Annotated in this window: 31 protein-coding genes and 10 pseudogenes (1 of these 41 running past the window's edge); 28 read left to right on the forward strand and 13 right to left on the reverse strand. The window is 61.5% G+C overall.

Annotated features, from left to right (window positions below; all coding sequences use genetic code 11):
- Positions 1-63 precede the first annotated feature (63 nt).
- Positions 64-821, forward strand: a pseudogene (locus ACV22W_RS28150) (IS5 family transposase).
- A 57-nt stretch (positions 822-878) separates the two neighbouring features.
- Here ACV22W_RS28150 and ACV22W_RS28155 read toward each other — a convergent pair.
- Positions 879-4,178 carry an autotransporter family protein gene (locus tag ACV22W_RS28155; protein WP_448022785.1) on the reverse strand — a complete coding sequence of 1,100 codons (3,300 nt, stop codon included), beginning with the start codon at positions 4,176-4,178 and terminating at the stop codon, positions 879-881.
- Positions 4,179-4,851: 673 nt separating this feature from the next.
- On the opposite strand from ACV22W_RS28155, the gene ACV22W_RS28160 reads away from it, so the two are divergent.
- From ACV22W_RS28160 to ACV22W_RS28180, 5 genes and pseudogenes are all read left to right on the forward strand, one after another.
- Entirely contained in the window at positions 4,852-5,040 is a 189-nt protein-coding gene (locus ACV22W_RS28160) for a group II intron maturase-specific domain-containing protein (RefSeq protein ID WP_448022752.1), read from the forward strand.
- A gap of 238 nt (positions 5,041-5,278) precedes the next feature.
- Positions 5,279-5,728, forward strand: a pseudogene (locus ACV22W_RS28165) (transposase); the annotation flags it as partial.
- A gap of 306 nt (positions 5,729-6,034) precedes the next feature.
- Positions 6,035-6,307: a hypothetical protein gene (locus ACV22W_RS28170; protein WP_448022753.1), complete on the forward strand. Its 273-nt coding sequence runs from the start codon at positions 6,035-6,037 to the stop codon at positions 6,305-6,307.
- 457 nt (positions 6,308-6,764) lie between these two features.
- The gene (locus ACV22W_RS28175; RefSeq protein WP_448022754.1) at positions 6,765-7,268 is read left to right on the forward strand and encodes an NUDIX hydrolase; all 504 of its coding nucleotides are present in this window, start codon (positions 6,765-6,767) and stop codon (positions 7,266-7,268) included.
- A 130-nt stretch (positions 7,269-7,398) separates the two neighbouring features.
- Positions 7,399-7,809 (forward strand): annotated as a pseudogene (locus tag ACV22W_RS28180) (integrase core domain-containing protein); the annotation flags it as partial.
- On the opposite strand, the pseudogene ACV22W_RS28185 reads toward ACV22W_RS28180, so the two are convergent.
- A pseudogene (locus ACV22W_RS28185) lies at positions 7,739-8,140 on the reverse strand (IS110 family transposase); the annotation flags it as partial. The pseudogenes ACV22W_RS28180 and ACV22W_RS28185 sit on opposite strands and share 71 nt — an antisense overlap.
- Before the next feature lie 123 nt (positions 8,141-8,263).
- Here ACV22W_RS28185 and dxs point away from each other — a divergent pair.
- The 7 genes and pseudogenes from dxs to ACV22W_RS28220 all read left to right on the forward strand — a co-directional run bounded on the left by dxs (position 8,264) and on the right by ACV22W_RS28220 (position 15,415).
- Positions 8,264-10,228 (forward strand): 1-deoxy-D-xylulose-5-phosphate synthase, encoded by a 1,965-nt coding sequence (dxs, locus tag ACV22W_RS28190; protein ID WP_448022755.1) that lies wholly within the window; start codon positions 8,264-8,266, stop codon positions 10,226-10,228.
- 96 nt (positions 10,229-10,324) lie between these two features.
- Positions 10,325-10,716, forward strand: a pseudogene (locus ACV22W_RS28195) (transposase); the annotation flags it as partial.
- 220 nt (positions 10,717-10,936) lie between these two features.
- The gene (locus ACV22W_RS28200) at positions 10,937-12,457 is read left to right on the forward strand and encodes a lycopene cyclase family protein (RefSeq protein ID WP_448022756.1); all 1,521 of its coding nucleotides are present in this window, start codon (positions 10,937-10,939) and stop codon (positions 12,455-12,457) included.
- Between the two features lie 386 nt (positions 12,458-12,843).
- Positions 12,844-13,413, forward strand: a pseudogene (locus ACV22W_RS28205) (IS110 family transposase); the annotation flags it as partial.
- A 53-nt stretch (positions 13,414-13,466) separates the two neighbouring features.
- A protein-coding gene (locus ACV22W_RS28210) for an IS3 family transposase (RefSeq protein ID WP_448022757.1) occupies positions 13,467-14,665 on the forward strand; the annotation gives its coding sequence in 2 pieces (ribosomal slippage) (positions 13,467-13,767 and positions 13,767-14,665; 1,200 coding nt in all).
- 29 nt (positions 14,666-14,694) lie between these two features.
- Positions 14,695-15,083, forward strand: a pseudogene (locus ACV22W_RS28215) (IS630 family transposase); the annotation flags it as partial.
- Positions 15,084-15,157: 74 nt separating this feature from the next.
- Complete coding sequence (locus ACV22W_RS28220; RefSeq protein ID WP_448022758.1) at positions 15,158-15,415, forward strand: DUF6429 family protein; 258 nt, start codon at positions 15,158-15,160, stop codon at positions 15,413-15,415.
- A 15-nt stretch (positions 15,416-15,430) separates the two neighbouring features.
- Here ACV22W_RS28220 and ACV22W_RS28225 read toward each other — a convergent pair whose 3' ends face one another.
- Positions 15,431-15,655, reverse strand: a complete 225-nt coding sequence (locus tag ACV22W_RS28225; protein ID WP_448022759.1) for a hypothetical protein — start codon at positions 15,653-15,655, stop codon at positions 15,431-15,433.
- Between the two features lie 549 nt (positions 15,656-16,204).
- Here ACV22W_RS28225 and ACV22W_RS28230 point away from each other — a divergent pair.
- Positions 16,205-20,662, forward strand: coding sequence for a dermonecrotic toxin domain-containing protein (locus ACV22W_RS28230; RefSeq protein ID WP_448022760.1), 4,458 nt, complete (start codon positions 16,205-16,207; stop codon positions 20,660-20,662).
- A gap of 467 nt (positions 20,663-21,129) precedes the next feature.
- Here the strand turns inward: ACV22W_RS28230 and ACV22W_RS28235 are convergent, their stop codons facing one another.
- Positions 21,130-24,171, reverse strand: coding sequence for an ATP-binding protein (locus ACV22W_RS28235; RefSeq protein ID WP_448022761.1), 3,042 nt, complete (start codon positions 24,169-24,171; stop codon positions 21,130-21,132).
- Between the two features lie 404 nt (positions 24,172-24,575).
- Between ACV22W_RS28235 and ACV22W_RS28240 the strand changes: the two genes are divergently transcribed.
- The 5 genes from ACV22W_RS28240 (at position 24,576) to ACV22W_RS28260 (ending at position 32,966) form a co-directional block, all read left to right on the forward strand.
- Positions 24,576-25,886: a M23 family metallopeptidase gene (locus tag ACV22W_RS28240; RefSeq protein ID WP_448022762.1), complete on the forward strand. Its 1,311-nt coding sequence runs from the start codon at positions 24,576-24,578 to the stop codon at positions 25,884-25,886.
- A gap of 577 nt (positions 25,887-26,463) precedes the next feature.
- Positions 26,464-31,131: an Ig-like domain-containing protein gene (locus tag ACV22W_RS28245; RefSeq protein ID WP_448022763.1), complete on the forward strand. Its 4,668-nt coding sequence runs from the start codon at positions 26,464-26,466 to the stop codon at positions 31,129-31,131.
- A gap of 105 nt (positions 31,132-31,236) precedes the next feature.
- Entirely contained in the window at positions 31,237-32,202 is a 966-nt protein-coding gene (locus ACV22W_RS28250) for an OmpA family protein (protein ID WP_448022764.1), read from the forward strand.
- Between the two features lie 92 nt (positions 32,203-32,294).
- Entirely contained in the window at positions 32,295-32,495 is a 201-nt protein-coding gene (locus tag ACV22W_RS28255; RefSeq protein ID WP_448022765.1) for a hypothetical protein, read from the forward strand.
- Positions 32,496-32,636: 141 nt separating this feature from the next.
- Complete coding sequence (locus ACV22W_RS28260; protein ID WP_448022766.1) at positions 32,637-32,966, forward strand: hypothetical protein; 330 nt, start codon at positions 32,637-32,639, stop codon at positions 32,964-32,966.
- A gap of 158 nt (positions 32,967-33,124) precedes the next feature.
- On the opposite strand, the pseudogene ACV22W_RS28265 reads toward ACV22W_RS28260, so the two are convergent.
- Positions 33,125-33,415, reverse strand: a pseudogene (locus ACV22W_RS28265) (transposase); the annotation flags it as partial.
- A 326-nt stretch (positions 33,416-33,741) separates the two neighbouring features.
- A complete protein-coding gene (locus ACV22W_RS28270) occupies positions 33,742-34,863 on the reverse strand; it encodes an IS110 family transposase (RefSeq protein WP_448022767.1) in 1,122 nt (373 codons plus the stop codon).
- A gap of 158 nt (positions 34,864-35,021) precedes the next feature.
- On the opposite strand from ACV22W_RS28270, the pseudogene ACV22W_RS28275 reads away from it, so the two are divergent.
- The 3 genes and pseudogenes from ACV22W_RS28275 to ACV22W_RS28285 all read left to right on the forward strand — a co-directional run.
- Positions 35,022-35,406 (forward strand): annotated as a pseudogene (locus ACV22W_RS28275) (helix-turn-helix domain-containing protein); the annotation flags it as partial.
- A 157-nt stretch (positions 35,407-35,563) separates the two neighbouring features.
- The gene (locus ACV22W_RS28280; RefSeq protein WP_448022768.1) at positions 35,564-38,272 is read left to right on the forward strand and encodes a dermonecrotic toxin domain-containing protein; all 2,709 of its coding nucleotides are present in this window, start codon (positions 35,564-35,566) and stop codon (positions 38,270-38,272) included.
- A gap of 29 nt (positions 38,273-38,301) precedes the next feature.
- The gene (locus tag ACV22W_RS28285) at positions 38,302-40,848 is read left to right on the forward strand and encodes a dermonecrotic toxin domain-containing protein (protein ID WP_448022769.1); all 2,547 of its coding nucleotides are present in this window, start codon (positions 38,302-38,304) and stop codon (positions 40,846-40,848) included.
- Positions 40,849-40,863: 15 nt separating this feature from the next.
- On the opposite strand, the gene ACV22W_RS28290 is transcribed toward ACV22W_RS28285, so the two are convergent.
- The gene (locus ACV22W_RS28290) at positions 40,864-41,136 is read right to left on the reverse strand and encodes a hypothetical protein (protein ID WP_448022770.1); all 273 of its coding nucleotides are present in this window, start codon (positions 41,134-41,136) and stop codon (positions 40,864-40,866) included.
- Positions 41,137-41,173: 37 nt separating this feature from the next.
- Positions 41,174-42,067 (reverse strand): lytic transglycosylase domain-containing protein, encoded by an 894-nt coding sequence (locus ACV22W_RS28295; RefSeq protein WP_448022771.1) that lies wholly within the window; start codon positions 42,065-42,067, stop codon positions 41,174-41,176.
- Positions 42,068-42,347: 280 nt separating this feature from the next.
- Between ACV22W_RS28295 and ACV22W_RS28300 the strand changes: the two are divergent.
- Positions 42,348-42,691, forward strand: a pseudogene (locus tag ACV22W_RS28300) (transposase); the annotation flags it as partial.
- Between the two features lie 123 nt (positions 42,692-42,814).
- Here ACV22W_RS28300 and ACV22W_RS28305 read toward each other — a convergent pair.
- The 5 genes from ACV22W_RS28305 to ACV22W_RS28325 form a co-directional block, all read right to left on the reverse strand.
- Positions 42,815-43,720 carry a glycosyltransferase family 2 protein gene (locus tag ACV22W_RS28305; protein ID WP_448022772.1) on the reverse strand — a complete coding sequence of 302 codons (906 nt, stop codon included), beginning with the start codon at positions 43,718-43,720 and terminating at the stop codon, positions 42,815-42,817.
- A gap of 1,165 nt (positions 43,721-44,885) precedes the next feature.
- On the reverse strand, positions 44,886-46,463 hold the full coding sequence (locus ACV22W_RS28310; protein ID WP_448022773.1) for an AbgT family transporter: 1,578 nt from the start codon (positions 46,461-46,463) through the stop codon (positions 44,886-44,888).
- Positions 46,464-46,477: 14 nt separating this feature from the next.
- Positions 46,478-47,245 (reverse strand): response regulator transcription factor, encoded by a 768-nt coding sequence (locus ACV22W_RS28315; RefSeq protein WP_448022774.1) that lies wholly within the window; start codon positions 47,243-47,245, stop codon positions 46,478-46,480.
- Between the two features lie 401 nt (positions 47,246-47,646).
- Positions 47,647-48,936, reverse strand: a complete 1,290-nt coding sequence (locus ACV22W_RS28320) for a tetratricopeptide repeat protein (RefSeq protein WP_448022775.1) — start codon at positions 48,934-48,936, stop codon at positions 47,647-47,649.
- 138 nt (positions 48,937-49,074) lie between these two features.
- A complete protein-coding gene (locus ACV22W_RS28325; protein ID WP_448022776.1) occupies positions 49,075-49,818 on the reverse strand; it encodes a response regulator in 744 nt (247 codons plus the stop codon).
- Positions 49,819-50,427: 609 nt separating this feature from the next.
- Between ACV22W_RS28325 and ACV22W_RS28330 the strand changes: the two genes are divergently transcribed.
- The 5 genes from ACV22W_RS28330 to ACV22W_RS28350 form a co-directional block, all read left to right on the forward strand.
- Positions 50,428-52,809 carry a type I secretion system permease/ATPase gene (locus ACV22W_RS28330; RefSeq protein WP_448022777.1) on the forward strand — a complete coding sequence of 794 codons (2,382 nt, stop codon included), beginning with the start codon at positions 50,428-50,430 and terminating at the stop codon, positions 52,807-52,809.
- The gene (locus ACV22W_RS28335; RefSeq protein ID WP_448022778.1) at positions 52,806-54,053 is read left to right on the forward strand and encodes an HlyD family type I secretion periplasmic adaptor subunit; all 1,248 of its coding nucleotides are present in this window, start codon (positions 52,806-52,808) and stop codon (positions 54,051-54,053) included. The genes ACV22W_RS28330 and ACV22W_RS28335 overlap by 4 nt, the downstream gene beginning before the upstream one ends.
- Positions 54,054-54,055: 2 nt before the next feature.
- A complete protein-coding gene (locus ACV22W_RS28340) occupies positions 54,056-56,683 on the forward strand; it encodes a TolC family protein (protein ID WP_448022779.1) in 2,628 nt (875 codons plus the stop codon).
- A 381-nt stretch (positions 56,684-57,064) separates the two neighbouring features.
- A complete protein-coding gene (locus tag ACV22W_RS28345; protein WP_448022780.1) occupies positions 57,065-57,289 on the forward strand; it encodes a hypothetical protein in 225 nt (74 codons plus the stop codon).
- A gap of 42 nt (positions 57,290-57,331) precedes the next feature.
- On the forward strand, positions 57,332-57,671 hold the 5' portion of the coding sequence (locus ACV22W_RS28350) for an ATP-binding protein (protein WP_448022781.1). The gene runs 2,702 nt beyond the window's last position; only the first 340 of its 3,042 coding nucleotides appear in the window; the start codon lies at positions 57,332-57,334; its stop codon lies beyond the right edge, outside the window.

Below are 57,671 nucleotides of genomic sequence, written 5' to 3' on the forward strand. Positions count from 1 at the left end.
CTAGGGGCTGTTTACATTCGATGAAATGTGTTTACATCTTGTCTTTTGCGCGAGCAGGTCAAGGTGATTCAAACGTTATTGAGCGACAACGTATGGGCACGAATCGAGTCTGTACTACCGGGCAAGGAAGGCGATCCGGGTCGAACGGCGGCCGACAATCGCTGGTTTGTCGAAGCCGTTCTCTGGATCGGCCGAACGGGCTGCCCGTGGCGCGATTTACCGAACGAATTCGGCCGTTGGCATACGGTGTACATGCGCTTCTCGCGATGGCGTCGCAAAGGTGTGAGGGAACGCGTGGCGTATGCGGTGTCCGACGAGACGGAGATCAAACGCGTGCTGATCGACTCGACCATCGTGCGAGCCCACCAGCATTCGGCCGGTGCTCGAAAAAAAACGGCCCGCAAGCGCTCGGGCGTTCGCACGGTGGACTGACGACCAAGCTGCATCTGGCTGTCGATGAAGCCGGGCGCCCTCTGCGAATGATCGCCACCGAAGGACAGGTTTCAGACATTTCCTGTGCGCACGAATTGGTCGAGCATCTGCGCTTGGGTGCCGTGATTGCCGACAAAGGCTATGACTCGGATGCCTTCGTGAATACCATCCGCGCCGCGCGTGCGAAGGCAGCTATTCCGCCGCGCTCGAATCGAAAGACCAAGCGTCGCTATAGCCTTGTGCTGTATCGAACTCGGAACATCGTCGAACGCTTTTTCAATCGCATCAAACATTTTCGTCGCGTCTCCACTCGTTACGACAAGCTCGCCGGCGACTATCTAGCCTTCGCGGTGCTTGCCTGCGCCTTTGGACCGAAGGTGAGAATGTAAAAGAACCTAACAACTATCAGCTTGTTTGCAACCCTAACAAATCAGGTTCCGCCTGCATCACCACGCCCACCGCACGCCTGCATTCCCGGTAATCGTACGCAGGTGTTCGCCACCGAGATTCGTCAGATAGCTTACCGTCGCGTACACGCTGCCACGCTTCGTCAACTGCGCGACCAGCCCCGCGCCGATCTGCCCGGCCGTCTGTCCGACCTGCGTGCCGATCGTCGTCGAGCCGCCGAACGTCGTCTTGTCGTCCGCGCCGAACGAGCGCAGCACGTTCACGCGCAGATAAGGCGTCCAGTTCATGCCGTTCGCATCGAACGCCCATTGTAGCCGCGCGCCGATCCGGCCGAGGAACGTGTTGCCGTTGTTCCATGAAATGCTCGACACGCCATCGTTGAAACGGTCAAGCGACAGCCATTGCCACACGAGCTGCGCCTGCGGTTCGAGCGTCAATCCGCCGCCGAGCGCGATCGGCAGCCCGGCTTCGACGGAACCCGTGAACGCGTTGCCGTTCGTCGAACCGTTCACGTTGTCGTTCGAATGCGTGCGCACGGTCAGCGCGCTGCCCATCAGCACGGCGTCCGTGTACCAGCCACCCTGGCCGATATGCGTCCAGTAGCCGCCGAGGTCGTACGCATTGACCTGCAGCGAGCCGACGCCCAGGTCCGGCTGCGCGAGCGCGAAGCCGCTCACGTCGCCGACCGCACGCGAGAAGCCGAGGAAGAAGCCGTAGTGATTGCGATGGCCGCTCGCGGTCGTATCGGCGTAAAGGTCCTGCCCGACCTGCATCCCCCACACCGTGCCGTCGAACGACGGCGTCGCATCACCCTTCTGCTTGATGTTGCTGTTGCCGCCCCACACGCGCGCCCACGACGCGGGCATCGGACCGTTCTCGCGCAGCAGCCCCTGTTCACCCTGCCGGTCATGGAACGTATCGATCTGCAGCAACCCGAGCTGGCGCGCGACGGCCGGCGCTTCCGCGTACAACGGCACTTCGGGGCGGTAGATCGGCTCCGGGCTGCCGCCGGGGCCGGCATCGGCGACGGCTTCGACGATCGATTCGGGCGTGCCTGCGGCCGGCGTGACCGTCGTCGCGGGCGGCGGCGTCGGCTGGCCGGGCTGAACAACGGGCGGTTCCGGCTTCGGCGGCACCGTGTTGCGCAGGTACCAGCTGTCGCCGCTGCCGGCCGACGCGCCGCCCTTCGCGAGGAAGTATGAGTACGCACCGGCGCTCACCGTGCCGCCCGACAGCGTGAATGCACCCGCACTCGATGTCGCGCCGTTGTTCGCCTGCACGACCTGGATGCCGTCGCCCGTCGTCTGTGCGCCCGCGCCGCCGACGTTCGTCACCGTCAGCGTGCTTGCGCCGCTCGCCGTGCCGCCGCTGACGACCAGCTTGTCCGATGTCGCGCCGTCGCCGGCGAGCGTCGTGTTCAATGCAATCGTCGCGTTCTGGCCGACGTAGTTGCCCGCGACCGTCAGCGTGTTGCCCACGCCGCTGCCGCCGAGCTGCACGAGCCCCGCGTTGGTCAGCTTGCCGTTGATCCGGAAATTGCCGGTCGCGCCGCTCGCGAGGCTCGCCAGCGCGTTCGCGACCGACAGCGTGCCGTTGTTCGTCACGTTGCCGGTCACGCTGCCATAGCCGCCGAGCGTCGCGCCCGATGCCACGGCCACCGGTCCGCCGCCGCCCAGTGCCGCCGATGCGCTCGTCGCGTCACCGACGATCACGGTGCCCGCATTGACGTTCGTGCCGCCCGCGTAGCTGTTCGCCCCGTTCATCGTCAGCGTGCCGCTGCCGAGCTTCGTCAGCGAACCCGCTCCGGCGATGCCCTGCGTCAACGTCGAGTTGAAACCCTGCGTATCGATCGTGCCGTTGTTCGACGTGATCGACACCGCACGGCCCGACGCAAGATTGAACGCGCTGCCGAGCTGCAGCGTGCCGCCGGTGAACGTCAGGCTTCCTGACGATGCGCCGAGCGCATTGTCGGCCGCGACCGACAGCGTGCCCTGCGTGATCGTCGTGCCACCCGAATACGTGTTGCCGCCCGCCGAAGAGGGCGCGACCGTCAACGTGCCCGCGCCGGCTTTCTCCACCGCGCCCGAGCCGCCGATCGTGCCCGTGTACGTACCGGCACCATCCTGCTGAAAACGCACGAGCCCATTGTCCGTGACCGACAACGGCAAGTTCGACGCATTCGCCTGCAGCGTCGCACCCGCATTCACGGTCGCGACGACCGATGCCGTCGTCGTTCCGAGCGTGCCCGTGAGATTCAACGTGCCGCTCTGCACGAGCACCGTCGAGAACGTGCCGGTGCCGGCCCACGTCCAGTTCGTGCCGGCCATCGTCAGGCTCTGGAAGTTCGTAAACGGATTCGACGCGGTGCCCGTGCCTTGCAGCGTCACGGTGTTGGTGCCGCCGCCGCCGTTGGCCGCGCCGACGATCTGCGAGCCCGTCTGCAGGATCAGCGTCACGTTGCCGGCGCCGCCCTGGATCGCGGTGCCGCCGCCGCCCTGGATCAGCCCCGCGTTGCTGATCGTCGTCGCGCCGTTGGTCGAACGCACGCCGATGCCGTTGTTGCTGATGATCCGGCCGCCGGCCTGATTCGTGATCGTCGCGGTAAACGAGCTGCCGAGCGTGTTCGACACGACCGCGTCGACGCTGCCGCCGCTCGTCGCGGTGCCGGTGGTCTGGATCGTACCGCTGTTGACCAGCGTGTCGTTGTTGCCCTGCATGTAGACCGCCGGCGCATCGCGGCCGTTCGACGTCAGCGTGCCGCTGTTGGCGATCGTGCCGTTGCCGCCGAGCAGCGACGCGGCGCGCGCGTTGTTGCCGAATGTCGTCACGTTGCCCGTGTTGACGATCTGGTTGCCCGATGCGCCGGGATTACTTTGCCCCCACGCGGCCGTCATCCCGTACGCGTTGTTGCCGGTGGTCGTGATCGTGCCGTTGTTGACGAGCGTGTTGTTGTTGCCGTTCGCGGCCATCCCGTCGTTGTACGTGCCAGATGTCGAAATCACGCCGGTCGCCGCATTGGTGAGCGTGTTGCCGTTGTTCACGCCGAGCAGCACCGCGCCACGGTTCGCAACGCCCGTGCCGTTGCCGGACATCGACAGGTTGCCGTTGTTGGTGATCGTGCTCGACGTGTCTACGGAAAACGGGGCCGGCGTGGACGTCAGCACATAGCTGCCCGTGACGGTCGAATCGAGGTTGATCGTCACGTTGGTGCTGCCGGTCGCAGCCACGACCGACGGCGCATTCGCACCGGTACACGTGACCGTCGCGCCGCTGCCCGGCGCGGTAGCCGAGCATGCCGCACAAGCGCCCACCGGCATCGCGCCGGTCAGGATCGCCATTCCACCCAGACCCAGGTTCCGCGTTTTTCTTTTCATCGTTCCGCTCGCATTTATTGGTGACGTTATTGCTGCAAACCGGTGCGTGGAACGGGTTATAGCATATTTCGAAACAATCACAAGAATGAATTTGTAATTCTGAAGAATCACATATAAAGGGTCGCAATCGTAATATTGCGCGGACGATATGAGTTCGACGTGCCCGACACATCAGTCGATATTGCGACCTACGCAGCCGAAACAGATGGTTGCGCTGTCAACGGCTCATATACATGAGCCGACTCGCAATCGAAATGGGCGTCCATTCCATTAATGCCGTGCAAAAAACAAGATGTAAACACATTTCATCGAATGTAAAAGACCCTAGCCAAGCGTAAGTCGCTGGAGTGGGTTCTGGAGGGAGATATTCGTGACTGTTTAGATAATTTTAGTCACGACTTCATTCTTCAACACATTCCGATGCTCGGAAGAGAAAACCAGAGTCACCCACATTGCCGATGGGTTCGATTTCCTCGGGCAGAACGTCCGCAAGTACGCGGGTAAGCTGCTCATCAAACCGGCCAACAAAAGTGTGAAGGCACTTCTGGAAAAGGTTAGGGAAATCGTGAGGCAGCACAAGAGCGCCACACAGCGGAATCTGATCGTACAGTTCAACACAGTGATTCGGGGGTAGGCCATGTATCATCGTCATTTGGTCTCAAAATCTCCTTTTACGTCGGTAGATGCGCACATCTGGCGCCTCTTGTGGAAATGGGCGATGCGTCGGCACCCCACGAAAGGCGCGGGCTGGGCGAAAAATAAATACTTCCGCGTAGGGGGAACCGTACCTGGGCGTTTACTGCCCAGTCCCAAACCCACGGAGTAACCCGGCTGTTTCGGGCCGCGACGGTTCCGATTGTCCGTCACGTGAAGGTACGTGGCCAGGCCAATCCGTTTGACCCTACGTGGTCGTCCTACTTTACCCATCGTCGAGCCGCGACTGACGATTGATTGCCCGGTACCCACGCTGATGCTGGTGAATGGCTTGAGCCGGATGCGGGGCGACACTCGCACGTCCGGTTCTTAGGGGGCGGTGACGCAGTAATGCGTCACCGCTACCCGACATTGGCGTCGATGCCGATTCGGGGCTGGTTCACAGCGTGGTCGGCACGTCTGCCAACGTGTCGGATGTTTCGCAAGCCCACGCGCTGTTGCACGGCCGCGAGCAAGAAGCGTTCGGCGACGCGGGCTACATCGGCATAGACCAGCGCGATGAGATGAAAAGCAAGTCGGCGAAGTGGCGTGTGGCGGCCAAGCGAGAAAAGATCAAGGCGATGCAGGACGGTGCGCAGAAGGATCTGATGATCGCGCTCGAGCGAACCAAGGCGCAAATCCGCGCGCGGGTCGAGCATCCGTTTCATGTCGTCAAGAACCTGTTCCGTCATCGCAAGGTGCGCTACAAGGGGCTGGTAAAGAACACGGCGCAACTGTTCAGCCTGTTCGCTTTGGCGAATCTGGTGATCGCGCGAAACCGGTTGCGGTCGGTTCATGGGAGTAGTCCGTCACGTGTATGAACAATGCAGGAAATGAGGCACTTCCCCGGATCAAACTTCCACGAATTGGCTGCGCGTCACTTCGGTATTCGGAATTTACGCGTCAGCACCACCGACAAGCCCGCGCGTTGGCCTATTAATCAGCGTTTCCCTAATTCGACAACAATTTAACTTTCAGCACCTTTCGGTTTAACTACACGAATCGCCGCGGGATCCCATGACAAGTGGTCTTCGATCGGGATAAGAGTATTCCTGCAAGCTATCGCGCAGTCCGTTTGACAGCCATCACCAATTATTGCGAACACTTCAAGACATCGATTATTTAGCGTGAGCTACACCTGCGCAACTGCGACTGCCTTGCCATTCGAACGTGAAGCACTCGGCAAGCGGGGCATCAATAACCTGCGTCCGCGCCAGTCCCCATCTGCATTCCGTCGAAGCGGCGCGAACGCAATCTTCCCGGGAGCCGTCCGGCGTTTGATTCAAGCAAGTGGAGAATTCGGAGTGTGGCTTTATCTCTCCGAGGTAAACAATAGGAAGCACAGTGCAGGATTTCAAGGAAATTTCTTCGCTGCAATGCATGAACGCGAGAAAGTATGACGACAAACATGAGGTAGTCGATCGAAGTTATCACGAGCTGTAGTTGCAATTATCTGCTATATGAACGTCGCGCGTTTGAGCAGGATTTTCGCGTTTTGACGGATGGGACGGGTTGCAAGGTGGGCCGCCCCTGGCAAAAACCGGAAACGGGGGAACGCTTAGAATTGCTGACACAATTTGACATTCAACCAGGAAAGCCACGTTGTACGCAGCATATCGTGTCAAGTTCCAGTTTCTCAAAATCGAACGCGGCCTCGGTCCACGGCGTGCAGGCGAGGCTGCGCGACGTGTCCGGAACGGGCAACGCATTCAATTGCCGATGAGCATTGACCAGAAAATCGAAAAAAACAAATATAGGCAGCATTGTTTCTATTTGATAAACAATTAGTGACAAAATTTTGTATTTTTATTCGCTTTGTTGTTGAATCTAGTGATCGCCCCATTCATTGCGTCCCCCATGCAAAGCGCGTTCCAAGTTGACGATGCGAGGGTAGTGCCTGTGGGCGCCACGGCAATGCCGTCACCGACGGTGTCGGCAAGACCCGTCGTCGCGACCGTTGGCGTCCTGCTGCACGCGAATCGCGTGCTGCTGGTCAGGCGCGCGCACCCGCCCGACGCGGGGCGTTGGTGCTTCCCGGGCGGGAAAATCGAATTCGGCGAAACGATCGACCGCGCTCTGGTGCGCGAGTTGCGGGAAGAGACGGGGATCGACGCGCGTGTCGGACAGGTCCTCGATGTGGCCAATGTGCTGGAGTTTTCGACCGATGGGCAATTGTTGCGCCATTACATCGTGCTGATCATGTACTGCCGGTGGCTGATGGGCGAGCCAGTCGCCGGCGACGACGCGCTCGACGCCGCGTGGTTCGAAATAGCGTCACTCGATCAGGTCGAGCTAGTTACGTGCATCGACATCAGGCGCGTAATCCGGAGCACGCAGTGTATCGAGGACGGCGGGCACTGACGGAGCGGCCGAAGCGATGGTGCGCCCGGCGAGGGCACTGCTCCTCGACCTGTCAACTGATACACCCGCTTTACGCTTCGGCCCGTGCAACACTTCCTCGAGTAGAGATATTGTCGTTGAATTCGCCTAATACGTCGGCATTCGACCCAGCGAACGCCTGGCCGATGCGGGTATCGAGCCGTCCGTCGGAAGCCGTGGGGACAGCGACGATAACGCGCTGGCTGAAACGATCAACGGTCTGTACAAGGCGGAACTGATTCATCGACGCGCCCCGTGGAAAACGAGTGAATCCGTCGAATTGGCAACGCTGAAATGGGTGGATCGGTACAACCATCATAGCCTGATGGAACCTATCGGCTATATCCCGCCCGCTGAAGCTAAGGCAAACTACTACTGGCAACTCAGAAATGCCGCTGACGCGCCTGCATTAACTTATACCAACCACAGCCACCACGATTGCCGGCGCGGTTCATCGTGGCAAGTTCGGCGGGTGACGGGTGGCGCTCAAGCAGATCGAGCGCCCCCGGATGGATTTGGGTGAGCAGGCAGCGGATGCGGTTGCTGGTTTGAGTGACCTGAGCGGCGAGATCATTGTCGAAGCCGCGCAGCACGGTGAGTTCGGCGAGCTGCTCGTCGGCCAATCGAAGCGAGCGTAGCGTATGTGGCATCGAGCGAGCGGCTTCGGCAATGATCGCGGCGTCTCGGGCATCGGTCTTGGCTTCGCAGGCGTGCAGATCAACGATGCGGCGCATGGCCAGTCCCGGCAGATAGGCGATGAGTACGCCTTCGGCGCGGGCGACGACTGCCGGCAGCGCACCGATGGTGGAGGGTTGATCGACGACGAACAGCAATCGACCGTGAGTGTTGAGTTCGGGCCTGGCTGGCCAAGGCCCCGATTATCGGGACGTGAAGATAGTAGCGGGGGTGACTACAGTTTCATTTTTTTATGAAACTCACTTCACTCGTGAACGCGATAGCAATCGCGATTGTGATGAATGCAAGTGCGTAAGGGGGACATCGTGACTACCATCCTGCAAGACATCCGATTCCCCGACGATCTCCGGCACCTACCTGCACATGCGCTGCCACTGCTCGCCGACGAACTGCGCGCATTCGTGCTCGAAAGTGTGTCGAAGACTGGCGGGCATCTGGCATCGAATCTCGGTAGCGTCGAGGTGGCGATCGCGCTGCATTACGTGTACAACACACCGCACGATCGGATCGTGTGGGACGTCGGTCATCAGTCGTATCCGCACAAAGTCTTGACTGGCCGACGTGATGCGATGGCGGGTATCCGGCAACGCGGCGGCATCTCGGGATTTCCGTGCCGTACGGAATCAGAGTTCGATGCGTTTGGTACCGCGCACTCGAGCACGTCGATTTCGGCCGCGCTCGGTATGGCGCATGCTGCACGCTTGAAACGCGAGACGCGCCATTGCGTCGCTGTGATTGGCGATGGTGCGCTGTCTGCCGGGATGGCATTCGAAGCACTCAACAACGTCGGTGTCGGCGACGAGTTACCACTAACCGTGCTCCTCAACGACAACGCCATGTCGATCTCGCCACCGGTGGGCGCGCTGCGGCATGCGCTCGGCCGACTGACAGACAGCCAAGCCCGTGCACACACGAAGACGCATTTGCAGGAAGCGCAACGCATCACTCCGCCGATGCATATGACGGATGCACACCTCAAGAGGGTAATCACGCCGATCACTCTGTTCGAGGAATTCGGCCTGAACTATGCTGGCCCGATCGACGGTCACGACGTCGGTGCACTGATCGATGCGCTCGAGAGTCTCAAGCAGCTGCCTGGCCCGCATCTGCTGCACGTCGTTACGCGGAAGGGCTGTGGCTACGCGCGCGCCGAAGCCGATCCGATCCGGTATCACGGCCCCGGTCGTTTCGATCCAACGGTCGGGCTTGTCGCGGGCAAGCCCAGCCGTCCGACCTATACGCAAGTGTTCTCCGACTGGCTGTGTGACGAGGCCGCGCGAGACGAGCGAGTCGTGGCAATCACGCCCGCGATGCGTGAAGGATCCGGGCTCGTCGATTTCCAACTCCGCTTCCCGGAACGCTATTTCGACGTCGCGATCGCCGAGCAGCATGCAGTGACATTTGCGGCCGGCCTCGCCGTGGAGGGTATGCGCCCCGTCGTTGCGATCTACTCTACCTTTCTTCAGCGCGGCTACGATCAGCTAATTCATGACGTCGCGTTGCAGAACCTCCCCGTCACGTTTGCTATAGATCGGGCCGGCATTGTGGGGGCGGATGGAGCGACGCATATGGGGGCGTTCGATCTCGCGTACCTGCGCTGCGTGCCGAATCTTATCGTGATGGCGCCGTCGAACGAGAACGAGTGTCGCCAGATGCTGCACACTGCGCTGCATCAAGCGGGGCCATGTGCGGTTCGTTATCCACGCGGCATCGGCCCTGGCGAAACAATCGAGGCCGAGTTGACGGCACTGCCGATCGGCGTCTCGTCGATGCGGCGGTCGAGTGGGGTGACAGCCAGCCGAAGAATCGCGTTTCTCGCGTTCGGCACGATGGTTGCACCGTGCATTGTCGCGGCGGATGCACTCGACGCTACGGTTGTCGACATGCGCTTCGTGAAGCCATTGGATATCGCGAGGTTGCGCGACGTGGCGTACACGCACGACGTGCTGGTCACAGTAGAGGAAGGTTGCCTGCCCGGAGGTGCCGGCGCCGCCTGTGTCGAGGCCCTCGCAGACCTTCGGTTGTACCGTCCGGTGCTGCGGCTCGCGTTGCCGGATCAGTTCATCGAACATGGCGAGCCTACCGAACTACTGAGCCAGCACGGACTCGACGCACCAGGCATTCAGGCGGCCGTGGAGCGCTTTGTTGCAGAGTGTGATGGGTTACCAGACGCCGGCAATCCGTCCTTTGCATTTCCATCATTCAAGGCACCATTGTTTACCGCCAAGTGTGCTCAACGTTCGTGAGCTATCGGTAGGCGCTCAACGTTAAAGGAAATCGTAGCGATCTAATGAATCCGGACACTGATTTAGGCGAGAGTGCTCGCCATGAAGAGGTGTCTGATGACCAAGCAACGACGTACGTTTTCCCCAGAGTTCAAACAGCAAGCCCTGAGTCTGCTGCTCGACCAGGGCTATAGCCATATGGAGGCGAGCTGCTCGGTCGGCGTCGGCGTGACGGTGCTGCGCCGCTGGGTGCATCTGCTTCAAAAGGAACGTCAGGATGTCACGCCGCAGGTCAAGGAAACCACGCCGGCTCAACAACGCATCAAGGAACTCGCGGCACGCATCGAACGCCTCGAGCGTGAGAAGGCCATATTTAAGACAGTTACCGCGCTCTTGATGTCGGAGGGGATCGAACGTACGAAGTAATCGACCAGATTTGCGAAGACGAATCTGTCGCGTTGGTCTGTGCTGCATTGGATATGCCGAGGTCCTGCCTGTACGCGTATCAGCAATAAAATTGTTTGTGTCGTGAATGTCGGATAGCTGTCCGTGTCAAACGCAATCGAAATTTGATACACCTGCTCCTGCGGTTATTAGCTGGTTCCCGCCTCCTTCGAATGTCCGTTCGCAAAGAACCCCATGGAGAATATGAAAATGCCACATACCTCTCAGATCAGCGAACCAAGCAACACTAAAACAAGGCCGTCGCCGAATGCTTCACGGACAGCCATGACGACATCGACCGACACTACGGCACTCGATTGCGACGTGATCGTCGTTGGCGCCGGCCCAGCCGGCTTATCGGTCGCGTCGCAGCTGGCACGCCATCACCGGGTAACCGTCATCGACGCGAAAGCGACGCCAGTGCGAGGCAACGCACGTTTGCAGGCAATGGCAGATCGTTCCGGCACCGCTGATGCGGCAAGGGTTCATCGGACGTGGTTTTGTCCGCACGACTGCCTGTACGATAATCCGGAACTTGTGCACTGCAGAAGATCCCACGGAGTAACCCGCTTTCTCGCAAAAACGTACAGCGGGCCGCAAGCTCACAATCCCGACGCATTCGACCTATGCTGGGAAAGCAAGCTATTTCCGGAGGTCCCGTCAATTGATCGCTATCCATATCTTGACGAATACAAACTGATCGGGCACTGGGAGCAGTCGATTCTCGACTCGAACACGTCGTCGATCCGTGGCGGCTTGTTGTACCAGGATCATGCGGTGCGACCCGATCACGTCGAAGTCCGGTTCATCGACCGCGAATTGGATATGCCAACTCCGACTGTCTATCGAGCGAAGCTGCTTCTGGATGCGAGCGGTCATGATTCCGACATCCGCAAGGCATATGCCGATGGACAGTCAGATGTGTACTGGTGGTCGGTATTTGGTGCGATTTGTTGGCATCCCGACGGCGACATCGTTGATCACGCGACGCCCGGGCACCCACTCGTCGTCGGCGATTACATGCTGTGGCAGACATTCGCAAGCACGAACGCAGATCCTGAAACGCCAGTGCGTCGCGGTAGACCGATCTTCGAGTACGAGGTCCTCGATCGCAACACAAGCTTTCCGCTGATTCTGTATCTTCGTCCCCACAAGATGTCGATGGAGCTCGCGAAGGCCGAGTTCCTGCGTATCCTAAAGCAGGAAGAGGCGACGCGCGGATTCGCGCACGCGGAGATCAAGGAATTCAAATTTGGCCACTATCCATCGGGACGCGTGCATCAGAGCTTCGCACAGGATCGAGTGGATTTCATTGGCGATGCGGGCTTGTGGACGACACCGTGCGGTTGGGGCACGAGTTTCATACTCAAGAATTTCGCCCCCTATTCGGATCGCGTCGATGCACTCTTACGCGAAAACCGCCTCGATCGCAAATCGCTGCGTCGGCTGTCGAGGGGACATGTAAAGCGCGCGGAATTCCTGATGAACTCGATAGTCACGCGATTCCTATCTTACGGAACCGCCGAGCAGCTCGATCAGTTTATCGGTTCGTTTCGCAAGATCGATCCAGTTATCTGCGAGCGGATATTCACGTTGCGCGCGGAACCGCGTGACTTGCTGCGGTTCGCTGCGGCAGCAAAGGGCGACCTGCCGCTTCCGGCACTCTGGCGTTCGATGCCGAGGCGCGAGCGCGTCGGCATTGCTATTGATATCTGCAGAGCCCTAACGCAATTTGCCCGCGAAGAGGTATCGCGATCGTTTGGTCGCACCATCGAGCGAGGATTCGACGTATTCAAAGAGTCTTGAGTGCCGAGAGCGGAGCAACGCGACCATGCGTCGGCATAGAGCACGTGCTTCCCGCGGTAGGATTGATGGTAAGCGATCCGCTATCGGCGTTTGCCCAATGGCGCGCTGAGCGAGGAGCATAGGTGTTCACCTATTTGTGAACTGGACCCCAAAGGTTGGACTCCGACCTGAGGTAACCTGAGTAGGCGTGTTAAATGTCAAGCTGTCGGGGGCAGGGGTAGTCTCGCTCATTCGGACAGTTTTCCGAGATTTTTAAGGCAGTATGACTTTCCGTGAGGCGGGGGGGGGCTGGCCTGGCGTGGGGAAGCAACGCGGGTTAGCATCGCTGCCAGAGCCGCACGATGTGAACAGGGCCACGCCCGGCGATTTCCACCACGGAGGCCAGCATGAAGGACGATAGCACGGTGTACGTTGGGTTGGATGTGCATGAAGAATCGATTACGGTCGCGTATGCGATCGACGCAGGCGAGGTCGAATCGCTTGGCAAGATCGGCACAACCCAAACGGAGATCGATCGGCTGTGTAAGCGGCTGCAATCAAAGGCTTCGCACGTGCGCGTGGTTTATGAGGCTGGTCCGTGCGGCTACGGGCTATATCGACAACTGGCGCAGCGCGGGTTCGAGAGCATGGTCTGTGCGCCCTCGCTGACTCCCAGGAAGCCAGGCGAGCGAGTCAAGACGGACCGACGCGACGCCGCGAAGCTCGTGCGTTCTCTTCGCGCGGGCGACCTGCCGGCCATGTACGTGCCAGATGTCGAAGACGAAGCCTTTCGGGATTTGGCCCGGGCATTGGCCGTGGCCAAGGAAGATTTGCGGCAGGCCAGGCAGCGCCTGAAGTCGTTTCTGCTCGCACGTGGCGTAGGTTATACAGGCCGTGCGGACTGGAGCGAATCGCATCGACGCTGGCTCAGCGGCTATTCGTTCGCTAACGCGTGGCAACAACTGGCATTTGAAGAGTGACCCTGCCTCGATTCCACGTACAGCAAGAAGTTTGATAACTTTTTGCCTGTATGGAGAAGAACATGGCAGAGAACGTGGTACCGAGACGGCAGTACACGAAGGAATTCAAGGTTGAGGCGGTGCGGCTCGCTGAGAGCGTCGGTCAGCATGAAGCCGCTCGCAGGCTGGGCGTGCCGGGGGCGACGCTGGGGAACTGGTGCCGTGATCAGCGCGATGGCAGTGCGCAGACCGCAGCGGAGCCGGCATCGAGTGTACCGAGCTCAAGTCGTCGTCCGGTGAGCGACCTGGAGGCCGAGAACAGTCGTCTGCGTAAGGAACTGGCCAGTGCAAAGCTGGATATCGGAATTCTTCGAAAGGCGACGGCGTACTTCGCGAAGGGGTCGCGGTGAGGTACGCCTGGATCGACGCACATCGCGACCAGTACAGCGTAAGTCGTCTTTGCCGGGTTCTGGGTGTGTCGCGCAGCGGCTATTGCCAGTGGCGCGGTCGGGAGCCAAGTCGGCGGGCACTGGCCAATGCCATGTTGGACGCTGAGGTCGCCGCCATTCATCGTGCCAGCCGCGGCAGCTATGGCCAACCTCGTATCGTGCGACAGTTGCGTGCCCAGGGCCGGCCGGTGAGCGCCGAACGTGTGCGTCGCAGCCTGCAACGCCAGGGGCTGCGTCCGGTCTACAAGCGCCCGTATCGGGTGACGACGGATTCGACGCATCGCGTGCCGGTGGCGCCGAATCTGTTGGATCGGCGTTTCGACGGCTGGCGGCCCAATCAAGCCTGGGTAAGCGGCATCACCTTCGTCAGGATCAGCGAGGGCTGGTTGTATCTGGCGGCGATCCTCGATCTGGCGAGCCGGCGCATCGTCGGCTGGTCGATGTCCGAGCGGATCAACGCGGATCTGGTCTGCCAGGCGTTGCGCAGCGCGTGCTGGCAACGCAAACCGCCACCGGGATTGCTGCTGCACGCCGATCGCGGAGCCCAATACGCCAGTCGCGCATACCGGAAATTGACCGCCACGTTCAAGATAAACGTTTCAATGAGCCGCCGCGCCAACGCCTGGGATAACGCCCCGATGGAGAGCTTCTTCAAGACGCTGAAGGTCGAAAGAATCTACCAGACTCACTACGAAACGCGTGCCCACGCCCGCTTGGATATCGTCGATTGGATCGAGGACTATTACAATCGGCAACGTCTGCATACCTCGATCGACTTCCTTACCCCCGTCGACTACGAGGCTGGCTTGATCGCCGCATAAGATGCTGTACGTGAAAACGAGGCAGGGTCACCACCACGTTGTTCGCTGCGCTGGACATCGCCACCGGCGAAGTCATCAGTGAATTGCATCGGCGCGCCATCGCAGCAGCGAATTCTTGCAGTTCCTGCGCACGATCGACGCCAGCGTGCCCGCCGAAATGGACGTGCATCTGGTGATGGACAACTACGGTACGCGCAAGACGCCTTCGATTAAAAACTGGTTCGCTCGTCATTCGCGCTTCCATGTTCACTTCACGCCGACTTCCGCGTCGTGGCTCAATCAGGTCGAACGCTGGTTCGCTACGCTCACCGAGAAGTACATTCGACGTGGCACGCATCGCTCGACACGGCAACTTGAAGAGGCGATCCGGCATTACCTCGATGTCTATAACGCGGATCCTCGGCCGTTCGCCCGGAGCTAATCGGCCGATGAAATTCTTGCCAGCCTCGAACGGTTTTGCCCGCGGATTCAAAGAGTCTCGGAATAACCGGCATGGACATCGACACTGCTGCCATCGACGACGCCGTCCTCGCGCTCCTCTACTTGACCCTGCATGACCATAACCGTGCCTGGAAGAGCTTCGATTGGGATGCGCTTAACCGACTTTATGAACGCGGCCTCATCGGCGACCCCGTCAACAAAGCAAAATCCGTAACCCTTACTGAAGAGGGGTTGCCTGAATCCGAACGCCTCTTCAAGCAGCATGTCGTCGCCGTTGGCAGCAAAACCAATAATGAAACGAATTTATAACTCACAACACTAGATTCACGTTCGCGATCGCCCGTCAGGCTGCCCGACGAAAAATTGCGCCGCATGTGTTTCATTCTTGGCGGTCGCCACCGCAATCACATATCGTCCATCCTGGGTCACGAGCACCGGCTTGGGTATCGTTGGGACCACTATCCGGACTGGATCCAGGTTTGAGCCCTGGTATGGAATCGCGGGCGAATCCGGTTCCTGAAAGCCATACAGCAATTTCATCCAGTTCATTGCACTTCCTTTGAACGCGCAATCGAGTGCGGCGTGACGGACGCAAGCGTCGACGCATCGCGGGGCGGTCGCATCTGATGCGCCTGTTGTCATGGACGATAAAAAAAGTCCCGCCGTCAAGGCGGGACAAGGGAGGTGATCCAGGACGAGCGGGGAGTCTCTTCCTGGATACGATGCCGAAGAACGTGACCCGGCGACTGAATTATGGCGTTCGGTTGGCATCCGGCCAATCTGACTCGTTCCGATCTGGCTCGTACGGGTACGAGGGCTGGCCGAACGGTGACGGCGTGTGGCTTCGATGAAAACTTCGAGTCATTCTCGCCAACCTGGCGATCGGCGCAATGAGCACGTTGCTCGTCCGTCGTACCCGCCTCATCGCCGTGCGTCATACATCGTGCCGACGCGAATCGTCAGCGTGGCGCGCAGCCAAAATCGAACTCGTCAAATTGCTTGTGCGGCGCCGCTGTCGATAGCGTAACGAACTGCATGACCTGGTCGTCGGCAGGCGAACGAACAAGCACTTCGGTTCACGATATTGGAGGTCATCACATGGTTGTACGCCACATCACCGGACAGGCGGCGTTGCCGCAGAATCAGATTGCCGAACAGGAAGTCAAGGATCCGAGCGACGCTTCGAAACAGCATCGAAATGACGCCCATATCGGGCATTTGCAACCGCTGGCGCAATTGAAACAGGAAAGCGCCCCCGCGTCGCAATGGAGCAGTGCGACACACGCTGCTACCCGGTTCGCATCGACGCGCTCAAAACGTGACGCTGCGGGGGCGACCGGACCGCAAATCGAGCAGGCAGGTGTCCGCGCGGAACGTTCGGTGCCGAGCACGGCGGCCGCGCCCAGCGGCACGAGCGATACTGATGCCGATAACAAGGCCAATACCCTTCGAGACGCGCAGCAGGCGTTTGAAAAGCAATTTCCGAATGTGCCTAAACCCGTGGATCTGAACAAAATCTATGTGAATACCTATGAGGAGAAAGGCAATCCGCCGACGCGCGTACTTAAGTCATCAGACAGCTTGGCCAATTACATCCTGAAACGAAGCAATGCGGGTGAAAAGGTCAACTTCGGCGAGGTTGTAACGGGCGGGATGTCTTATGGGACGAGTGGCGCAAATGGCGGATTTGCCGACGTCAGCGAGGGACGGACGCGTACCGCTTACGGCATCTTCAACTCGCCCAATGCGGTGGACAGCAAGGACGAGGTCCGCGGGACGACGCCGAAAGAGGTGGAGGTGTTCATCAATGGACTGCCGACAAGCGGGGTGCAGCGCAAGAAGATCGCCGAGCTCGAAAGTCTGTCGGAACGGGCGAACACGGTGTTCGAGCAAAAGCCGCGGCCGAGTCCCTTGGAGGACGCGCAGCACGCGTTTGAAGCGAAGTTCCCGAAGGTGCCGAAGCCGGTGGATCTGAACAAGATCTATGTGAACGCTTATCGGGAGCAAGAAACCCCACCCCGTAGCGGTAAATTCACACGCGAGTGGGTGTCATCTCGCAGCATGGCTGATTACGTCAAGGAGCGATACACCGGTGGCGGGGAGATCGACCTTGGTGGCCATATCGAGGACGGAACTTCTTATGGTGTCTTCAGTTCGCCCGACGCAGGAAACGACGAGGACATGGTAAGTGGGATGACCGCGTCGACAGTCGAGCAGTACATCAAAGGTTTATCGCCGACCAAAGCCAAAGATGTGCGCGACCAGAATGCCAACTACTTCAAGACGCCGGACCGGGATGGCAAGACGCCGGTGCAGAAACTGGGGGAAATCCGCCAGAAGCAGATTCAGGCGGAGGCCGAGTTGCAATATGCGGACGGGACGCTCAGCGAAAAAGGTCGGAAGCTCGTCGAATCGGTCGCGAAGAACCCGACCCAGGCTGAACTCGAGCACGCCTTTCCCAACGAGGATGGGCGCCCGCGCGTCTACACGCTGAAGTTCAACTCGAGCAACAACACCGAAGAATCCGATCCCGACGAGCCGCTCCATGGCCCGATCGTGATGATGACAGCGCATGCCGACAACTATCCGGATGAGAAGGATGTCGTGGTGGTGTATCTCCCCGGACAGGGAATACTGGAATTCGATTCGCTCCAAGCCATGAAGGACCATTTCGCGAAATCGGAGGAGCGCCCGAAACTGCTGGGCTTCGTCTCGGAATGGACCCAGGCCAAGTGGCCGGAGAATGTGACCTATGGGCTCGGCACCAACGAGGTGCCACCGCAGAAGAACCTCTTCGAATATAGCGTTGAGGAGCAAATCAAAAAGCAACGTGGCGATACCGAGTACCGCCTGACGCAGGCACGTGAGCGAGGCGCTGACCTGACGGAGTATGACGGGATCGCGGGCAGTTCGTCGGACGACCTGCGCGAGTCGTTTGACGCGGACGGTGTGCTCACGGAGCGTGACCTCCGTCTGATTGAGAAGAACCGGCCAGTGTGGTGGCAGACAAGCTCGGAGGAGGACAAAGCAAAGCTTAAAATCGCTCAGAACAAAGCCGATGAGCGCGAGAGCAAGCTCGCTGAGCTTCAAGGGCGCATTCCTTCGTTGCAAAAGTATACCGCTGACGAAATTCGCCAGGCATTGCAAGCGGAGTATCCCGGCATTGATCCGGACAAGGTCATGGTTACTGTCACGTACCCCCGACCGTCTGGGCAACTGACAGGGTGGCGCGATACCCAGGGGCCTACTCGGACCGAGCAGGTTTCGCTCACCGAATACGTGATGTACGGCCGATCGTTCGGCAAAAGCGATTTCAAGACAACAGTTGCGGGCGGGCTGTCCGATTTTTTCAATAAACCTGCCCAAGTACTCTCCGAATTCTTTAGCGCCAAGTCTACGAGCGCCGACGCGAAGATTACGTTGGAAAACGGACAGGAAATTGTACTTGACAAGTCCAAGCTGGACGCACTTGCCAAGAAGGTGAACGTCGGCACGAATTACGAAAAATTGCTGAACGACGAATATCTTGGCGTCAACGGAAAGTTCAAGGGGCAGCCGCTGTATGGGGCGTGGAGACCGGCCTATCTTGCAAGAATGGAGGCCGACCTCCAGGAAGCCGAGATGAGAGGCTTAAATAGAGATTTCGACCACGCAAGCGCGCCTCAGTACAAGCGGCCTTCCAAAATGGTGCAGGCGGTACTCGAGGCGCCGGATCCCGAGGCGCCGGATCCCCGCGGGCGGAAGAAGGTGAACGGGTACACCATCCAGACGGAGGCGTTCACTGTAGATATCGGGACAGAAGACAACAAGTTCGGAACGCGCACCAGTCACGCAAGCGTTCCGGTGAACGGTGTGATTGTGATTGCCGCGGGCGATGGCAGAGGGAACCCGTTGCCCACGACGGTCGTGCTCTATACACCGGACGCCCCGGACGGAATAGCGTATCGCACCTTCGACAACCGCGAGAAAATGAAGGATGACCCCATGTTCAAGCGCCCGGAATGGATCGAGTATATAAAGGGCCGCATGCTATCTGGTCAAGTGACGTATAGCGGTTTTCACAATCCAATAACACACGAGCAAGCCGTTGAACAATATGGCGGCAAACGCGTCCGAGGCTCAAGTTTGACTCTTTCAGTGGAGTTGGGCACGAAACCCATCAAGGGCGATTTTACTGATGAGGTGTATCAGAATAACGTTGCCCTGCTCCGCGATAACGTCAAAAATTTCACCGTTACCAATGAAGAAATTGCCCGGCAACGAGCGGATGAAATCGTGTTTGGTGCAGGTGCATTTTTTGCTTTTGCAACGGCTGAATTCTCAGGCCGCTCACTTAATAATGGCGCCAAGAGGTTCTTCAGAGCAGCGAATCCACGCAGACTTCTCTCGGAATTTCCGAAGGGAACGCGTTTCACTGAGAAAATCGGCGCTCCGAACAAGGCCCCAGTTGGAGTTGTGACTCCCAATACGTTCAGCCCTTTTGCGGCATCGTTGAAGGACTATGCAGTCCATAAAAGTTATCTCAAGGGCGCGAAATATCAGAGCAATGGCACCTACCTGGGCATGGACGGCCGAGAATATGTCCGAATCGACAACGCTTTTTTCCGAACGAGCGTTATAGGCTCTGACGACCATGCTCCGCAACGTCGCGTCATCCACCACCGGAACGGCGGCGGCAATCCTATCGAAATCCAACGCATCGGAAATCGATGGATCGTGAGAGCAAATGCGACAGGACCCGGGGGGGCTGGTGGGGCGACAAACCCACAAGACAAATGGACGGCTGATTATTGGAAGAAAGATTTGCCACCAAGCGAACTGAACGCGGCACTAACAAGAAAGAATGATTTCTGGAAAAAATACGCTCAGGATGCGAAGAAGGCGGGGTTTAAGGAAAAAGGCGAACCAAGAACGCTGGGGCAGGTTGTGGATTCCGGGAAAGAGTTGCTTGATGATCTTGAGAAAAAAGGGAAAGATCTTCACCGATTCGAAGCCTATAGGGCCATGGGGAAGGAGGAAGCAAAGGGGATTATGGAATGGCTCAAACAGAAGGATGAGGTCGAGGAATTCATAAAAAATGGGGCCAAGCGACCTGGAGGTAATGGTAAGCTGACTGGCAAAGAATTGAGTGAATACCTGAAATCTGGAAATAGGATAATTCCGGTTAAAAATCATCTTGGGGATTTTGGCCAAGCAAAACGGTATACCCAGGCAGACGTGATCGTGAAATTTACGTTTAAGCCTGGGGCTGATGAGTTGTTATTCGATCCAAAATACATGGCGGTGTCCAGGGGCGGGGGGGATGCGACCATTTCCTTGGTAATGCAAGCCCAAAGAAACGGAAAGTATTACCCGGCAGCGTCCGGCAATGAAGGGGCCTTGGGTGGATATATTGGGGTAAAATCTGAGGCGAACGGGCCATTTAGCCTGTCACTTGGAAATGGCTCCCAGCCTTCACAATTGCTATTTGGGCAATTCGTTGAAAAAATTGAGTTTTTGAATAAAAATACTGGGATGCCGCTGACGCCAGCGGAGCAGCAGGCCTTGTTTTCTTGAAATATTTTTCGCAGTCCGGCTTCAGGGGAAAAGTGCGACATCTCGTAGATTTCTGAACCGGTGCCCGGTCCGATCGGGTAGCCAGGACCGGGTACCAATGGAGTGTCGTCAAGCACAGGGATGGTCGTGCGGAAAGAGCAACCTACAACGTAATCGCTCACAAGCCCGGTCTTGAAGATCAGTTTTTTGGTGCGGATTATGTGGAATTGATGTGAGATGAAAAATGGAGTGAATCTGGCCATTGCGATGCTTTTTGATGGTGCGGGGTGAAGCTCGTTCCAAAATGAAAAGGGTGAAGAGGCTGAATTTCTCTGGTTACGTCGGAATGAAATCGGAAAACCGAGGGGCATTTAAACTGAAGATGGGAAGCTCGGATCCTACGCACCTGCTATTTCAACTCGTCGTCGAGCAGGTCGAATTTTGTAAGGCTCGCAAGTGAGGTATGCAGCCATATGCGTTCCGAAGCATCATTGACCAGCCACGCGTCGGCGCAGGATCGATTGAGCGAGCTGATCGAGCGCGGGAAGCTGCTCGACGATCGCCCGGCTGTCGTTCGCCTTGCCGAACCCTTCCAGGCGCTCGCAAAGCCGCACCATCTCCACTTCGTGGATCATTGCAAATGCCCCTTTGATCCGGTGCAACTGGCTCAAGACCTCGGACATGTCGTGCGACGCGAGTGCCTGATGGATCGAGCGGGTAGACGCTTCAAGCGATTCCTGCAGCCCGCTGCGCATGCTCTCGGACAGCGTGCCTCGTGTCGGATCCGCCGCTCTCGCCGCCGGCGCAGCGGGCGACGACGCTTTCAAATGACGCACCTGCACGCGGATCTCGTGGTCGAGCGCCTCGAGCGACAGCGGCTTCAGCAGCACCGCATCGATTCCCGCGCGCGCGCAGCGCTGCCGCTCCTCGTCCGTGGCATGCGCGGTGATCGCGATGATCGGCACCCGCGCGCCGCGATCGCGCAGGAATTGCGCGAGCGTGTAGCCGTCCATCCCAGGCATGTTCAGGTCGGTCAGCACGATGTCGTAGCAATGCTCGCCGAACAGGCGCAGCGCGGCCATGCCGCCGGATGCGATGTCCGATGCGTAGCCGAGGAGTTCGAGCTGATCGTGGATCAGTTCGCGGTTCACCGGATGATCGTCGACCACCAGCACGCGCGCAACCGCGACATCGGGCTCGTCGGCATTCGCCGCAGGTGCGGCGGCCGCAGTCTCGGCCTCGGTACCCGCGTTCGCTTGCAGCGGCAAGGTCACGATGAAGGTGCTGCCGACGCCCGCCTCGGACGTGCATTCGATCCTGCCGCCCATGAGTTCCGCGAGCCGCTTACACAGCGACAGCCCGAGCCCGGTGCCGCCAAAGCGGCGCGTGATTGATGCATCAGCCTGGCTGAATTCCTTAAACAGGTTTTGCTGCTGCTCCGGGGTCATGCCGATGCCCGAATCGATTACGCCGATGACGATCGGCGAATCGTGTCTCGCCTCGTCTTCCGGATAGACCTCGAACACCACCTCGCCGCTGTCGGTGAACTTGATCGCGTTGCCCAGCAAGTTCGTCATGACCTGACGGATTCGGGTCGGGTCGCCCAGGTAGCGTGGCGCCAATGTGTCGGCGATCATGCAGTCGAACTGGAGCGCCTTCGCCTGCGCGATCGGGGCGAGCGTGGCGGCCACTTCGCGCGCGAGTTCGGCGAGGTCGAAGCGGATCGTCTCGACGGACATCTGCCCGGATTCCACCTTTGACAAGTCGAGGATGTCGTTGATGATGCCGAGCAGCGCCGTCGATGACGACATCGCCGTGTGCAGCCGCTTGCTCTGCGCGTCCGACAGCGGCGAACGATCGAGCAGTTCCAGATGGCCGAACACCGCATTGAGCGGCGTGCGGATTTCATGGCTCATCGTTGCGAGAAACGTGGATTTCGCGCGATTCGCGGCGTCGGCCGCGACGCGCGCCTCTTCGAGCGTGCGCTCGAGGTGTTTGCGGGCCGTGATATCGGTCACGTTGCACAGGAGTACGTCGGCGCCCTGGTACATGGTCCGCACGGCGCTCGCGTGCAGGTCGACGGCGCTGCCGTCGGCGAGCGGCAACTGCACGTCGAGCCCGGTGTCCCCCGCCGTCGCGGGCGGCGCACGTCGGTAGCACTCGAGCAGCCGCGCGTGCAGCGGCGGCTGCGACGCGTCGGTGCGCTCACCCCATGCGCGCATCACGTCGTTCTGCAACAGGATCTCGCCGCTTGTGTACGACAGCAGCGCGAGGCCCGACGGCGCGGTCGACACCATCGTGCGATTCAGGTTCTCGCTCTCGAAAATCCGTTGCGAGCGCGCGTAGGCGGGCGTGAAGACCTTGCGATCGAGCAGGATCACGAACGTCCAGATCACCGCGATCGCAAACAGCATCGCGCCCGCATAGGCGGTCAGCCGCGGCCAGGTCTCGGCGATGATCGTACGCCACGAGAACGCATACAGCAGCATCCAGCCGGCGCCGGCCAACTGGTCGCGAAACACGAGAAAGCCATTCCGATATTGCAGGTCGGGCTTCTTGCCCGCCCATTTCGGCAGCGACGTGTGCATGATCCGGTTCGTGAGCGCGCGGCCGCTGTCCGCCGCCTCCGTGCTCAGCACAAGCCGGCCCGCCGAGTCGACGATCACCGACGCCTCGTCATAGCGGCTGCCGGCGAGGCGGGCGCGCAGCGTGTCGACTGGCACGTCGGTGACGAAATACACGAACGGCTTGTCGTGTTCCAGCCCAGCTTGAACCAGGCTGACCACCTGCTTGCCGCTGAACGGGGCGGCCGCGGGCAGCAGCCAGACAGGATTGCGATCGGTCAGCAGCCGCGTGGCGAGCGCGGATGTGCCCGATTCGCCCAGCACGGGCGCGATGCGTTGCAGCAATGCAGCGGTGCTGCTCACCTGATGCGCTTCGAGCGGGTGGGCGTTCTCCGGGGCCGGCTGGATCGTGAGGAACCGGCCGTCGGGGCTGTAGAAGTAGCCCGACAGCGCGCGCCCTTGCACCTTGGTGTAAGCGCCCACGCGGTAGCTGAAATCCTCCGCGAGGGCAAGATATCGGGCCAGCTTCGTCCGGTCGATCGACGCGGGGAGGTCGCCGAGTACGAGCAACGGGTCGAAGTTGGGGTTGCCTTGCAGCACCATGCGGCCGTGCTGGGCGACGAACGTATCTACGAGGGTCGGATCGGCCGGTTGACGCTGATCCCACACCGATTCCTCATGCACGATGCCGACCTTCAGCGCGCTTTCCCGCGCGGTCAGCTCCAGTTGCACCAGCAGCTTGCGCACGCCGAATTCCGCCGCGCGTTCGGCGACGTAATCCTTCACCAGCGAATGCAGCACGACCGCGGTCACCAGCGCGAACACGAGCGACACCAGCGCGCCGCCTCCGTACAGCATCGCACGCTGGTATTGGTTCAGTGCGTGTGGCCCGGCGGCATCCGGCGCCGGCGTGGCGCGGTGCGCGGGGCCGGTCGAAAGCGGGTCATCCTGGGTGGGCTGGGCCATAAGCGACGAACCGGTCGGACAAGGGGGCAATGCGCCCTCGATTCTAATCGTCCCGGCACCAAAATCAACGCGATGCCATGTCGGCACGATATTTGTCGATTTCTGACATTTGCGAAAGCAGGTTCGTATTGGTCCGATTTCGTTTCGAATCGGTCAAATTGGTTGGCGCGAGGGCGGTCGATACACTCGGTTGAACTGCTGCGGGGCAGCGCGGCGCGATCGCCGATGGACGCGGTGCGTTGAGATTCGACGCGCGCCACCGGTTGCGTGCCGCGGGTGTATTCCGATACGTCGCTGTTCATGTCCGCAGTTTCCTTTCCTTGACTGCGAGGCATTCCGCGATGCGACCGATTCACTCCCGTTTCAGAAATTCATATCGATCCGCACGCGACGTACGCGTACCGATGGGCGCGAGCCGTCGGTTGGCGCTCGGCGTCGTGTCGTGCGCGGTCCTGCTGTTGGGCGTGGCGGGCACACTCGAGGCGTCATCGCAGCGCCAATCCGGCTCGCCCAAGCCGACGCCGGCAGCGGCGGCGGCGGGGGCACCCGACGCGAATGCCCCGCGACCCAACGGTTCAACCGCCCCCCTCGCGCGCGAGTCGGTCCGGCTGACGTTGTTCGATGCCGAACTGGTGGCGGACGGTCGTCAACCTGGCGATCATGCCCCGGCGGCGTCGACGTGGCGTGATGTTCTGTCATCCTATCCGGTCATCGTGTTGTCGCGCGACGATTCGGTACTCGTTTCGATGTGCGGCGTCGAGACCGCGCTGTGCGCGGCCGAGCCGGCCGCGCTTACCTTGACGGCGAGCGCGGCGCCGCAGGCCGGCCCGATGAAGCATCTTGATGCCACGGCCTTCGCGTTGCCGGAAGAAGATTCCGGTGCACGTGCGGGAGCCATCGTGCGCAATCTGGGCGAGACGCTGAAGCACGCGGATCTCCCGCCGGGTGTCGCCGCGCAGGTGCTGCGCATCTTCGAGACGCGTGTGAACCCGCATGCCGGCGCGCACGCCAACGACAGCTACCGGATTCTCTACGAGCGCATCGATCGCGGCAGCGCGCCGAAGCGGCGCATGCAGGTAAGCGCCGTCGAGCTCCGGCTGGGCGGCAAGCTCTATCGGGCCGCGTGGTTTCAGGCGCCGGGGCAGAAGGGCGGCGCCTACTACACGTTCGACGGTCAGCCGCTCGCGGCCGCGCCGTTCGTGCTGCCGGTCTCGCACTACCGGATCAGTTCGTCGTTCGGGATGAGGACCCATCCGGTGCACGGTGAGCAGCACGGTCATACCGGCGTCGATCTCGCCGCACCGGCCGGCACGCCGGTGCACGCGGCGGGCGCGGGAAAGGTGCGATTCATCGGCTGGGAACCCGGTTACGGCAACTACGTCGTATTGCAGCATCCGGGCGGGCATACGACGTGGTACGGCCATTTGTCCGCATTCGAGAAAGGCTTGCGGGCGGGCATGACCGTGACCCAGGGGCAACGTCTGGGCGCGGTCGGCAGTACTGGCACGGCGACCGGGCCGCACCTGCATTTCGAGGTGCGGGCGAAGAACGTGCCGATCGAGCCGCTCGCCTTCATCGCACGCACGACGCCGCAGCCGCTGGCCGGCGAGCAGCGTGTGGCGTTCAACCGCACGGTGCAGGGCGTGCGGACCCAGCTTGCCGCGTTGCCGGCCGTGCTGAACACCGCGTCGGTCGAGCCGCACGCCGGTCGATAGTAACGGGGCCCGTAACAGGCTCGCAACGGCGCGTTCCCTTGACAAACCCCGTCGGCGAGATCGCTGACCGGGCGGTGGCACAGGCCATGGCGCCGCCGCATCGTGCATGCGATGGCCGTTTTCCTTGACTTCCCCAGGCACGCAATCCCGAGAACAAAAAAACCGTCGCCGCGAATTGGAACGTGCGCACGCCCAAATCGCTTCGGCACTTCGCAAAATACGCGATTGATTCGTGATGCGCATGTCCCATCCCTGTACATCCTTTTCCCGACAACCTCACGTGTTGCGCGTGTGGTACGCGGCAAGCGCCGTTTAACAGAAATTAAACATCGGGCGTCAGCATCCTGGATTCGCTTCGTGATGCGGCCCGCGAGGGCGCGATGCCCGTCGCCGCGTCCTATCCCGATTGATTTCGTACCGGTCCGATGTGGGGCGAAACTCGTCCAATTCTATTCGCCCGACCCAATCACCAGAATTCATTGTGTTCACTGGTACATCGATGTGCCAAGCGAATACCCCAATCGTTGCTGGCTGACCGGCTGGCACCAGACTCTTTGACTTAAGGACATTTGCGAAAATGAGTACTGTGAAGCTTGCCGTGGTGGACGGCAACACCATCAATCAAACGCTGGACCTGCGTGCGTCGAAGCAAGGCGCGCCGGCCCGCATCAAGGCCGTGAAAGGCGGCAAGTTCATCCTGGCCGACGGCCAGACGGGCCACGGCCCGGAGAACGTCACGGTGCGCCGTGTCGGCAAGAACCTGCACCTGAGCCTGGAAGGCACGGATCTGGATCAGCCGCAGCTGATCATCGAGGACTTCTACGGCAACGAAGGCTCGCTCGTCGGTCTTGGCGAGGACGGTGCCTACCATGAATACATCTCGTCCGATGCGGACGACGATCAAGCAATCGCGATGCTTGCCGACGGCAATGCGTCGCCGCAGGTGCTGGGCGCGGAAAAACTCGCGGGCTTCGACGCAGGCAGTCTGGTGGCGGGCGCGGGAGCGGGGCTGGGCGCCCTCGGTGGCCTGGGCCTGTTTGGCCTGGCTGCGCTCGGCATGCTGGGTGCGGCGGCCGCGGCCGGCGCATTCAACAAGGGCGATGGCCCGAACAGCGGCGGTGGTGATGGCGGCGACGGCGGCGATGGTGGCGGCGATCGCCCCAAGGCGCCGTCGATCGACAGTGTGGTCGACAACGTGGGCAGCGTCACGGGCCCGATTGGTAGCGGCGGCGTGACCGACGACCGTCGTCCGGTGTTCAGCGGCAAGGGCGAGACGCCCGGTAACCGCATCGAGCTGTGGGATGGCGACAAGAAGATCGGTGAAACGGTCGTGAAGGCGGACGGCACGTGGGAGCTGCAACCTGCGGCGCCGCTGGACAACGGTCCGCACAACATCGTGGCGGTGGAAGTCGACAAGAACGGCAACAAGAGCGAGCCGTCGGACAGCTTCGACTTCATCGTCGACACGACGGCGCCGGACAAGCCGGTGATCGAGTCGATCTACGACAGCGTCGAGCCCATCGGTGCGATCGAGCGAGACGGCCTGACCAACGACAACCGTCCGACGCTGTCGGGCCGTGGCGAGCCGGGCGCGCGCCTGGAGATTTTTGCCAATGGCGAGAAGATCGGCGAGACGACGGTCAACGCGGACGGTACGTGGACGTTCCGTCCGGAGCAGGCGCTGGCGGACGGTCCGCAGGAATTCACGGTGGTGGCGAGCGATGCGGCGGGTAACGTCGGGCTGCCGTCGGACCCGTGGACGGTGATCGTGGATACGGTCGCGCCGGACAAGCCGTCGATCGGCGACGTGTGGGACAACACGGATCCGGCGAACCCGGTGCCGATCGGCGAAGGTGAGCCGACGAAGGACACGACGCCGGTGATCGGTGGTGAAGGCGAGCCGGGCAGCACGATCATCGTGATCGTGGATGACGAAGTGGTGGGTTCGACGATCGTGGGCGAAGACGGCAAGTGGGAGTACGAACTGCCGGAGCTGGGTGAAGGTTCGCACGATGTCGAGGTGATCGAGCGCGATCCAGCGGGCAACGAGTCGGAGAAGTCGGATCCGGTGACGGTGATCGTGGATCCGGGTACGCCGGGTGATCCGCGTCCGGAGCAGCCGGTGATCGATGGCGTGTGGGACAACACGGATCCGGACAATGAGGAGCTGATCGGCGAAGACGGCGCGACGAAGGACCGCACACCGGTGCTGCGTGGCGAAGGCACGGAAGGCGACGTGATCTACGTGATCGTGGATGGCGTTGAAGTGGGTTCGACGGTCGTGGGCCCGGACAACAAGTGGGAGTTCGAACTGCCGCAGGAGCTGGCGGATGGTCGTTACGAGTTGGAAGTGATCGCGGAGCGGGACGGTGTTCGTTCGGAGCCGTCGGAGCCGGTGACGGTGATCGTGGATACGACGGCGCCCGACAAGCCGAGCATCACGGAAGTGTTCGATAACGTGGGTGGGCAGACCGGTCCGCTGAATCCTGGCGACGTGACGGACGACGCGAACCCGAAGGTAAGCGGTACAGCGGAGCCGTTCAGCTGGGTGACGCTGTACGACGGCGATCGTATTGTGGGTACCGCGCAGGCGGACGCAAACGGGAAGTGGGAGATCACGACGGATACGCTGCTGAACGGTCCGCACTCGCTGACGGTGAAGGCGACGGACGCAGCGGGCAATGTGAGCGAGCCGAGCGATCCGTTCAATTTCGAGCTGGTGACCGGCGGCACGCCGACGGCGCCGACGATTCAGAACGTGATCGACAACGAGGGCGACAACGCGGGCAGCAACATCAGCCCGGGCGGCGTGACGGACGACACGCGGCCGACGATCATCGGTACGGCCAAAGAAGGCATGGTGGTTCATATCTACGACACGATCAACGGCGAGAAAGTATTGCTGGGCAGCGTGGTGGCGGGTCCGGGCGACCGGTGGGAGTTCGAGGTTCCGGCTGACAAGGCGCTGTCGGAAGGCCTGCACAACCTGTCGGCGACGGCAACGGACCCCGTGGGTAACGTGAGTCCGGAAACGGGCCTGTACCCGATCGAGGTGGACACGACGCCGCCGAATGCGCTGGAAGATGTGGTGCTGTTCGACGATGTGGGCGACGTGACGGGGCCGATCAACAGCGGCGATACGACGGACGACGACCGTCCGACGTTCTCGGGCCGTGGCGAAGAGGGCGCGACGATCATCATCCGCGACAACGGTGTGGTGATTGGCAGCACGACCGTCCAGGGCGGGCGTTGGAGCTGGGAGCCGACCGAGGCGTTGACGGACGGTCCGCACTCGTTCACCGCGCAGCCGGTGGATGCGGCGGGCAACAAGGGTCCGGAAAGCGCGCCGATCGACTTCGTGGTGGACACGCGTGACGTGGAGGTTTCGATCACGTCGGTGATGGACGACGAAGGCGACATCAAGGGTGCGATCGCGCCGAACGGCGTGACGGACGACACGACGCCAACGGTGATCGGCCATGCAACGGCGCACGGGGTGGTGAAGATCTACGACGGCGAGACGCTGCTGGGGTCTGTGACGGCGGATGCTGAAGGCTACTGGGAGTTCATGGTACCGGCGGACAAGGCGTTGTCGGAGGGTATGCACACGCTGAACGTAACGGTGACGGTGCCGGGTCAGAATGAAAGCAATCCGGCGAGCTTCACGTTCGAGGTGGATACAACTGCGCCGAATGTGGGCACGATCGATGACATTCACGATGACGTGGGCGAGTACCAGGGGACCATCGAGCCGGGCAAGTCGACGGACGACAACACGCCGACGCTGAGTGGAACGGTTGAGCAGAATGCATGGGTGATCATCCGCAATGGCGACACGGTGATCGGCTCGGTGCAGGCAGGCTCCAATGGCCGCTGGGATTTTACGCCGGCAAACCCGCTGCCGGACGGCACGTACGATTTCAACATCGTGGTGCGGGACGCGGCGGGCAATGAGTCGGATCCGTCGGAGCCGTGGCGGGTGATCATCGACACGACGCCTCCGGCGAAGCCGTCGATCGGCGACGTGTGGGACAACACGGATCCGGCGAACCCGGTGCCGATCGGCGAAGGCGAGCCGACGCGGGACCGGACGCCGGTGATCGGCGGGAGTGGTAGCGAGGAGGGCAGTACGATCATCGTGATCGTTGACGGCGAGGAAGTGGGTACGGCGAAGGTCGACGAGAACGGCGAGTGGAAGTTCGAGATGCCGGTCGAGCTGGCCGACGGTGAGTACCAGTTCGAGGTGATCGAGGTCGATCCGGCGGGCAATCGTTCGGAGAAATCGGAGCCGGTGACCGTGGTCGTAGTAGATCGATTTTCCAGCGGGCTGGAGACCTTTGACGTCCCGCGCCAGCAGTTAAGCCCTATTGCAAAGGAAATGCCGAGTGGTCTTAAAATATCGGGTAGCGGTAGCGTTGGGGTTCTTGATAATTTTGGAAACAAAAGTCTTTGGGTTTACACTGGCGAATCGGTTAGGGTTGAATTCCCCATCTCGATAAACGAAGTTTCGTTCAAGCATTCTGAATTGCATGCGCCCGGATATGCTGGGTTCTATAAGGCCGACGGGACTTTTGTCGGTCGGATTAGCCTGGAATGGAATTCTGATTCAAATGACCCTAGTGGGCGCGAAAATTACTATAAGGCGCCAGAAGGTCTGCAATTTGATTATGTACTTTTCTATGCAAGTCTTGAAAATGGACATGATCTTGGGTGGATCGTTGATGACATTGCGTGGGGAACTGAAGTGACGATCCCTGAGTCGCAATCACTCGTGGAAAATAGCGATTTGGATAGCCTCGGCGGCGAAGTGCTCTACCTGTCCGAAGGTGAAGAGGAAGCCCTCGAAGCCGAAGGCTCCGAGCGCATCGACGTACTGAAGCTGACCGGCTCCGACCAGGTCCTGGACCTGTCGAACCTGGAAGGCAAGCTGTCGTCGATCGAGGTCATCGACCTGACCGGTACGGGCGCGAACACGCTGAAGCTGACGCTCGGCGACGTGCTCGAGCAGGGCGGCAAGGACCTGTTCGTCAACGACGGCAAGACCCAGATGATGATCAAGGGCGCCGAAGGCGACGTGGTCGAGCTGTCCGACCTGCTGCCGGAAGGTGTCGACCTCGGCGACTGGGCGCAGCAGGCGGGCACCGTGACGGTAGAAGGCACGACGTACAACGTGTTCTACCACGCGGGCATGAATGCCGAACTGCTGGTTCAGCAGGGCGTGACCACGCATCTCGAGAACCACTGACCTTCAACCCCCGCCCCGGCGGCGCAATCCGCCGGGGTGTAACCGAACTCAACATTGAATCTCGCAAGCGAGCTCGCTTGCGATCAGGAAACTATTGGAACCATCATGAAAGGCATTCAAACCATCAAGCATGTCGCGCTCGCCAGCGCGATGGTGCTGGGCCTCGCGGCATCGCCGGCGTTCGCCCAGCAATATCAGACCGACAACACGATGGCCGTCTCGGCCGCCGGCACGCAAGCGGGCAAGACGTTCGGCATGAGCTACGCGCCGGTCGGCCAGGTCGCGTCGAACCAGGTGCAGGTCGTCTACTACCGCGCGCAAACCGCGGGTAACGCGAAGGCGGCGAACGTCTACGTCGACGGCCACTTCCAGACCGCGCTGCTGCCGAACGGCTACACGTCGTTCTGCGTGGCGCCGGGCAATCATACGATCGGTGCGTACCTGAACGATGCGCCCGAGTATCGCGGCAAGACGCAGAACCTGTTCGAAGCGAACCTGAAGGGCGGCGCAACGTACTTCCTAAAGGTGCAGGAAGGCGGTAACGGCGCGCCGGTGGCGGTATCGCGCGAACAGGCAGAACGCGAGCTGCAGGGCGCGCGCGCGCAAGTGCATGCGCTCTCGCGTGCGGCGACGACGCTCGCGTGCAACGTGTCGGCACCGGTGGCGTCCACCACACCGCAGTACAAGGACTACACGCTGGGCGGCGACATGCTGTTCGCGTTCGGTAAGTCCGGCTACGGCGACATCAGCATGAAGGGCCGCGAGGCGCTGAACGACCTGGTGCGCCAGGTGCGCGCGGAAAACACCACGCTCACGAGCATCCAGGTGATCGGCCACGCGGACCAGATCGGTTCGGACGAGGCGGCCGAGGCGCTGGGCATGCGCCGCGCGTCGACGGTGCGTCGCGCACTGATCGAGCGCGGCCTGCCGGCCGCGAAGATCGAGGCGATGAGCGCGGGCAACAGCGAGCCGGTGGTGGAGGCGTGCAGTGGCAGCCAGCAGCAGCGCATCGCGTGCTATGCGCCGAACCGCCGCGTGGTGGTGCGGGTCGACGCGAGCCGTCCCGCCTGAGCGGGCGCGGGGTCGCTCGTGCCGAAAGGGGCGGGCGACTCCGGGTGGCTGGGCGCGCGTGAGTGCGGGCCCGGTCTGAACGGCGAACGACGATGAGCACCAAACGACCGACCCTGGCAGCGGTGGAGACGCTCGTGCGTTATGCGGCATTGATGGAGGCGGATCAGGCGTCCTTCCATTCCGCGATCAACGAGTACGTGCTGGCTTCGCCGAGCCGCCGGCGCAAGCTGGTGGAAGCGTGGGTCACGTATTGCGAACGGGCGCGAAGCGGTGTGCTCGATGACACACCTTGATCGGCACGGGAATAGCTCGTGCCTATGGGCGACGCATTGCGTCGCCCTTTTTGCAATGCGTTGCGGTACACGCAACCCGTATCGCGAGAGTGCCGCCCGACTGCTCGGGAGCGGCCGATGCTAACCAGGACGAGTCAATCAATGGATATGAAGCATTCTGTCAGGATCTGGATATTCATGGCGTCGGTTTTGCCGTCGGCGGCTTTTGCTTCGTCTCCGCCGGCCTGGATCGAATCGCAGGACGAAATGACGCTGGAATGTGTCAGGAATAGCGAGTTAAGGAACCCTGAACCCGTTGGCGACATTGTGGGATTCGATGATCGCGCGGGATATTCCGTTCTCCTCATGCAGGGGCAATATCCACAAAAGCATATGCGTGGTCAAACCGGTCGTGAACTTTGTTTGTATAACCGTCGCGACAAGATGGCGTATGTCACCGAAGCGGATGCCTTGACAAGAAAAGGAAAGTAACTGCGACGATATAAGGTGCGCGATCCACGACGGTGTGGGATCCAGCGCTTATGTGTATGATTCACGGGCATTGTTGCAACTAATACGGGATGACAGAGCGCGAAATTTCGATGCGAGTTGGAGGTGTCCGGAATTCCGTGTGTGAGACGGGTTGAGATTCAGGCTCCAATGTTGAATCGTTCCGGGTAAAGCGGCGCGAACGGGGTCATGGCGCTCTTGCAATCGTTCCGGGAACCGGTCCACTTGGCCACGACGTCGCGCAGCGCCAGCCAGATCAGTTTGAGCGCGGCCTCGTCCGATAGGAAGTAGCCGCGCGCCTTGATGATCTTCCGAAGCTGCATGTGCAGCGATTCGATCGTGTAGGTCGTATATACAATTTTCCGGATGTCAGGCGCGAAAGCGTAGAACGGGATCACCTGATCCGAGGCCCGGCGCCAGAGGGCGGTAATCTGTGTGATTCACGGACATCGTTTCAACTGATATGACTTTCCGCGTCAACCGAAGCGACCGGTTTTCGGGGTTCCGTGGACATTCGAATTTCCTGAGGGCGACGTAGCAGTAACGACGACGGTGGATCACACTGATATGCGCGGGTTGGGTACCGCATTACAGAGGTCCGTCTCATGAGCCTGCCGCTCTCTAATGGCGCAAATTGGACATACCTTGCCTTGCCTGTTGCCTAGTTGAACCGCGGGTTGCTCGAGTACCGGGCTACGCCGCCTTCAGGAAACTCTCCGTGATGATGCCCATCAATTTGCAAATCCTCGTTGGCGTATCAGGCACTGCGCGGGGACGTCGCCGTCATTGCGAGACGAGCGATGTCCCAAATAAAGCCAACCAGTTCGCGCGCGACGGCGACGATCGTGATGCCGGCGTTCTTGCCGCGCGCTGCCAGCTTGCGGTACCGCTGGCATAACCGAACCTGGGCGTCCCAGGCACGGTCGATAACCACTTTTGGTAGTCCCTCATGTCGACGTTGAATCTGCGGCCCGACGCGAGCTGCATGCCGGTAACTCCAGGCGGCCTCGACCAGCAATTTACGGGCGTAGCTGTTGCCGGTTTTGGTGATGGCTCCCTGGCGTCGCTTGCCGCCGGACGAGTGTTCGGATGGCGTCACGCCGAACCATGCCATGAGCTGACGCGGATGCATAAATCGCGATAGATCGCCAAGTTCCGACACCATGCCAACAGCGGTCAGAAACTGCACGCCCCGCATGGCCTGCAATGCCTGTATGACGGGGTAGAAACGCCAGTCAACGACAGCTTCGCGCAACGCCGCTTCCAGACGATCACATTGGGCAAGCCGATCGTCGATCGTGCGCCGGTGTTCCTCGAATGCCAGTTGCTGCCACGCGTTGCCGAACGAGTAGCAACTGATCCAGCGCTTGTGTGCTTCACTCCAGTCGGCTCGCCCCGTGTAGCGCACGCCGTGCGCGAGCAGAAACGACTTCAAACGCTGCTTTGCCTGACGCAGCTCCTCTCGGACGCTCGCCCATGCTCGTGCCAGATCCCGAAAAGCTTCGTCTTCGACCGTCGGCACATGCACGGCCGACAGATCGTCGGCACGCAGTGCACGCACAAGCTTCATCGCATCACGGCGATCCGTCTTGCCGCGATCGCCAGGTTTGCGGGGTATCAGTGACGGCGCGCACACCATGCACTCGAAGTCGCGCTCCACGAGCTGCCGATACAGGCCATAGCCACACGGACCGGCCTCATAGACGACTCGCACGTGCGGCGCCTTCGACTGCAGCCGCTTGCACAGCCGATCAATCTCCGCTTTGGTCGTACCGATCTTGCCGAGCGATTCGACCGCGCCTGCGTCGACCGCGTATGCCACCGAGATCGACTCCTTATGCACATCCAGACCGACGTACAGCGTGCTATTTTTTTCCATGCTGGCCTCCGTGGTGAAAATCGCCGCGGTGCGGCTTCGGCCCACCGGTGCGGCTCTGGCAGCGATGCTAACCCGCGTTGAATACACCACGCCAGGCCAGCCCTACCTCACGGAAAGTCATACTGCCTAATATGGGACGATGGAGCATCGAAATCTCGATGCGATTACGCTGGGTACGTAGGTATCACGAGACCGGCAACGCCGGTCTCATTTGCACGCGTTGTGGCATCCTCAGGCCAACGCTTCGCAAGTGGCTGCGTCGCTACCAGGAGGCGGGAGAAGAAGGTCTTCGCGCTCAAAGCCGCCGCCCACTGACCAGTCCGAATCGAAAGGTCTCTGACGCAGATAGGGCAACGATTCTTCGCCTGCGGGCGAGTGCAAGGGTACACGGCGGATTCAAAACGAATTGCGTCTGTACGAGCAAAAAAACTATCCCTTGCGACCATTCACAAGGTTCAGTGCGAAGCCTCGGTGAAGCCGTTGGTTCGTCCCAGGAGGCTGGCACAACCGAGGCGCTACAGCCGTCCGATTCCCGGAGATCGTCCAGATGGTCACGATTTTCGTTTCGTATCTCAAAATCTGACTGGTCAAATTGAATGCCCTAATTGAATCGCATATTGTGACAAAACGGCTCGCGAATTTCGGGAAATCAATAATTCCCGCGGCCATCATTCGATATCGTTCAATCGGGGGTGTTGACGTGAAAATCGGATCGACGTCTTATCCATTCGCTGGATCCCATGGCGACTTCAACGCATTGGCTCAACCGCATAAGATGGCGAACGCGACGCCGAATACTGAATCGGCGGCCGATGCGGTTGCGCTACCGCCAAACATCCGCAAGGAGGCCGACGCGCGGCCCGGAGCCGGCGACCTGCTCGCGGCGCTCGCCAGATCGAAACCGGTGACGATCCGCCGGCTAGCGGGCGGAGAAAACGTCGAGGACACCATTCGACGCGAGTCGGACCTCGCCCCGTATCTGCGCGACCAGCAGTTGCTGGAGCAGGCGCACCGCGACACCTGGCCGGACTGGCGCAAGTATGCAAGCGACAGCGACCAACAGGCGCTTGCCGGATATGAACATGCGAAACAGCGAGCACAGGAGGTGGCTGACACGTTGCTGGAGGATGTCGAATCGCCGATGGCATATGGTCGTGGCCCAGCAATCCGGTATTTAAAGGACGCGTTCGGAATCGCTGCGGATCCTGATCTAATTCGGGTTCACGAACAGTACGCGACACCCGCCGGCATCGTCACGCGTGAAGGCACGTTGCTGGAATTTCTGCAGGACGGGCCGCGCGATGCGAGTCGGGGGCCCGCGACCTATTCGGTCGATCGACAGGATGGCGCGAAAGTGCAGCTGACCGATGCGCAGCTGAAACAGACGCTTCGCGAACTGGATGTGCGCAAGGATTTCGGGGGCGTGCTCGACGCGCGTTATCAGAGGCCGGACGTGAAGCACGCGCTGCTTGAGGTGCTCGACAGTCAGATCCGGATGGATGCTTTCAGCGCGAAGATGCGAGGGCATTTGAGCCAGGCCGGATATGACGCCGTTCAGCGAGCGTGTGACCCGGGCGCGAGTGTTACCGGCATGGCATCGATAGTGAGCCTGGGTGGCGTGGCGATCAACCTGCCCACAAAGGGCGCAGATCGCATGAAGGACCTGCTGGTGTTCCGCGAGTCGAATGCGCGAGGCGAAGCGCAGCGCTACGTGCTGTACGCGCCGAGTGCTCCCGACGGAAAGGATTTTCACGAGTTTCACAACTGGCGCGAATTGAGCGCGACTGTCGGCGCGTGGGCCAGCCGGCCGGACGGGCGTCGGTACCTGGTGGATCAGCTCGATCCGGGCAATCGCCGCGACGGCGCGTACTTTTTCCAGGACACCGATTCGCGCGCGAATACCTGGCGCATCGACGAAAACGGGACCGCAACCTGGAGCGAACTGCCGGGTAATCGCTATCGAGACCAATTGGGCGCGGCCGTGGCAGAGAAAAGCCGAACCCGCGTTGCCGAAGCGAAGGCGGGCCCGATCTCACCGGATTGGTACAGACATGCGACGGCCACGGATCGTCAGCAATTGACCCATCTTGCCGATGGCATTCGACTGAGCGGGGAGGCGCTGCTGCGCTCGGCGTTTCCCCGGCAATCGTTTGCCGAATACGCGCATGAGGTCGCCCAGGACAAGGTCAACCGTTACCTACGCGAGAAGGGTTTGACGCGCGCTGTCGACCCCGACACCGTGATGGTCCGCTTCAACGACGGGACACCGCGGCGAAGCTTGACCGATCTGGTCAAATACGGACACGGATCGATCGAGAATCTTGCATACAGGGCGCATTTCGTGTCGACGACGGGCCAGGATCTCGGTGTGTTCAATGCGCCGGTGGCGCATCGCAACGGCGGGCCGCACCGCGCCGATTTTGCGGACTTCATGGCGCCGTTTCTTCGCAAGACGTTTGTCGGTGAAGATTATGTGAATCGAGTCAAGGCCGCGCACCCGACGGATCGGGATCGCACGCTGTATCGAGAGCATATTGTGGGCACGATGCGATACGATGCATTGCAATCAAGATTAAATAGTGGATTGTCCGGGGCCGAGTATGCATCGATCAGGCAGCAGATCGATCAGGTGGCGGGTGGCCAGCCATCGGGTACCCGGAGTCTCCATCGGTTGACGCTCAATGGGCGCCCTGTGGAAGGCACGTATGTGTTCCGCGGGGTCGGCGAAATCGGCAACGCGCGGGATCTGCTCTATACGCCAGGGGCGCCGGACGGTCGCACGTTTCGCCCGTATGGCGATGCCGCGTTTCGCCAGGCGCACGGCGAGGCCGAATCGTTGACCGAGGCGATGCGGAAGTATTACTACGACCGCGTCAAATACACGGACCAGCCGGTGGCCAACACGCGTCTCGCGCAACTTCAGCAAGGCAAGGCGAAGCCGGACAGGCTGGGTGCCGCACAACAGGTGCCGAATCTGAATCACGAATACGACCGCAAGCTGGAACTGATGCTCGATCCGGTCCGGGAGACGACGAAAACGCGCGGGCAACTGATTGAAGACGCCGTGTGGAAAGGCATCAGTTTCGGGGGCACGGCATTGTCGATCGTCTATCCGCCGTCGGGAATCGCGTTTGGCGCGCTGGCGTGGGGCAGGCAAATGCACGATGCGTATCGCGCCTATCGGCGTGGCGATCGCGCGTCGGCATCGCTGCATATCCTGAAAGCAGGGGCGGATGCGCTGGGCACGGCATCCAATGTATCGGATCTCGGAAAACCGCTGAGCGCCCGGCTCGAGAAAATCCGCAAGGTGCTGGGCTTACTGGACGGGCAGCACTTCGGCGGGGTGGGCGACGCGGCCAGGGCACTCGGGAATCTGGAAGGCCGCGGCGCAACAACGAATGCCATTTGACTGGCGCCAATCGAACAAGGTTTATGCCAATGAAAATTTCGGGATTTCAGGTCACCGCGACGATCGATCGGTTTGCGGATCATTTCGGCACACCCAGCAAAACGCCGGAAGGCGCACTTCCTGCGTTGAACGGGATTCGAACGAAACGGGCCGCGTGGGTCGATGTGCTGCCGACGCGTGGCGTATCGAGGGAGAATCCGAACACAGCCTATGTCGCGTCTTACCGTGATGCAGCAAGCGAGACTCCAGGGGCACGGGCGAGCATGGTACCGGTCGATCCGAAGCCGGACGAAATCTTCGCGACGAATGAAGATCGCGTAGCGTTTATCCGGATAAGAAGCGACTTTCAATCCCGTCCGGCGCCGGATGCGCGAGGCATCGCCAGGGATTTTATTCGGCACCGGCTCGGCGTCGACGGGGACAAGTACATCCTGGCCCACTTCAAGACAGCTCAGGCGCGCGCAGAAGGCAAGCCCGACGAAACGATGTCCCTGACCGATGCCGTGATGCACGCGTTTCCAGGCGTGTCGGACCAGGGGCTGTGGCCGACCGTCGAGCTTGTAACAGGAGAGCTGCTCGGCGGCGGCGAGGCCAGCCCTTCGGCGGCAGGCTTCGTGAACGGTGTCTTCCACAGTGAGGATATCGGCGATTTCTTCAAGCGACTGGGGAGTTTCCTGTGGAGTCGAACCGGGCCAGGTTACATCTATAACACCTTCATCGCGCCGGGTAACGTTCGGCAGACCAGGCAGGAACACATCCGTCCGATAGATGATGCATTCGGTATTTACCTCAATAACGGAAAGGTTTTTTCCGACGCGAATCTCGGCGATTTGCGTCCATCCAGCGTGGCCGATGCGTTCAAGGCCGACGGTTTGAGCGAGCTGCCCTATATCAAACGGCTGAACGAGGTGCTGAATGCATACTGGGATTGTGTCCAGAACGACTGGCCGCTGCTGGCGCGGCACCAATTCGTTCAACAGGTGCGCGCTGCGCGTGACGAAGGCAAGCTCAGTGAGGCCGAGTATCGTTTGGCGATGAAGGCGGGCGCGCCCGGCGTGCCGTTCGCCGGCCGCATCACACTGGAGCAGCTGCGCCAATCGTCCAAACCCGATGTATCCGTGAGAGTCGAGCGCCTGACGTTGGACGGCTATTCCGCCACCGATATCGTGCGTTTCATCGCGCCGGACGATAGCGAAGTGATGTATATCCCCGGTCGTCAGCCTCCGTTCGCGTCCATTGGCGCGGGGCGGTTGCACGAATGGTTGAAGGATGAGGTCGAGGATCCGGCCCGGGCCAGTGCGTTGCTGGCCCACTTTTCGATGTATGACAAGCAGGACGGAACCTTCTACGCTGGCATTACGGCGGATCTGAAGGCGTTGGCCAAGGGCGAGCATAAAAAGATTGAATTCGATCGCGCGCCAATCGACGAAGATGTATTCGACGACATGCGGGACCGTGTGGGGCAGCGCGTGCGCAGCGATGCGAACGTGCAGACGCGGACGGCTTGGGAGGGCTGGAGGCATGTGCTGAACCGGTCGAGCGCGATGCTCGGGCCGCTGGGGGCGCCGCTTCAGTTGAGCACGGGTCTGGATCAGGCAGTGAACGGCAAGTCGAAGGAAGAGCGGGATGCGGGCATGGTGCAGACCGAGGATGCGGCGTTGGCGATTGTGACCATGAAACTCGGACATGATGCCAGCGGTGACGCCGGGAGTGAATCGCACCCGAATTGGGCCTTCAAGCCTCCTGTGGGGGGCGACGACGGTCTCGCGAGAGAATCCGCCGGCTCACCCCGCTCGCTGGGAGCGTCGAATGAGGCGACGCGCGCCCCGGATATCGAAATGGAGGTTCGCGAAGCGCAATCGCCGATTGATCTGGGTGAAACGGTTCACCCGGGGTTGGCTGATTTGTCGCGACAACCCGGTATGGAAAACGTGGAGTTCATGACGGGGACGGCGGTGCGGATTCTGGCGCAAGAGAACGTTGCCTCACGTGTGGGCGGCAGCGTGGCCGCTCGCGCGTACGGCGCGCCGCGATACCCGGTCGATATCGATCTTGAACTCGGCAATCCCGCCGACTGGCGAAGGGCATACGATGCATTGGTCAATACGAGTACGGACGTCACGATGAGCGGCCGTCGCGCGCGCGTGACGGGCGAAGGTGTGCCGGATGAGTTTGTCGACGGCGAGGGCGGTGTCGTTCGGCTCCGGTTCGAATTTGACGATGGCCAAACGAGCGAAGTCTTGGTCGATATCTCGAACGAGAACAATTCGATATTCAACAGGGACTTGCGCTCTCCACAAGTGCGTGGCGTGCAGGCACGCGCGGGACAGGTCGAATTGCTGCAGCCGGCCGATCTGGTGTTCAACTACCTGAGCCGTATCGTGAACAATCCGGAGCGCGCCACCGCCAAGGGTGACGAACAGCAGATCATCGGCTTGTTGAGACGGGCGGGATTTGACCGGGGAAGCCTGGATTCGAGATTGAGGATCGCAAACTCGATCCTCGAGCGTGTCAAGCCGGAGGTGAGGGCGACCTACAGGGATGAACTCTATCGAATCTTGAATTGGGTTGGATAGCGCGGCCGCCCCGCCTCACGTCATGTCGACATAAATCTGCAGGGAAATCCAGCTTGCATCGCGATGTTGACGACCACACCACGCAACAAATGCTTCGGGAGACACGTCGACCTTGACCGGAATTCCCCCTTGCCGAGTGATGCGCGTGAGCATGGTTTTCGTGCGCCGCTCCCAGGCTTCGTAGGTGGGGGGAAGGCTGTGCTTCAGCAGCGCGCGAAACGCCTGATAGTCGCCTCTTTCGAACCATGCAACGGCGACTTGCATGGCATCCGGGCTCGATGTGCTCATTCTCGGTTCCTGACAACGGGGTGAATGCCATTCAGACTCAACCCAGGCGCGCGCGATACGCGTCGCGATAGGCCGTGACCTTGTACACGTACTGTTCGGTCTCGGGATACGGCGGCACGCGACCGCCATATTTCCGGATCGTGCCGCTGCCGGCGTTGTAGGCGGCAATGACCAGGTCGAGACGCTCGCCGTATTCATTCTTCAACGCACGAAGATGGCGCGCTCCGGCCGTGATGTTCTGTCGTTGGTCGAACAGATCCCGCGCGCCATAGTGCGCACCCGTGCGAGGCATGAGCTGCATCAATCCTTTCGCGCCGCGATGCGAGACCGCGCGCGGATCGCCACGCGATTCCACATGGATGATGGCCATCAACAGCGCGTGATCGACCTGATATCGGTCGGCAATGGGACCGGTAATGGGCGCCAATGCATAGACGCGAGGCTCGATCCGCTTCGCTTGTTGATTGCCGGGTTTGTGCGGATGTTCGTGCACCGGTGTGCGAGACGACGCAACGGAGGCATCGCCGGGCGCGACGTTGAATTCAGATGACGTGAAGGCGCGGAGGCCGTCCGATAGTCGCCACGTGCGTACCGTGTCATGTTCGCGTGCAGGTTCGTAAGTCGTGGCGAACCAATCGATCGATCGATTCGATTGATACTCGGCCCATCGCGTCGCCGACGGACGCCGCGTAACAGTGGGCTGCGGTTGCGCGTGGTGGGGGTTCCCGAACATCCATTGGCCCAAGGGATGCGATGGATCGGGAGAGGCCGTGGTCGGTGTGCTGCATCCCGACAGCACAAGCGCGCTGCCGAGCGCGAGCCTGCCTGCAGGTGCGCGCAGGATTCGGCGTGCGAACGTGTGGAGCCGATTGCCGCGCTTGCCGGTGGTGAGGCGACGATTGTCCGAATGGTGAATGGATGTGTGCTGCATGGCTATGACGAATCGAAAACAAATGAAGTCCCACAAATCGATGCGTCACAGTCGGAATGGTGCTCGGTCAGCGCTCGTATTCGTGAACGGAGTGAGCGGCGGGCCGCTCGTCGAATTCAATGAGGGGCAGTCTACCGAGCGGGATTTTGGGGGGAAATCGGACTGCGATGAAGGATGGCCGGGACGAGTTCGAAAAATGATGTGTGAGCCTCGGCGAAGCCGGGTCCGGGCCTGTCAGTAATTTCGTATTCAAAGCATATGATGCTTCGAAGAAGAATTTATGCCGCGCCAACGGAAAGCCAAACCGGTAGACCTGTGGGCGATTCCCGCCGAGTTGCTTGAGCAGTTCGGCACCGCGCCGATGACGGCCGAAGCGATCAACGCCGCAACGCTGGCCCTCAAGAAGGTGCTGATCGAGCGGGCGCTGGGCGGCGAGATGAGTCACCATCTCGGCTACCCGCCTGGCGCGGCCAAGCCAAGCACCGTAACCACCAGCGCAATGGCGCGGGCGCCAAGACCGTTCTGACCGAGCACGGCCCGATCCGCATCGAGGTGCCGCAGAGCGCGGCCGTCAGATTTTCTTCGTCATCTTCTAGGTTCTTTTGCCGGCATAATCGCCGGTTCGGACCCCGAATGACCAACATGTCCGGCGGTGCGAGTTTGCGCGCCGACCGTTCATAGGAGTGCCGGTCACGCCAAGGTCAACGGAAGCGAATCCCGTCGAAGCAGCGAACGATCTCCCTGCGCCTAGTTTCCGCTGAGCGCGGCTTGCCAGCGCCGATGGCACGCATCGAGATATGCATCAATTGCTTGACGGTCTTCGCCCAAGACACTCTTTACGTAACCTTTTGCCTGGCCGATGACCCCGATTCCGGCTTCGACATCCCGCCTTGAAATTTCGGGCGGTGCATGCCATTGCAGTAATGGCTCCAACAGGATTGACTCCTCGAGTGCCAGATGCGGAAAAAATGTCTTGATCACATTCAATCGGATCTTTGCATGGTTGTGTCGATGCCGGCGACTGTCCCGCGATTGTTGGTTGTCGTGAATGCGATATTTCACCAGTGCATCCTTGATATTGGAAAATCGCAAGCCATTATGCATCACGTCGACAAAATAAGCCCAATCGAACGCGCCACCATATTCCGGATTCCACGCCAGTCCATGGCGATCGATGAAGCTACGCCGCAGCATGGCTGTCGGATTATAGATATTGCCTGCACCACGCAAGAGCCTTGCCTTGATCAGGCCATCCGTAGATGGAACGCTCAGGAAATCATCTCGTGCGCCAAAGGCTTTCATGCAACTGCCGAGCACCGCAATGCGGGGCTGACCGTTCATCGTTCGTACCTGAACATCAATGCGATTTGGTTCGGATATGTCATCAGCGTCCTGGAGAACAATGTATTTGCCAGTGGCAAGCTTTAATCCTTCATTGGTTGCTGTGGCCGTGCCCTTGTTTTCCGTTGTGATGTGATGACGAATTCTCGGGTCAGAAAACTCGCTGATGCGCTCTTGAGTTTTATCGGTCGAGCCATCATTTACGATGATCAGTTCAAAGTCACTGAACGTCTGATTGATGATGGAACTTATGCTCTCTGAAATAAATGATTCACCATTGAAAACGGGCAATATGATCGAAACGAGTGGCATGATGTGTTGTTTCCGTTAAAGATGTCGATTTTGACGGGTGCGATTGTTGCCTGCAATCGTTCAAATACGAAATCATTTTCTGACATCTAGTACTCGCTCGTCATGGCGGGCAGACGAGTGCGAATTTGCATTGACTCCGGGATCGACCTTGGCCCGCAAAAACTGTCCCGGTTGTACGAGTTGTCGCTGTATGCGGCCATGATGAGCGATACCCATGATTCGCATTGCTGGCCAAGCGACGGGAGCGGTGGTGTGTGTCACGATGAGTCGACTCGATGCCTGGAAATTTTTCTCGATGAGCGGTCAACATCGCTTCGAATGCACGGCAGTCTTCGAGACGCCATTCTTCATGATCGCTGCCGAAAACGCGAGATAAGCGGAATTTTACCTTGAATGGAAGCACATTTGTCGAGATAATATTCGTCGCCGGATCGTGTGCAGGAGGCCTTCAGGTCATCGCGGTCGCTTAGCAGCGCCCTGGTGTCCTGATTGTTGTGGAACAGGCGCACAAACATCGGTCAGCGATCCCAGAAATCATAAGATGCGCCCCTTTTTGTCGAAATCATCAATAAATCAGACGACAACCTTTCGTGAGTGAAAGTTTTGGGCGAAGCGATGGTGACGAGCCGTCTGAGGTTCCTGTGTTCACGCACCGACCGAGCGAGATGATCCTGTCCGACTCACATACTTCAAAAAGTGCATTCGCCAATCCCAGCCGCGCTCACAAAAATCGCGGTCGCGCAATAATGTAACTTCAGAATGCAACAGCGGTGCCATGGGAAATCATCCCTCTTAAATCGATTTTGTGAGCGACCGCGTAAAAAATTGTTGCGAGGTCTCGGTGATTCCCGATGCGATAAATCCCCCTGTTCAAGTACGTTCCTGAAATATGCGATTTGATCCCATGATCACGATATGATGATCGCATCGGATAGGCATGCGATTTTTTTTGATAAATCGATTGACATCAATCGATGTGAGCCCGGTCTTCATCCTGAAACTGGGGGGCAAGAAACCATACCATGCACTCTCGTCAAGATCTCGATGAATATGGAAAAATTAACGAGTTACGCTATGCGCACAACAGTCGGGGCGGAGGGTTGACGTGTTGTCAAGCGGGATGAATCCCGCATCAGGCCTTCGTCTTGATGGTTCGTTGTAGCTGCTATGCAGCAGCCGGATAGTAGGTCGCAGCCCCCGGCCCGACCGGCAAGCCAAGTCCGAACACCCAGATCGAGAACATCGCGCTCCACACGATCAGGAATGCCATCGAATAGGGCAACATCATCGACATCAGCGTGCCGACGCCGATATCCTTGCGGTAGCGTGCGGTGACGGCCACGACCAGGCCGTAGTAACTCATCATCGGCGTGATGATGTTCGTCACCGAATCGCCGACTCGGTAGGCTGCCTGCGCGACTTCCGGCGCGAATCCGAGCAGCATCAGCATTGGCACGAAGATCGGCGCGGTTAGCGCCCACTGCGCAGAAGCCGAGCCGACCGCGAGATTCGCGAACGCACAGACCAGAATGAAGCATGCGAACAGCACGGGCGCGGGCAGGTCGACGGCACGCAGCAGATTGGCGCCGGACACGGCGAAGATCGGGCCGAGCTGGCTCCAGTTGAAGAATGCGATGAACTGCGCGGCAAAGAACACGAGCACGATGTACGCGCCCATCGACGACATCGTCGACGCCATTGCATCGATCGCATCGCGATCGGAGCGGATCGTGCCGGCCAACGCGCCATACGCGATGCCCGGCAACAGGAAGAGCAGGAAGATCAGTGCGACGACGGACGCGTAGAGCGGGGCGTGCGGGCCCAGCGCACCGGCGGCGTCGCGTAACGGGCTACCGGGCCACATGACGGCCGCGGCGAGCAGCGCGATGCCGGCCAGCGCGACCGTGCCGGCGGCAAGCAACGCGCGATTTTCGCGGGGCGTCAGGCCGGCGGCCATCGCGTCGGCGGCGGTTGCCTGCGGCGGCGCTTCGCATGCCTGGTACGCGCCCAGGCGCGGCTCGACAAACCGTTCCGTGACGAAACCGCCGACGAGCGTGATCATGATCGCGCTCGCGGCCATGAAGTACCAGTTCGCCGCGGCACTGACCGCGTAGTTTGGATCGAGCAATTGGGCCGAGGCCTGCGTGATGCCGGCGAGCAACGGATCGACCGTGCCGAGCAGCAGGTTCGCGCTATAGCCGCCGGAGACGCCGGCGAACGCGGCAGCAATGCCGGCGAGCGGATGCCGGCCGAGTGAACGAAATACGGCGGCGGACAGCGGAATCAGCACCACGTAGCCCAGTTCGCCGGCGACGTTCGACATCACGGCGGCAAACACGACCGCATAGGTCGTCAGGCGCCGCGGCGCGGCGCAGACGATCTTGCGAACCGCTGCGGAAATCAGGCCGCTGCGCTCGGCTATGCCCACGCCCAGCAGCGACACGAGCACGGTGCCCAGCGGCGCGAAGCTCGTGAAATTCGGAACGAGCGATGTGAGCACGCGAACGATGCCGGTCGCATCGAGCAGGTTCACGGCCGCGATGCTGGCGGGCGCGGCCGACGGCGCGCGAGGGTCCGTCACCGACAGGCCGAGCGTGGCGGCGAGCCACGAGCCCGCGAGGATGATCGCGCTCATGATTGCGAACAGCGTGACCGGGTGCGGAAGCAGGTTGCCGAGTCGCTCGACGACATTCAGCAGGCTGATGCGCCGGCGCTCGGCCGGACGCGTGTCGGATGCATTCATGGTCGTATCGATAGTCAGTCGGGTTGAGGGGCGTCGGCCAGCACGAGGCGATAGCCGGTGCCGTAGACGGTGAACAATTTCACGCCATGGCGACCATCGAGTTCGAGCTGGTTGCGGATGGCGGCGATATGCGTCGTCAATCGTCGATTCTCGTTGACGCGCCGCTTTCCCCAGACGAGCTGGAACAGGTGGTCGTGATCGAGATTGCGGCCGATGTTCATCATCAACGCGAAAGCGATCTGGAATTGCTTTTCGGTCAGCACGATCGTCTTGCCGTGAAAGCGAAACGTGCGACTGCCGCGGTGCAGTTCGTAGGCGCCGACTCGCATCGTGTGTCGATTCGGGCGGCAGTGCATCGCCCATCGGAGCCAGTGCGCGATCGTCGATGCCAACTCGTTTTCCGACAGAGAACACGCAATGTATTCGTTCGCACCCGCGCCGATGCTGCGCATCGCGCTCGCGTCGTGGTCGCGCTGGCCGACCGCGATCAACGGCATTGCATCGCCGAACCGGTGCCGTATTGCGCGAATCGCATCGGTTGCCTGTGAACACACGGATTCGCTGCGAATCATCGCCACATCGAAGCCGACGCCGCGCGGCCCGTTCTGGAACGACGCCAGTGAGTTGAAGCGATCGACGTCGTACCCGAGTCGGGTCAGCATGCCTTCGAACTGCAGGCGGTTCGCGCCGTAACCGGGCCGCCGCCAGCTTTCGAGCGCGTCGAGCATGTCCGTCTCGCCGATATCGATGATCGCGATGCTGGACGAAGCGTGGCCGTTCATCGCTGAGCGTCCGGCGATGTGGGGCGCGGCGGGTTGTCGCCCGGGCGCGGGAGCGGAAAGTCTGTCTGCAGCATGGAATGGAGCCTCTGCTGAATTCAAGCAAGCCGTATGCCGTCTGACGATTCGACATCACGGCGGGGAGAGGCTGCCCGTTTGGACAGCCGCGTCATGGCGGCCGGCGGCCCGGCACCGCACCGATGAATGGCGCCGGTTCGGTCTGGCTGGCGGCAGCGTCGTGATGAAGTATGTTCGGCATGGATGATCCGGTATATGGGACGTGTCTCCGGCGGGAGTCGTACCGATTCGATAATTTCGGGGCCGCCCTCGGACGCGATGCCGGGCGCGACGCGCGTCGCGCCCGCGCCGATGCCCCATGCGGCGAGCAGGCTGCGGGGCCGCGCTCAGCGCGCGATGACCTGAAGCTTGCCCGCACGGAACTCGTCTGCGAGAAAGAACGGCAGATTCAGTGCCCAGCTGTGCTGGCGAACCCGTGCGTCGTAGTCGAGCGCGTCTTCACCGGCGCGGATCAGCGTGATCGGCTGGCGCGCGCCGTCAGGCAGCGGCGACGGGCCGCCAATGCTCACGTAGGCGGTGTTGCTGCCGACATGGAACCGGTCCGTGCGCCAGCGCACCGGCGCATGCGGGGGAAACGGGCGGGCATGGTGGAAGCCGAACAGCTCGTCGTGGTTCATGAGGCTTTCGCGCACCGTCGGCCACAGCACCGTGCGCAGGAACTGCTGATCGGTGAAGCGGGCCGGGCCGCGGTAGCTCGCGAGGAACTCGGCGATCAACGGCGCAACCGGCGGGATCACGCCCGTGCAGCCGCCCCACAAGCCTGCTAGCAGCAGTTCCGTGTGGGTGAAATAGTCGCGCATGTGATGGAACAGCCGATCGCTCGCGAGCCATTCGTCGACCGCCGCCGCTTCGCGCTCCGAAAGCAGCGAATCGGCGTCGCGGACGATGAAGCGGTCGACGCCGGGATCGTCCATGACCAGAAAGCGCCACAAGGTTCCCGGCATGGCGCGCCGTTCGTCGTGATCCATCGCGACGAGTTCCGCACCGGCGTCGCGCAGCCTGCGCTGTACGTGTTCCGGCACGCTGGCGTCCAGATAGACGCGGCAGGTCCATGCGGGGTAGAGCGCGTGCGCGACCCGCGCGTTCATCACGGCGGTCTCGCAATAGCGCGGGTTCGCGCCGTACAGGCTGTAGGCGATGACATTGCGCGCGCGCGCCTCCGGATCGAAGCGCGGCGGCACCGCGGGAAGCGGCCAGCGTCGCCCGTCGCGGAATTGCGCGTCGGCCTCGGTCAGCGATCGATGTCCGTGGCGGCGAAGCTCGTCGTGCTTGCCGAGCCAGCCGCAGACCTCGGCGAGACCGTCGAGCCAGGTGTCGGACGCGCGGGCGCGCTGGGCGGGCGGCGCGTCATGGATCTGCATGTACGTGCGATAGGCCTCCTCGTACCGGCCCGTTCGCATCAGGCATAGCGCATAGTCGCCGAGGACCGTCACGTTACCGGGCATATGGGCAAGCGCGGTCTGCGCGAGCTGCAGCGCAGCGGCGTAATCGGCCGTGGCCATCGCGGCGCGGAACTGGGTGGCGAGCGTCTCGAGTTGCATGCGCGCGCGCCCCGCATTCAGGCCGGTGGTCGCAGTCTTGCGTTTCGGGCTCGGAGGCGGTCGGAATCTGGACATGATCTTGATCGGGTACGGTTCGGGCATGGCCGGCGCGCGCGCGTGCACGTACCGACGCGGTTCGACATCGGATGGTCGGGCTGGTAAGCAGGGCGCCTGCCACGGCGCGGGCCGTTTGCGGGCAGGCGCTGCGTGGCGTTATTGGGGCTTGTCGTCGCGCACGGTCTTGCGGCCGGTTGTCGTGGCCGTGGGCACGTTCAGCGTGTCCGACGTCGAGCCGGACGCGTCACTGGACGCGGCCAGCGAAACCCCCATCGAGTACTTGACGAGGTCGGTGTCGTTGTCGATACCGAGCTTTTTCATCGCGTTCGACTTTTGCGAACTGATGGTCTGCTTGCTGCGCTTCAGTTGTTCGGCAATCTGGTTCACGCTCAAGCCCGACACGAACAACCGGACGACTTCTTCCTCGCGTGTGGTCAGCGCATTGCTTGTGGTGTTGGCCGCCTCGACATCGACCTGCCATGCGACTTCCGAAATCGACGGCGAAAAATACCGCCCGGACGCGTAGGCGCCGTGTATGGCGGTCAGCACGTGATCGGTGCTGTCCGACTTGCTCAGGATGCACTGAATGCCGAGCTTGAGCAGGGAGCGGATCACGCCCGGGTTGTCCATCATCGTCAGTACGACGATGCGGGTGTCGGGGTAGCGACGGCGCAGGAACGAGAACAGCGTGATGCCATCGCCGAATTCGCCCCCCGGCATCGCGTAGTCGGAGACGAGTACGTCGCACGGGTGCTCATCGAGCGCGGCGATGAGCTGCGTGGAGTTCGACGCGGTGGCGGCCACGCTCACGGACTTGTGGGCGGCGAGCGAGGCCCGCAGGCCGTTGATGATCGCAGGGTGGTCGTCGGCGACGATGACCCGGATGGTGAATTGATCCATGTTCGTTTATGTCCGATGTTCAGGCATGTCACTCGATATCCCGCGCCATGCCTCGTCCGATTTTGCGTTCTGCACCCGACACCCGGTCAAGTACGACATCGTGCCGGCGCGTGGCGGTGATGCCGCCTCGACCACGACACTCTAGTCCGATCCCTTTTCGAAAACCATCGATCTCGAAATGGAATGGGGTCGTACTGATACGAATTATTATCAGATCCCACCCCATAAACGGTAAACCTGCGGCGTGGCGGGCCGCGCGCGGCGAGGCCCGCCACGTCAGGATCCTACGCCAAATATAGGCCGTGATCGACTGCCAATCGAACCGACACTGATCTCCGTTGCGCTCAATTTAGTACGGGTCCGACTTCTGTCTGCTTCCCGTCGCATATCCCGCATGGGCCGATTTCCAGAGAATTGGAACCCGTTTCATGGCTCGTCAGGCACACACCTGACTGGCTGCCAACGCGGACCCGTCGCATCGCTGCAACTGACTTGACGATCGATTGTTTCGCTACGCCATTTTTCACGACCTCTCGTGTACGGGCGGTGGTTGTACCCGGCTTCGGCCGGGTTGCCGCCCGGGCGCGATCGGCACAACGGGTTCAGGACATGACTCTCGATACTGCTCAATCACAGGAACTGCAGGATACGGCCTGGCAAGAACCGCCGAAATCCGCCACCAATCAGGACGGCCTGCTCGATGCCGTCCTGTGGATCTGCGAACGTTACGGCTGCGGCAGGACGCCGGAAGCACTGATGGCTGGCCTGCCGAAGGCCGGCGTGCTGTCGCCTTCGCTCGCGCTGGATGCGCTAGCCAACGCGGGGCTGACGGCCGGTCTCGTCGACCGCCGTGTGCAACTGCTCCCGGAACACGTGATGCCGATGATCCTGCTGCACAAGCGCGCGGGCGGCTGCATCCTGCTCGGGCGCCGGCGCAATCCGGACAAGGAAGCGAAAAGCAAGCTCCTCTACCAGGTCGTCATGCCCGAGGTCGGTCCGGAGCCGGTCGAATACACGCAGGAGGAGATGGACGAGTTCTACTCGGGTTACGCGATCCTGGTGAAGCCGGCTGCCCGCGTCGACACGCGCGCCGGCGAGCAGGAACCCGAGCCGGCCGGCCACTGGTTGCTGCGCACGCTGTGGCGCTACCGCCGCTATTACGCGAGCGCGGCGCTGGGCGCGCTGCTCATCAACGTGCTCGGCCTCGCGAGCATTTTCTTCACGATGAACGTCTATGACCGCGTCGTGCCGAACCAGGCCTATGTGACGCTGTGGTCGCTTGCGATCGGGGTCGGTGTCGCCATGACATTCGAGGCGATCTCGCGGCACGTGCGCGCGCACTTGCTCGACGTCGCCGGCAAGAAGGCGGACCTCGTGATGGGCACGCTGCTGTTCAGGCAGGCGCTGTCGGTGCGCATGGAGAACAAGCCGGCGTCGGCTGGTTCGTTCGCGAACCAGCTCCGGGAATACGAATCGGTGCGCGACTTCGCGACTTCCGCGACGCTGTCGGCGATTTCGGACCTGCCGTTCGTCCTCCTGTTCATTGGGGTCGTGTTCACGATCGGCGGCTCGCTCGGCTGGGTGCCCGCGCTGATGGTGCCGCTGATCATCGGCATCAGCGTGCTGGTGCAGTGGCCGCTTGCGAAGATCATGAAGGAGAACCTGCGCGAGGCATCGCTCAAGCAGGGCGTGCTGATCGAATCAGTCGAAGGGCTCGAGACGCTGAAGGCGGTGGGCGGCGAAGGGTACATGCAGCGCCGCTGGGAACATTACAGCGGGCTGTCGGCAGCCTCGTCGATGAAGTCCCGAAAGATTTCGAGCAAGGCGACCAGCCTCGTGACGTTCCTGCAGCAGCTGCAAACGGTCGTGCTGGTCGTGCTCGGTGTGTACCTGATCGATGCCGGCGAGCTGACGCAGGGCGCGCTGATCGGCACGGTGATGCTTGCGGGCCGGATCACGGCGCCGCTCAGCCAGGTGATGGGTCTCGCGTTGCGCTTCCAGCAGGCGAAGGCCGCGCTGCACTCGCTGAACAACCTGATGGCGATGCCGGTCGACCGCGATCCGGCGCGCGAATACCTGCCGAAGCCGCCGCTGTCTGGCGAGATCTCGCTGAAGGACGTCGGGTTCGCGTATCCCGCGCCGCCGATGCAGCCGAATCCGCCGATCCTCAAGGGCGTCAATCTGGCGGTCAAGCCGGGCGAGCGCGTCGCGATTCTCGGCCGGATCGGCAGCGGCAAGTCGACGCTGCTGCGTGTGATGGGGCGCCTCTATGCGCCGACCGACGGCCAGATGTTCACCGACGGCCTCGATGTCGAGCAGATCGATCCGGCCGACTGGCGCAAGGCGGTCGGCTATGTCGGGCAGGATGCGCGGCTGTTCCACGGCTCGCTGCGCGAGAACGTAATGATCGGCCGCCCGGAGGCGTCCGCCGACGAATTCCTGCGCGTGCTGCGCCTCACCGGTCTGGACCAGGTGGCGGCCAAGCATCCGAAGGGCATCAACCTGCCGATCGGCGAAGGCGGACAGGGCATCTCGGGCGGCCAGCGCCAGCTCGTGTCGCTTGCGCGCACCCTGCTGGCCCGTCCGCGGCTGCTGTTGCTCGACGAGCCGACCAGCGCGATGGACAGCCAGACCGAAGCCGTGTTTCTCGATCATCTTGCGCGTGCGACCGAAGGGCAGACGCTCGTTGTCGTCACGCACCGCCCGTCGCTGCTCGCGCTGGTCGACCGGATCATCGTCGTCGAGGAAGGGAAGGTCGTCGCCGACGGCCCGAAGAGCAAGATCCTCGCGGCACTGTCCGGCGAATCGCGCCCCGCGCCCGGCGCCGCGCGCCGTCCGGCCGCGAACAAGGCAGCGGATAACGGCGCATCCGCGCCGGTCACGATGACTGCGCAGCGCGCAGCGCGACCCGCGGCGCCCGCCAATGACGCGGCGCCCGACATGAATACACCCGCGGCCGCTGCACCGGCTGCCCAGGAGTCCAAGCAATGAATCTCAATCCATTCAAGAAGTGGTGGCCGGGCAAGGCCAAGCTGACGCCGGGAGACGCGGCGTTCATGAACGACGTGAAGGAGTCGCTGCTCACGCAGTCGACGCCCGGATCGATGCTGGTGATGTACGTGATCGTCGCGATCCTCGTGAGCGGCCTGGGCTGGGCGAAATTTGCCCGTGTCGAGGAAGTCACGCACGGCGACGGCACGATCATCTCCAAGAGCCGCGAGCAGGTGATCCAGAGTCTGGAAGGCGGGATCCTGGAGCAGCTCGACGTGCGCGAAGGCGACATCGTCAAGAAAGGCCAGGTGCTCGCCAAGATCGACCCGACCCGCGCGGAGACGAGTTACCGCGAGGCCTGGTCGAAGCAGATCGGCCTGAAGGCGACGATCGTGCGCCTGCGCGCCGAAGCGTACAACCAGCCGCTCGTGTTTCCGGACGACGTGAAGGGCGTGCCGGCGGTCGTCAAGCAGGAGACGCTCGCCTACAACGCGCGCCGTCGCGCGCTCGACGACAGCGTGGCTGCGCTCGAGAAGAGTCACTCGCTGTCGATGCGTGAGATCGGGCTGGCCGAGCCGCTCGCGGCGAAGGGCCTCGTGTCCGAGGTAGAGCTGCTGCGCATGCGCCGTCAGGCGAATGAGCTGCGTTCGCAGATCGTCGAGCGCCGCAACCGCTTCCAGGCGGATGCGAACTCAGAGCTCATCAAGCTGGAGCTCGAGCTCGCGCAAACGAGTGAAACGGTCGTGGGCCGCGCGGACGTGCTTCAGCGGACCACCGTCGTGGCACCCGTCTACGGCACCGTGAAGAACATTCGCGTGAATACGATCGGCGGCGTGATCCAGCCGGGCGAGCACATCATGGAAATCGTGCCGCTCGAGGATCAACTGCTGGTCGAGGCACGCATCAAGCCGTCCGACGTGGCGTTCCTGCGTCCTGGCCAGCCGGCGACCGTCAAGATCACCGCGTATGACTTCGGCATCTACGGCGGCCTCAAGGGCAAGGTCGAGCACATCAGCCCGGACACGCTGAAGGACGACCAGAAAGCCGCGGCGGGCCGGCCCGACGCGACCTACTACCGCGTGCTGGTCCTGACCGACTCGAGCACGCTGAACGCAGGCGGCAAGACGCTGCCGATCATGCCCGGCATGGTCGCGACCGTCGATATCCGCACGGGCGAGAAAACCATTCTCGACTACGTACTCAAACCGATCTTCAAGGCGCGCGAAGCGTTCCGGGAGCGTTGATCATGACTGGACGAAACTATCAGCTCGCGACGGCGTCACCGTACGCGAAGCGCAGACCGATCGCATGGGTCGCGTCGTCGCTGTTCGCACTCGCGCCGCTCGTGATGGCCGAGGTGGTGCACGCGCAAAGCGTCGCCGGCATCCGGTCGCACGTGTCGGTCAGTGAGTGGGCGAACGCGCCGGCCCAGGCCGATGTACCCGCCAGCGCCGCGGCAACCGTCGCGCAGGGCGAGGCGAGGCTTGCCGCGGCGACACGCGCGGACGAAGAGAGGCGGCTCGCGGAAATCAAGTCGCCTGCCGGCCAGGCGCGTCTGGCCGAGGAAGCGCGGCGCAACATGGACGAGCGCGTGCTCCGGCAGATGGAGCGCGACCGTCCGGCCGACCGGCTGCGCGATGCGCGAACGCGTGAAGCCGATCGCCTGGCGGACGAGGCGCGCGAGGCCGAGGCCCGACGCCAGCAAGTCGTTCGCGAGCAGGCCGAGGAAAAACGGCGTGCCGATGCCGAACGTCGCCATCGCGGCGAGCTGGCGCGTGCGGCGGCTACCGCGCGCGCGGCAGCCGAGCGCGACGCGGCCGAAGCGCGTCGCGCCGAGGCCTCGCGACAGGCGCAAGAGCGTCGTCAGGCGGCCGCGAGGCTGGAAGCCGCCGAGGCGGCGCACCGGGCGGAAGCGGAGCGCGCGGCGGCAGCGGAAGCGCGTGCCCGTGAGGCCGAGGCGCAAAGTCGCGATGCGGCGGCGCGCGCGGATGCCGCAGAGCGTGATGCACTGGCACGTGCCGAAGCCGAGCGCCAGCGCGCGGAGGCGGCGCGTGCGGTCGAGGCCGAGCGCGCACGAGCGGAAGCGCAGCGGCGCGAACAGCAGCGCGCGGACGACGCACGCCGTCAGGCAGAGGCTGCACGCGCAGCCGAAGCGGTACAGCATGCGCAAGCCGCGAAGGCGGCGGCCGCGCGTGCGAACCATCGACAGAACGCATCGTTGGCGACGCCGGATTACACACCGCCACTGTCGAATCCGGGCCGCACGGCCGCGTCGTCGCAAGGCGGCGGATTGGCCGAGTTCAAGCCGGTCGGGTCGCCTGACGCAGCGATTACCCGCAGTTGGGAGGCCGCGACGGCTGACGCCGCTCGCGCGGTCGACCGGCCGGCGGCTGGACAGTTGACGCTGGGCAAGACCGGTGCGGCCGCCGGCACGCAGCCGCTGGCCGTCTCGGCTGCCGCGGTGGCGCTTCAGGCTGCCGCGCCGCCCAGGTCGTACGACGGATCGCGCGCAATCGACGCGGGCCGACCGGCAGCGCAGCCGCAGGCGCGTGGCGGCAAGGCAAGCGCCGCGCCGACCAGCGGGACGCCCGGGCAATTCGCGCGCTGGCTGGAGACCGAGTCCGACGACTACGGCACCGGGCCGACGCTGTCGGGCGACAAGCTGCGCGAGATCTTCTGGAATGCCGCGCAGGTGGCTGCCGAACGCAGCCCGGAAGTGCGCCAGGCCTACGCGAACTACCAGGCGTCGAACGCCGACGTCGCCGAGGCGAAGGGGCAGCGCTGGCCGCAGATCGACATCGGCTCGCAATCGCCGACGGCGAATTTCGGGCCGGGCGGCGGCAACGGCGGTGGCAATTTCGGCAACCCGTTGTCGGTCAACGTCACGACCAATGTGTTCGACTGGGGCCGCACGAAGCACACGATCGGCAGTCGCCAGTTCCTGTCGGACGCCGCGAATCGCGCGTACGACACGGCGCTGGGCAATTCCGCGTTCGAGGTATCGAACACGCTGATCGAGCTCGGCAAGCAACGCAACATCGTTGACCTGAGCCAGCAGTTCGTCGACCGGATGGCGACGCTTGTCAAGATGCTGGGCGAGATCGTTGAGGTCGACCGCGGGCGCGGCAGCGAACTCACGCAGGCGAAGACGAAGCTGCTGCAGGCGCAAGCGTCGCGGGACACCGCGCAGGCCAAGGTGCGCGACGCGGAGCTCACGCTGCAGAAGCTGGTCGGGGACGAGGCTGTCCTGATTCCGCGCACGCGCGAATGGTCGATCGAGCCGGGCAACCTGCCGAAACTGCTGTCCCAGGTGGGTGTCCACCCGAGCCTGCAGCAGGCGAAATCCGAGGCGGACGCCGCGGATCTCAACACGAAGGCCGTGAAGGCATCGGGCCTGCCGCAGGTGAACTGGGTCGTCAGCGCCGGCATGGGCAAGGACGGTCTCGGTCGCCAGCAGCCCTGGCAGACGATGCTGACGCTGAACTGGGGCGCGTTTCGCGGGGGCTCGGCCAGTGCCGCGACTGACGCGGCGAGCGCGCGCGCGACGGCGAGCTGGCAACGCATGGAGCAGCAGCGGCGCGATCTCGAGTATGCGGTGCGCACCGCCGATCAGGACGCGCACACGATGCTGCAACGTGCCGACCTGTATCGCGGTCTTTCGACGGAAACCGATCGCGTGCGCAAGGCCTTCTTCGAGCAGTGGCACCACCTCGGCAAGCGAACGCTGCTCGACGTGCTGACCGCGGAGAGCGAGCACTACGGCAATCGCGTCGCCGAAGTCACAAACCGCTTCGATGGCTACCTGGCCGTATTCCGTGAACACCATTCGGCCGGTGCTTTGGCCGAGTGGTTACGGAACGAACCGGGAGTCTGACGGGATGTGCGTTCCCCGTAAAAAAAATCACGGCGCATCGAATGCGCCGCGATTTTTTTGCGCACGCGTGATGTTGAACGACCGCATCGGCCCCCCCTCGACAGCAAACACAAATCGTTCCTGTCCGATGCGCATCGAAATTCGTCTTATTTCCCCGGTGAGGTGAATCGGGACAATGACATGTGGACAGCGGCCCCGGAGCGGCCCCGCGATCTTCATTCCTCGTCGCGCTTTACCTGATCGACACGTCGATTGCCACCCGAGCGAGCTTTCAGAACAACCTAGACCCGGTGTGCCGCCTGACCAGGGCGCCGTATCGAGGCGCGTCGACGGAAAGGAGCAATCCGTCCGTCGGCTTTCGATGAATCAAGAGGCCATTAAATGCCCGATCCTCACAGAAAACTGTCGTCCAAGGTGATGCGCGTGCTCTGCGCGTTCGCCGACCTGAAGGACGACGCCCAGCAGGCCTTCAACGGCGCGATGAACGAGTATCTGCTCGCGTCACCAACGAAACGCCGCCAACTGCTGAAGCAGTGGCGCGAGTGCATCGACGATCCGGCCAGACCGGAGTCGGCGCATTTTCGTCCGCGCATGTCCGTCGAGTAATCCGCGGGCTTCGCGGCACGCGCCGCGCTTCAGGTTCAATTCATGCCGGACTGTCATATCCCGGAATCCTCGACGGCGGCGAGCGACTCCGAATCGAACAACGCCGAACTCGGCTTGCTGGGCCGCTACCAGCGCGCGCTGCTATACGGCGGTGGCATTGCGCTGTCGATCGTGATCGCTTGCGCGACCGCCTACGGTCTCTGGAGCACCGGTCGCGAGTATATCGCCCAGCAGCGCGCGTCGTTCCTGACGGTCCGTTCGCTGCTGAGTGTCGAGCTCGAGATGCATCAGACGATGTTCTCGCGGACCGTTGCGAGTGCCGAAGTCCTTTGGGCGGAATGCGACGAAGCTTCTCGACACGTGGTCGATGCGTTTGCCGCGA

It is taken from the genome of Burkholderia sp. AW49-1 (assembly GCF_053427845.1).

Bases quoted from the DNA above. Each gene is read 5' to 3' on its own strand.
- ACV22W_RS28155 (WP_448022785.1), bottom strand. From the start codon at position 4,178: ATGGCGATCCTGACCGGCGCGATGCCGGTGGGCGCTTGTGCGGCATGC.
- ACV22W_RS28160 (WP_448022752.1), top strand. From the start codon at position 4,852: ATGTATCATCGTCATTTGGTCTCAAAATCTCCTTTTACGTCGGTAGAT.
- ACV22W_RS28175 (WP_448022754.1), top strand. From the start codon at position 6,765: ATGCAAAGCGCGTTCCAAGTTGACGATGCGAGGGTAGTGCCTGTGGGC.
- dxs (WP_448022755.1), top strand. From the start codon at position 8,264: ATGCAAGTGCGTAAGGGGGACATCGTGACTACCATCCTGCAAGACATC.
- ACV22W_RS28200 (WP_448022756.1), top strand. From the start codon at position 10,937: ATGACGACATCGACCGACACTACGGCACTCGATTGCGACGTGATCGTC.
- ACV22W_RS28220 (WP_448022758.1), top strand. From the start codon at position 15,158: ATGGACATCGACACTGCTGCCATCGACGACGCCGTCCTCGCGCTCCTC.
- ACV22W_RS28225 (WP_448022759.1), bottom strand. From the start codon at position 15,655: ATGAACTGGATGAAATTGCTGTATGGCTTTCAGGAACCGGATTCGCCC.
- ACV22W_RS28230 (WP_448022760.1), top strand. From the start codon at position 16,205: ATGGTTGTACGCCACATCACCGGACAGGCGGCGTTGCCGCAGAATCAG.
- ACV22W_RS28235 (WP_448022761.1), bottom strand. From the start codon at position 24,171: ATGGCCCAGCCCACCCAGGATGACCCGCTTTCGACCGGCCCCGCGCAC.
- ACV22W_RS28240 (WP_448022762.1), top strand. From the start codon at position 24,576: ATGGGCGCGAGCCGTCGGTTGGCGCTCGGCGTCGTGTCGTGCGCGGTC.
- ACV22W_RS28245 (WP_448022763.1), top strand. From the start codon at position 26,464: ATGAGTACTGTGAAGCTTGCCGTGGTGGACGGCAACACCATCAATCAA.
- ACV22W_RS28250 (WP_448022764.1), top strand. From the start codon at position 31,237: ATGAAAGGCATTCAAACCATCAAGCATGTCGCGCTCGCCAGCGCGATG.
- ACV22W_RS28255 (WP_448022765.1), top strand. From the start codon at position 32,295: ATGAGCACCAAACGACCGACCCTGGCAGCGGTGGAGACGCTCGTGCGT.
- ACV22W_RS28260 (WP_448022766.1), top strand. From the start codon at position 32,637: ATGGATATGAAGCATTCTGTCAGGATCTGGATATTCATGGCGTCGGTT.
- ACV22W_RS28270 (WP_448022767.1), bottom strand. From the start codon at position 34,863: ATGGAAAAAAATAGCACGCTGTACGTCGGTCTGGATGTGCATAAGGAG.
- ACV22W_RS28285 (WP_448022769.1), top strand. From the start codon at position 38,302: ATGAAAATTTCGGGATTTCAGGTCACCGCGACGATCGATCGGTTTGCG.
- ACV22W_RS28290 (WP_448022770.1), bottom strand. From the start codon at position 41,136: ATGAGCACATCGAGCCCGGATGCCATGCAAGTCGCCGTTGCATGGTTC.
- ACV22W_RS28295 (WP_448022771.1), bottom strand. From the start codon at position 42,067: ATGCAGCACACATCCATTCACCATTCGGACAATCGTCGCCTCACCACC.
- ACV22W_RS28305 (WP_448022772.1), bottom strand. From the start codon at position 43,720: ATGCCACTCGTTTCGATCATATTGCCCGTTTTCAATGGTGAATCATTT.
- ACV22W_RS28310 (WP_448022773.1), bottom strand. From the start codon at position 46,463: ATGAATGCATCCGACACGCGTCCGGCCGAGCGCCGGCGCATCAGCCTG.
- ACV22W_RS28315 (WP_448022774.1), bottom strand. From the start codon at position 47,245: ATGAACGGCCACGCTTCGTCCAGCATCGCGATCATCGATATCGGCGAG.
- ACV22W_RS28320 (WP_448022775.1), bottom strand. From the start codon at position 48,936: ATGTCCAGATTCCGACCGCCTCCGAGCCCGAAACGCAAGACTGCGACC.
- ACV22W_RS28325 (WP_448022776.1), bottom strand. From the start codon at position 49,818: ATGGATCAATTCACCATCCGGGTCATCGTCGCCGACGACCACCCTGCG.
- ACV22W_RS28330 (WP_448022777.1), top strand. From the start codon at position 50,428: ATGACTCTCGATACTGCTCAATCACAGGAACTGCAGGATACGGCCTGG.
- ACV22W_RS28335 (WP_448022778.1), top strand. From the start codon at position 52,806: ATGAATCTCAATCCATTCAAGAAGTGGTGGCCGGGCAAGGCCAAGCTG.
- ACV22W_RS28340 (WP_448022779.1), top strand. From the start codon at position 54,056: ATGACTGGACGAAACTATCAGCTCGCGACGGCGTCACCGTACGCGAAG.
- ACV22W_RS28345 (WP_448022780.1), top strand. From the start codon at position 57,065: ATGCCCGATCCTCACAGAAAACTGTCGTCCAAGGTGATGCGCGTGCTC.